Annotated in this window: 40 protein-coding genes (1 of these 40 cut by a window edge); 11 read left to right on the top strand and 29 right to left on the bottom strand. The window is 60.0% G+C overall.

Going from position 1 to position 40,859, the window contains the following annotated elements:
* Positions 1 to 134: 134 nt before the first annotated feature.
* The 13 genes from trxA to C7477_RS06400 form a co-directional block, all read right to left on the bottom strand.
* On the bottom strand, positions 135 to 464 hold the full coding sequence (gene trxA, locus C7477_RS06460) for a thioredoxin (protein WP_110750239.1): 330 nt from the start codon (positions 462 to 464) through the stop codon (positions 135 to 137).
* A 127-nt stretch (positions 465 to 591) separates the two neighbouring features.
* Complete coding sequence (addA, locus tag C7477_RS06455; RefSeq protein ID WP_110750237.1) at positions 592 to 4,185, bottom strand: double-strand break repair helicase AddA; 3,594 nt, start codon at positions 4,183 to 4,185, stop codon at positions 592 to 594.
* Positions 4,182 to 7,322: a double-strand break repair protein AddB gene (gene addB / locus C7477_RS06450; RefSeq protein ID WP_110750235.1), complete on the bottom strand. Its 3,141-nt coding sequence runs from the start codon at positions 7,320 to 7,322 to the stop codon at positions 4,182 to 4,184. The genes addA and addB overlap by 4 nt, the downstream gene beginning before the upstream one ends.
* Complete coding sequence (locus tag C7477_RS06445; RefSeq protein ID WP_110750233.1) at positions 7,319 to 8,041, bottom strand: nucleotidyltransferase family protein; 723 nt, start codon at positions 8,039 to 8,041, stop codon at positions 7,319 to 7,321. The genes addB and C7477_RS06445 overlap by 4 nt, the downstream gene beginning before the upstream one ends.
* Before the next feature lie 21 nt (positions 8,042 to 8,062).
* The gene (gene tsaE, locus C7477_RS06440; protein WP_110750231.1) at positions 8,063 to 9,580 is read right to left on the bottom strand and encodes a tRNA (adenosine(37)-N6)-threonylcarbamoyltransferase complex ATPase subunit type 1 TsaE; all 1,518 of its coding nucleotides are present in this window, start codon (positions 9,578 to 9,580) and stop codon (positions 8,063 to 8,065) included.
* Positions 9,581 to 9,594: 14 nt separating this feature from the next.
* Positions 9,595 to 12,075 (bottom strand): PAS domain-containing sensor histidine kinase, encoded by a 2,481-nt coding sequence (locus tag C7477_RS06435; RefSeq protein ID WP_110750228.1) that lies wholly within the window; start codon positions 12,073 to 12,075, stop codon positions 9,595 to 9,597.
* Positions 12,076 to 12,392: 317 nt separating this feature from the next.
* Positions 12,393 to 13,793: an adenosylhomocysteinase gene (ahcY, locus tag C7477_RS06430; RefSeq protein WP_110750226.1), complete on the bottom strand. Its 1,401-nt coding sequence runs from the start codon at positions 13,791 to 13,793 to the stop codon at positions 12,393 to 12,395.
* 139 nt (positions 13,794 to 13,932) lie between these two features.
* Entirely contained in the window at positions 13,933 to 14,754 is an 822-nt protein-coding gene (locus tag C7477_RS06425; RefSeq protein WP_110750224.1) for a glutamate racemase, read from the bottom strand.
* 5 nt (positions 14,755 to 14,759) lie between these two features.
* On the bottom strand, positions 14,760 to 15,074 hold the full coding sequence (locus C7477_RS06420) for an HPr family phosphocarrier protein (protein ID WP_110750222.1): 315 nt from the start codon (positions 15,072 to 15,074) through the stop codon (positions 14,760 to 14,762).
* Between the two features lie 7 nt (positions 15,075 to 15,081).
* The gene (locus C7477_RS06415; protein WP_110750220.1) at positions 15,082 to 15,498 is read right to left on the bottom strand and encodes a PTS sugar transporter subunit IIA; all 417 of its coding nucleotides are present in this window, start codon (positions 15,496 to 15,498) and stop codon (positions 15,082 to 15,084) included.
* A 256-nt stretch (positions 15,499 to 15,754) separates the two neighbouring features.
* Positions 15,755 to 16,240, bottom strand: coding sequence for an HPr kinase/phosphorylase (locus C7477_RS06410; RefSeq protein ID WP_110750294.1), 486 nt, complete (start codon positions 16,238 to 16,240; stop codon positions 15,755 to 15,757).
* Between the two features lie 8 nt (positions 16,241 to 16,248).
* A complete protein-coding gene (locus tag C7477_RS06405) occupies positions 16,249 to 18,081 on the bottom strand; it encodes a sensor histidine kinase (protein ID WP_110750218.1) in 1,833 nt (610 codons plus the stop codon).
* A 32-nt stretch (positions 18,082 to 18,113) separates the two neighbouring features.
* Positions 18,114 to 18,836, bottom strand: coding sequence for a response regulator transcription factor (locus tag C7477_RS06400; protein WP_181418360.1), 723 nt, complete (start codon positions 18,834 to 18,836; stop codon positions 18,114 to 18,116).
* 325 nt (positions 18,837 to 19,161) lie between these two features.
* On the opposite strand from C7477_RS06400, the gene C7477_RS06395 reads away from it, so the two are divergent.
* The 3 genes from C7477_RS06395 to C7477_RS06385 all read left to right on the top strand — a co-directional run bounded on the left by C7477_RS06395 (position 19,162) and on the right by C7477_RS06385 (position 22,015).
* Complete coding sequence (locus tag C7477_RS06395) at positions 19,162 to 20,772, top strand: phosphoenolpyruvate carboxykinase (protein ID WP_110750214.1); 1,611 nt, start codon at positions 19,162 to 19,164, stop codon at positions 20,770 to 20,772.
* A gap of 188 nt (positions 20,773 to 20,960) precedes the next feature.
* Positions 20,961 to 21,398 carry an alternative ribosome rescue aminoacyl-tRNA hydrolase ArfB gene (arfB, locus tag C7477_RS06390; protein ID WP_110750212.1) on the top strand — a complete coding sequence of 146 codons (438 nt, stop codon included), beginning with the start codon at positions 20,961 to 20,963 and terminating at the stop codon, positions 21,396 to 21,398.
* Between the two features lie 2 nt (positions 21,399 to 21,400).
* The gene (locus tag C7477_RS06385; protein ID WP_110750210.1) at positions 21,401 to 22,015 is read left to right on the top strand and encodes an alpha-ketoglutarate-dependent dioxygenase AlkB family protein; all 615 of its coding nucleotides are present in this window, start codon (positions 21,401 to 21,403) and stop codon (positions 22,013 to 22,015) included.
* A 163-nt stretch (positions 22,016 to 22,178) separates the two neighbouring features.
* Here the strand turns inward: C7477_RS06385 and coaA are convergent, their stop codons facing one another.
* The 7 genes from coaA to hisB are packed head-to-tail and all read right to left on the bottom strand — an operon-like array spanning position 22,179 to position 26,787.
* Positions 22,179 to 23,147 carry a type I pantothenate kinase gene (gene coaA / locus C7477_RS06380; protein ID WP_110750208.1) on the bottom strand — a complete coding sequence of 323 codons (969 nt, stop codon included), beginning with the start codon at positions 23,145 to 23,147 and terminating at the stop codon, positions 22,179 to 22,181.
* A gap of 14 nt (positions 23,148 to 23,161) precedes the next feature.
* On the bottom strand, positions 23,162 to 23,485 hold the full coding sequence (locus C7477_RS06375) for a phosphoribosyl-ATP diphosphatase (protein ID WP_110750206.1): 324 nt from the start codon (positions 23,483 to 23,485) through the stop codon (positions 23,162 to 23,164).
* Between the two features lie 37 nt (positions 23,486 to 23,522).
* Positions 23,523 to 24,308: an imidazole glycerol phosphate synthase subunit HisF gene (gene hisF / locus C7477_RS06370; RefSeq protein ID WP_110750205.1), complete on the bottom strand. Its 786-nt coding sequence runs from the start codon at positions 24,306 to 24,308 to the stop codon at positions 23,523 to 23,525.
* Positions 24,305 to 25,036, bottom strand: a complete 732-nt coding sequence (gene hisA / locus C7477_RS06365) for a 1-(5-phosphoribosyl)-5-[(5-phosphoribosylamino)methylideneamino]imidazole-4-carboxamide isomerase (RefSeq protein WP_110750203.1) — start codon at positions 25,034 to 25,036, stop codon at positions 24,305 to 24,307. Before hisA ends, hisF begins: the two co-directional genes overlap by 4 nt.
* Positions 25,033 to 25,683: an imidazole glycerol phosphate synthase subunit HisH gene (gene hisH, locus C7477_RS06360; protein WP_110750201.1), complete on the bottom strand. Its 651-nt coding sequence runs from the start codon at positions 25,681 to 25,683 to the stop codon at positions 25,033 to 25,035. Before hisH ends, hisA begins: the two co-directional genes overlap by 4 nt.
* Before the next feature lie 5 nt (positions 25,684 to 25,688).
* Complete coding sequence (locus C7477_RS06355; protein WP_110750199.1) at positions 25,689 to 26,174, bottom strand: DUF2628 domain-containing protein; 486 nt, start codon at positions 26,172 to 26,174, stop codon at positions 25,689 to 25,691.
* Between the two features lie 4 nt (positions 26,175 to 26,178).
* Positions 26,179 to 26,787, bottom strand: a complete 609-nt coding sequence (gene hisB / locus C7477_RS06350) for an imidazoleglycerol-phosphate dehydratase HisB (RefSeq protein WP_110750292.1) — start codon at positions 26,785 to 26,787, stop codon at positions 26,179 to 26,181.
* Between the two features lie 184 nt (positions 26,788 to 26,971).
* On the opposite strand from hisB, the gene hslV reads away from it, so the two are divergent.
* From hslV to C7477_RS06335, 3 genes are all read left to right on the top strand, one after another.
* On the top strand, positions 26,972 to 27,529 hold the full coding sequence (gene hslV / locus C7477_RS06345; protein ID WP_110750197.1) for an ATP-dependent protease subunit HslV: 558 nt from the start codon (positions 26,972 to 26,974) through the stop codon (positions 27,527 to 27,529).
* Positions 27,530 to 27,619: 90 nt separating this feature from the next.
* The gene (gene hslU, locus C7477_RS06340) at positions 27,620 to 28,927 is read left to right on the top strand and encodes an ATP-dependent protease ATPase subunit HslU (protein ID WP_110750195.1); all 1,308 of its coding nucleotides are present in this window, start codon (positions 27,620 to 27,622) and stop codon (positions 28,925 to 28,927) included.
* Positions 28,928 to 29,101: 174 nt separating this feature from the next.
* Entirely contained in the window at positions 29,102 to 30,046 is a 945-nt protein-coding gene (locus tag C7477_RS06335; RefSeq protein ID WP_245411746.1) for a DUF1402 family protein, read from the top strand.
* Here C7477_RS06335 and C7477_RS06330 read toward each other — a convergent pair.
* The 4 genes from C7477_RS06330 to C7477_RS06315 form a co-directional block, all read right to left on the bottom strand.
* On the bottom strand, positions 30,043 to 30,423 hold the full coding sequence (locus tag C7477_RS06330; protein WP_110750191.1) for a helix-turn-helix domain-containing protein: 381 nt from the start codon (positions 30,421 to 30,423) through the stop codon (positions 30,043 to 30,045). The two genes, C7477_RS06335 and C7477_RS06330, sit on opposite strands and share 4 nt — an antisense overlap.
* Positions 30,420 to 31,034 (bottom strand): Smr/MutS family protein, encoded by a 615-nt coding sequence (locus C7477_RS06325; RefSeq protein ID WP_110750189.1) that lies wholly within the window; start codon positions 31,032 to 31,034, stop codon positions 30,420 to 30,422. The genes C7477_RS06330 and C7477_RS06325 overlap by 4 nt, the downstream gene beginning before the upstream one ends.
* 62 nt (positions 31,035 to 31,096) lie before the next feature.
* Positions 31,097 to 32,122 carry a murein transglycosylase A gene (mltA, locus tag C7477_RS06320; RefSeq protein ID WP_110750186.1) on the bottom strand — a complete coding sequence of 342 codons (1,026 nt, stop codon included), beginning with the start codon at positions 32,120 to 32,122 and terminating at the stop codon, positions 31,097 to 31,099.
* A gap of 9 nt (positions 32,123 to 32,131) precedes the next feature.
* Entirely contained in the window at positions 32,132 to 32,869 is a 738-nt protein-coding gene (locus tag C7477_RS06315; RefSeq protein ID WP_110750184.1) for a Tim44/TimA family putative adaptor protein, read from the bottom strand.
* Positions 32,870 to 33,063: 194 nt separating this feature from the next.
* On the opposite strand from C7477_RS06315, the gene C7477_RS06310 reads away from it, so the two are divergent.
* Entirely contained in the window at positions 33,064 to 33,555 is a 492-nt protein-coding gene (locus C7477_RS06310; protein WP_425373527.1) for an FxsA family protein, read from the top strand.
* A 105-nt stretch (positions 33,556 to 33,660) separates the two neighbouring features.
* A complete protein-coding gene (gene secB, locus C7477_RS06305; RefSeq protein WP_110750181.1) occupies positions 33,661 to 34,176 on the top strand; it encodes a protein-export chaperone SecB in 516 nt (171 codons plus the stop codon).
* Positions 34,177 to 34,241: 65 nt separating this feature from the next.
* On the opposite strand, the gene dnaQ is transcribed toward secB, so the two are convergent.
* The 5 genes from dnaQ to C7477_RS06280 form a co-directional block, all read right to left on the bottom strand.
* Positions 34,242 to 34,973, bottom strand: a complete 732-nt coding sequence (gene dnaQ / locus C7477_RS06300) for a DNA polymerase III subunit epsilon (protein ID WP_110750290.1) — start codon at positions 34,971 to 34,973, stop codon at positions 34,242 to 34,244.
* A gap of 78 nt (positions 34,974 to 35,051) precedes the next feature.
* Positions 35,052 to 35,645 (bottom strand): dephospho-CoA kinase, encoded by a 594-nt coding sequence (gene coaE / locus C7477_RS06295; RefSeq protein ID WP_110750179.1) that lies wholly within the window; start codon positions 35,643 to 35,645, stop codon positions 35,052 to 35,054.
* The gene (locus C7477_RS06290) at positions 35,642 to 36,499 is read right to left on the bottom strand and encodes a shikimate dehydrogenase (protein ID WP_110750177.1); all 858 of its coding nucleotides are present in this window, start codon (positions 36,497 to 36,499) and stop codon (positions 35,642 to 35,644) included. The genes coaE and C7477_RS06290 overlap by 4 nt, the downstream gene beginning before the upstream one ends.
* On the bottom strand, positions 36,492 to 37,091 hold the full coding sequence (locus tag C7477_RS06285) for a Maf-like protein (protein WP_110750174.1): 600 nt from the start codon (positions 37,089 to 37,091) through the stop codon (positions 36,492 to 36,494). Before C7477_RS06285 ends, C7477_RS06290 begins: the two co-directional genes overlap by 8 nt.
* Positions 37,092 to 37,115: 24 nt before the next feature.
* A complete protein-coding gene (locus C7477_RS06280) occupies positions 37,116 to 37,940 on the bottom strand; it encodes a pyruvate, water dikinase regulatory protein (RefSeq protein WP_245411742.1) in 825 nt (274 codons plus the stop codon).
* Between the two features lie 426 nt (positions 37,941 to 38,366).
* On the opposite strand from C7477_RS06280, the gene hemE reads away from it, so the two are divergent.
* The 3 genes from hemE to rho form a co-directional block, all read left to right on the top strand.
* The gene (gene hemE, locus C7477_RS06275) at positions 38,367 to 39,392 is read left to right on the top strand and encodes a uroporphyrinogen decarboxylase (protein WP_110750170.1); all 1,026 of its coding nucleotides are present in this window, start codon (positions 38,367 to 38,369) and stop codon (positions 39,390 to 39,392) included.
* The gene (gene hemJ / locus C7477_RS06270; RefSeq protein ID WP_110750168.1) at positions 39,389 to 39,934 is read left to right on the top strand and encodes a protoporphyrinogen oxidase HemJ; all 546 of its coding nucleotides are present in this window, start codon (positions 39,389 to 39,391) and stop codon (positions 39,932 to 39,934) included. The genes hemE and hemJ overlap by 4 nt, the downstream gene beginning before the upstream one ends.
* Positions 39,935 to 40,107: 173 nt before the next feature.
* A protein-coding gene (gene rho, locus C7477_RS06265; protein ID WP_110750165.1) for a transcription termination factor Rho crosses the window boundary here: on the top strand, positions 40,108 to 40,859 show its 5' portion. Its footprint extends 514 nt past the window's final position; 752 of the gene's 1,266 nt are visible here — the first part of the coding sequence; it begins with the start codon at positions 40,108 to 40,110; its stop codon lies beyond the right edge, outside the window.

Here is a 40,859-nt window from a genome sequence, read left to right as displayed (position 1 = left end):
AAATGAAACTCAAAGGGCTGAGCCCTGTACAATACAGGACCCAGCCCTTAAATCGTCCCAGCCTTTAAACTGTCCAACTTTACGGGGTCAGTTCAAAAAAAACCGGGCTTTTCAGTACAAATGTGCAGCCGCCTTTACGCGGCGGCGGAGGATACCTTGATCCAATCGGAGAGACGGCTCTTCGGCGCAGCGCCTACCATGTTGGCGGCAAGCTCGCCATCCTTGAAGAGGAGAAGCGTCGGAATCGACCGTACGCCAAACTGGGCGGCGAGTTCCGGATTCTCGTCAATATTCACCTTGGCGATCTTGATCCGGCCGGCCATTTCGGACGCGATCTCTTCCAGCGCGGGGGCGATCATCTTGCAAGGGCCGCACCACTCCGCCCAAAAATCCACAACGACGGGCTCACTGGACTGGAGCACGTCGGCCTGAAAATTGCTGGCGTCGATCTTTACCGTTGCCATATGGCGTTCCTTTTAAGTTGGTTTAGCCGCATACCCTCTCCGAAAAATCACAGACTTTTCGGGAGCATGCTCTAATGGGTAACCCATCATGTGGGATGTTCCACGCGATGCGTCAAGCATCTGTTTCTCACGACTGCGCGATGGTTTCAAGAGCGGCCACGGCCTCGTCCATCGCCTGGGCCGGAATCGTGATGAGGTGCGGCCCCTCGGTGAAGAGCAGGGCGGCCTCTACCGCGAGGTCCGGATAGAGCGGACGCAACAGCGCGCGATAGAGCGCCAGTTGCGCGATATAGGCCTCCGGAACCTGGGCAAAATCGCGCGGAGCGGGGCGATTTGTCTTGTAATCGATGATGGTGACTCGGGTCTTTTCCACCGCGAGACGATCGATCTTGCCCGAAACCGCATGCTCCTTGCCGCGTAGCTTTAGCGTTCCCATGATCTCCACTTCGGCGCGTGAGCCCTTGCCGAAAACCGGTGCAAAGCGCTGATCATTCAGCACGGCAAAGACTGATTCGAGCGCCTTTTGCCGCTCCGCGTCCGGCCAGTCGCCTGCGGCATGGTCTAGATAACGCTCCGCAACCATCCGCCGTTCCTCTTCCGCCACATCGGGCAGGCGTTGCAGGAGCGCATGAATGACTGTGCCGCGCCGGATCGCGAAACCGGGGGCCTGCTCGTCGGGCGCCAGCACGGGCGAGCCGGGCATATCGACCGTTTCGTCATTCGCTTCGATCAGAACGGATGCGCCGGATGGCGACAATGGGCGCGGCAGGCCAGGCTCGCGCTTCATGGCGCGGCGATAATTTTCCGGCAGCGGATCGGGCCGCATCGCCGCGGCTTCATCCTTGGCGGCGATCACGACCTCACCCGGCACGGTCTTGCGGTAGCGCCGCGCCACCACGCCTTCCACCGGATGATTGATCGGTTCGCATCTTTCAGCCAAAGCGCCAGACACCAGTTGATGCCAGGTTTCACCGCCATCGCGCGCGCCGCGATAGCCGCAAATGATCAGCCGGTCCTCCGCCCGCGTCATGCCGACATAGAGCAGGCGACGATACTCCTCTTCGGCGCGGCGCTTCAATTCCTCTATACGGGCGGCGGTGAAGGCGGTCTCATAGCCGCCATTGGGCTGCCAGATGAACCCCCTGCCCTCCCAACCAAAGTCTTTATTTTCACGCAAGCCCGATGGAAAAGCTCTCGCTTTTTCCGGGAAAACCGCTTCACACTTTTCCTGGGCTTGCTCTGGTTCCTTCATGTCGAATGGAATGAGCTTCGGCGCGCGATTGGCCGTCCATGCGGCGCTTCCCGGATCGATGAGGAACACCACCGCCGCTTCCAGCCCCTTGGCGGCGTGGACGGTCATGATGCGAACCTCGTCGCGGTTCTGGTCGAGTTCGCGCTTGATTTCCGGGGTCGCCGCATCCAACGTTTCGAGAAAGGCCTGGAGACCGGGCAGCCCGGTCTTTTCGGCGGCCAGCGCATAGTTCTGAAATTCATCGATGACGTCACCCGCTTCCGGACCGAGCCGGGCGAGAAGCTTGCGCCGCGCACCCCATGCGCCAAGAATGCGGGCATAGAACTCGAAGACCGGCACCGTATCGGCGGCGGCGCGCCAGCCCTGCAATGTCTCATGGGTCGCCGCAAGAGCGGGATCGACCTCCGCCTCCTGCCCCATGCGTTCGAACAGCGTCTGCGATGCCTCGCGCGGGTGCGCCAGCGCGAAGAGCCTGTCATCATCCCAGCCAAAGAGCGGACTCTTCAAAAGCGCCGCCAGCGACAAATCATCGGCGGGTTGCAACACGAAACGGCCAAGCGCCATCAAATCCTTGATCGCGATATGGCCGGTGAGCTTCAGCCGGTCGGCGCCGGCAACCGGTACACCGAGGTTCTTCAATGCTCGCGACAGGGCCGGCATGAACTGGTCGCGCTTGCGCACCAGAACCATGATATCGCGCGCTTCAAGCTTTCGCTGTTGGCCGGGGATGGTCTCGCCATTGTCGAGCCAGTGCCGGATGGTCGCGGCAATCTGCTCGGCGAGCCGGACGGCGGGGGCGGCCAGATGATCGACCGGGACGCGCCAGTCCTCCGGCTCCTCCACCGCTTGCGGCGCCAGCAAATCCCATATTTCGACCTCGCCCGGCGCGTCACGCCGGATCGCATCATGTTGCGTCGGCCCCGGTTCGAGGCCAAGGCCGCGATAGGCTTCGGGCCGCTCAAAGACGAGATCGACGGCGGAAAGCACATCGGGGGTAGAGCGGAAGGAGAAATTGAGCCTGACATCCCCGAATGTAAGTTCCGCCGATTCCGCTTTTTGTCTGACTGCCTTGCCCGAAGCGGCGAAATCCTCCGGCACCGCGCCTTGAAAGGAATAAATTGACTGCTTTTCGTCGCCCACCGCGAAGAGCGTGCGCCGGATATCGCGCTGGCCGCTGCCTGTGAAAAACTCTGCCGAAAGCATATGAATGACCTGCCATTGCTCCGGGCTGGTATCCTGCGCCTCGTCGACCAGAATATGGTCGATGCCACGGTCGAGCTTGTATTGGACCCAATGGCCGGCGCCTTCACGCGCCAGAAGCGAGACCGTGCGGTTGATCAGATCGTCGAAATCCAGGAGACCCCGGCTGCGCTTCATCGCCTGATATCGCGACAGGAGATCATCGATCAGCACGAAGGCGGAAAGGTTGAGCCGGATGAGACGCAACTGCTTCAACCGGTCAAGCGCTGCGTAAACGCGCGCCGCCGCCTGATCGAAATTTTCCTCGAAATCCGGCAGCATAGCCGTCACGGGCTTCGAGGCGACATAGCTTCCGGCCTTCGGCTCGCCCGTCGATTTCAGGAAGGCAAGGCGCAATATCTCTTCCCGGTCCATCTGGGTGGACGCCTTCTTCATTTCGCGCAATTGCAGGGCGAAATCCTGCGCGCGCGTGGCGCCTTTCGCAATCGTGAGAATGCGGTCGAGCACGACATCGGAAAACGCCGGCATTGGCCAGACTTGCCCCAGAATATCCTCCTCCCGCTCTCCGCCGGAAAAGCCGAAGGCGGCGTAAAAGAGGGGCTGACGGGTTTCGTTGCCGCCGACCTCACGGATGAAATGCTGGAGAGCATGGCGGCGACTCACCGCTTCATCGAGCAGCGTTTGCAGGCCCATCTCACCGGCGGCGCTCAGCACATCGGCGAAAGCTTTGGCAAGTTCGGGATTCGCTTCCGTCCGAGCATTTTCAAGTAGTTGCCGGCGCGCGTCGCCTACCAGCGCCACCTGCATCAGATCGTCCATCAGCTCGAAATGGCCTGCGATATTCGCCTCCAGCGGAAACTGGTGCAGGATCGCCTCGCAGAAAGCGTGGATGGTCTGGATCTTAAGGCCTCCCGGCGTCTCCAGCGCGCGGGCGAAGAGCCTGCGCGCGATTTTAAGCCGCGCCGCGCCGGGGCGCTTCCCTTCCAGTTGCTCAAGCTTTTCGGCAAGCGCCTCGTCGGATAGCGTTGCCCATTCGGAGAGACGGGCGAAAACGCGGTTCTGCATCACCGCCGCCGCGGCCTTGGTATAGGTGAGGCAAAGAATTCGCGACGGGTCGGTGCCTTCGAGAAGCAGGCGGATGACGCGCTCAGTCAGCACGTGGGTCTTGCCCGAACCGGCATTGGCCGAAACCCAGACCGAATCCCGCGGGTTGGCGGCACGCGCCTGCGCGGCAAGCGTTTCCGGTGGAATAACAAGACGCTTCTTCATTCGCCGCCCTCACCGGTTCCATTGGCCGCACCCGCCGACCATTCAAGGACGCGAGCGAGATGGTCGTAATCACCGGTCAGGTCGGTCTCGCGGAAGGGTAGCGCGCGGGAGAGATATCCCTTTCCCGGTTTGGCATATTCATCGAGCAGTTCAGCCAGCCGCTGCCATGATTCCTCACCGATTTCCGGCGCGGACTTGAAACTTTTTGCTTTGCCGCTGAGCGTCAGGATCGATTCCGGCTCGACCGTGCCATTGCCGCGCAAACGCACATAAAGCAGGTCGGATGCCTGAACGCTGCCGACATCATGAAATGCGCCGCGCGCGAGAAGCGCCGCCTCCAGCGCCAGTTGCGGGGAAAGCAGCACATGCGCCTGGCGCCGCGAAGGCGTGGAGCCGGTCTTGTAATCGATGATCTCCGCCGTGCCGTCGCGCATAAGGTCGATCCGATCGGCGCGGCCAGAAAGCGTGATGCCGCGACCATCCACCTCCAACGCCCGCGCGGCAATTTCCGCATGGCGCGCGGCCACATTGCGGGCGCGTTCTTTTTCCCATCGCAGAAACTCCGGCACGAGCGCGGCAAAGCGCGGCCACCATACCGCCTCTATCTCGACAGGCAGGGCAGCGGCTTCAAAGAAACGGCGCCCCATGTCGAACAGCGCGGCCTCGGCCCCCTGCCCTTTCGGATCGATGCCGGCCTCGGTAAACGCGCCCAGGATATCGTGGAACAGCGTGCCGCGCTCTGCCGCCGCCGGATCGCGAATCAGCGGTTCGAGCGGACGCAGGCGCAATATTTTTTTTGCGAAAATGGCGTAGGGATCGCGCCTGAGCGTTTCAATTTCCGTGACCGAGAAGTGCTTTGGCCTCGCCTCAACGGGCGGCGCCGGTTCCGGCCGCTTGACGAAAGGCACGTCGGGGGCGGAATCCAGCTCGCGCGTCCAGCCAAGGTAGCGCGCGCCTCTTCCCCGCATCGCGTTGGTTTCGTCACCGCCCAGGACCGTCTCAAGCCGCTGCAGCCAGCGCGACGGGACGGTTGGGGCGTTTCCGGAACGCTGGGAGCGAGACAGAATCACGCGATCCATGCCAAGCGCCATTTGAAAATCATGCGCGGCAAGGCCGATGCGCCGCTCCGGCAGCTCCAGCGCTATGGCGGCCTTCATCGGGCGCGACATGAACGGATCGTTGCGGGTCTTGCCGGGCCATGTCCCTTCGTTGAGCCCGCCCAGCACGATTGTATCGACCGTCTGGAGACGGGCTTCCAGAGCGCCCCAGATGAACAGGCGCGAATGTCCGCCCGGGCGGGGCTTTACCGTTTCGCCCGAAAGAAGCGCATCGGCGATATCAGGCCATTCGCGGATATCGAAATCGAGGCCCGACTCCGCCGCCACCAGATTGCGCAGGAAGGAAGCGAACTTCTCGCCCGCCTCGCCCTCGTAAAGCTTCGCGACGCTTTTCTTTTCGTCCCGCGCCAGATTTTCCAGCGCCTCGACGCTTGCACGAATAATCGTCGCCATGCCGATGTAACCGTCCGTTCCGGCAAGGGCGGACAGCGGCGCGACGGCCTCGGAGAGGGCAACACAAAGCGCCCGCGCCTCAGCGATCATGGCCGGGCTGACGATATCGTGCCAGCCGGGGCGGTAAGAAAGGGAGGCGCTTTGCGCGACTTTCCCGTCAAAGAATTCCGGCAAACCGGCAATCGACGCCCTGCCCGTGCCGCCACGGAAAGCGACAAGTTCCAGCGTCTCGGCGGCGCGGCGAACGGCTGCGTGTTCCCAGCCGACATTAACCAGCGGATGCTTCGCCAGCGCCAGCAGCGCCACCGGATCGCCGGGGTTGAAAACGGTCTCCAGCCCCAGGCGGAACAGGGTTGCCGCTTCCGTATCGCGCAGCGGCCGGCCGCCGGAATCATTCGCTTCAATGCCGAAGCGGGCAAGTTCCACCGACACGCGCCGCGCGAGGTTGCGATCCGCCGTCACCAGCGCCGCGGTGCGGTCCGGTTTTTCAATCGCATGACGCAACGCCATTGCCACCGCCAGCGCTTCCTCGCGTTCATTGGCCGTCTCGATCAGCGCAACTCCACGCATCGCGTTCGTACATTGCGCCGGATCGATGTTCAGGCTGGCCCAGCTATCCGTCGTCTCGGCGGGGCGCAGCGCCTCGCTGACGATCTTCTCACGCATCTGCTTGTCCTCGGGCGACACGCCCAGATGCATCACATCTTCGCGCAAGCCGCCGATATGGGCGATGAGTTTACGCAAACCGAATTGCGGATGGCCGAAGGTTGAAGGATTGGCTTCCGCTTCAGCCAGTATTTTCCAGGAGAAATCATCCAGATCACGGTCGAGACCCGGCAACACCACTGCCCCGTTCGGAAGACCGGCAATCACGGAAATCAGCTCCGCCGTCGCCGGTATCGAGCCGGTGGAACCAGCGGCGATAACGGGACCGGCGGGCGGGTTGCGGCGCAATCGCTCCGCTTCGAGCGCGATCAGCCGATTGCGATGGGCGGCAGGGTTGGAACGCTGGCGCTCGGCGAGGACATCCGGCCAGAGCCGGGTGACGATATCGAGAAAGCCCAGCGTCACCTGCCACCAGTCGGCAAGTTCATCCGGCGCTATTTTAGCGAGCGCGGCCCAGCTTGCGCCTTCCGTTTCAACCTGATCCATCAAGTCGGCCAGGTCACGAGCAAGCCAGATGGCATCGGCTGTGGTAGCGGGGACCGACACATCCTCATTGCCGAAAAGCGCACGAACATGGGCCGGCAAACTCTCCCGCCAGGGCCGCACCAGCCGCGCCAGAAGCAGCAGTCGCTCCGCTCCGCCCATCGCGGGAGCAAGATCGAGGAAACCTCGCGGGTCGGCATCGAATATTGCCGCATCCTCATCGACATCGCCAAGCGGGCGGATTGTCGGCAGGATTGCGGATCTAGCCGGATTCATTTCGACCAGCAGCGCGCGCAAAGTGCGGGCGGCGCGGCGCGTCGGCACATAGATGGTCGCGGATGCCAATGCCAGCGGGTCACCAGCTTCTCCGGGAAACCCCGGTATCAAAGTCCCGTCGAGAAGCGCGCGAACGAGAGTGGGCAGGAACGGCGTTCCGGGCGCAATGGAGAAAAGGCGCGGCGGACGTTTGGCCATCATACCCTTGCCGCAAGCGCGGCCTCCGCCTCGCCAATGGCGTCGGGTGTGCCGACGGTGAGCCAGAGGCCGTCCATCTTCATGCCGTAGAGGCGGTCTTCCGCAATGGCACGGTCGAAATAGCGGTTGAGCGATTCCGGGGCACCTGAAGCGCCGGCGAAAATGCGGGGATGCACAATTGCCGCACCGGCATAGATCAAGGGCGAACCGGCATTATCGCTGAAACGAATAAGCCGCCCTTCCCCGTCCATAAGAAAATCGCCGCGGCCGGTATGTCCCGTGGCCTGTTGCGGCGCCGCGAGCATGAGGAGAATATCCATGCGGCCCGCATCCCATCGGCTAGCCATGTGGCGCAAATTGGGGGTGCCGCCTTCTATCCAGAATGTATCGGCATTCAGGATATAGAATGCCTCTGAACCCAGATGCGAAAGGGCCTTGACGACGCCACCCGCCGAATCGAGCAGTTCTTCGCGTTCATCGGAAATGACGATGCGCGGCGTTGTCCGCCCCGCAAGATGGATTTCCATTTTATCGGCAAGATAGTGGACATTGACCACCGCCGTATCGACGCCAGCCTCCGCCAAGGCATCCAGCCCCCAGTCGATCAGCGGCTTGCCTGAGACGGAAACGAGCGGTTTGGGAATGGTGTCGGTGATCGGCCGCATGCGCTTGCCCAGTCCCGCTGCCAGAACCATCGCCGTTTGCGGTATGCCAGCCGTCATTTCGACCTCATCAATTCAATTTCAGCCGCGCCCTGTTTCGGGATCGCGCAACAAGCCTTTTTCCTCATACCACATCCGCACGGGAGCAAGCACCGGGTGAACAAGCGAACGCTGGAGATAGGCGCGGATGCGCGGCAGATGCTTCAAATAATACGGCTTGCCATCGCGCCGGTCGAGCCGGACAAAGATGCCAAGGATCTTGGAATTGCGCTGCGCCGACATGATGGCATAGGCGGCGCGGAAATTTTCCTCGCCGAAGACGCCGCCAAGGTTTCGCCGCTCGTCACAATAGACCGCGAGAAGATGAGCCTCTAGCTCCGGTGATATCGTCACCCGCGCATCCTGTGCCAGCGATGCCAGGTCATAGGCCGCGGGGCCGATCATGGCATCCTGAAAATCGATCAGGCCGATACGGTCATGCCCCTCTGATGCATCGCGCCAGAGAATATTGGGCGAATGGAAATCGCGCAGGATCAGGCTTTTTTCCGCGTCGCCCAGAGACGCAAACACCGCATCCCATGCTGTCTCGAAGGACGCTTTGCTGCCGTCGTCAAGGGCCCTCCCCGTCAACCACGGCGCATACCATGCACTCAGAAGCTCCACCTCGATCATCATCGCGTCGCGGTCGAAATCGGGGATGGTATGGATGATCCCCTCCGCAACCGGCGTCTGTTGCGGCCATTCAGCCTGGTGAATATGGGCGAGCAGCCGCGCGCAGGCTTCGTAGCGCTCGGAGATCGGCCGGTCCTCGCCGTCAAGCACGCCGTCATTTCCCATATGTTCGAGCAGCAGAAGGCCGTTATCGAGATCTTGGGCTAGTATCTCCGGCGCATGGAAGCCCTTGGCGCGTAATAGCTGGTTCATACTGGCGAAGGCGAAGATATTCTCGGCCAGATGCGCGATCTGACGATAAGGCCTGCCGTTCTTGACCGGCGGGTCATAGGGCATCGGCGGCGCGTTCATCAACATTTCGAGACCGCCCGCGCTCGTCACAGTTTCATAGCCGCGCGGGCTGGCATCGCCCAGGAGATAGCGGCGTGTGGCGTCCTTGCGCCCGCTCTGCTCAAGGAAGCGCCTGATCGCCAGCGAGCGTTCCAGCCGCTTTTGCGGCTCGCCAGCGACTTCGATGACAAGTTTGCGCCCCTCGCCTGCATGAAGCAGCGTCACGGCGAACGCAGGCGCGGGCAGATAGCCTTCCGCCTGTCCCGGCCATTCGACCAGCACGACACCCTCTTGCAACGCCTCATCGAGACCAAGCTCATCCAGCTCCGCGCCCGAAGACAGGCGGTAGAGATCGGCATGGGCGACCGGCAGGCGCAAATCGGAATAGGACTGAACGAGCGTAAAGGTAGGACTGGGTACATCCAGCGTCTCGTCATTAGCCAACGAACGAATAATGGCGCGCGCTAGGGTGGACTTTCCAGCGCCCAGATCGCCGGCAAGCGTCACCAGGTCGCCCTTGGTCAAGGCCAGCGCGAAATCTTCACCGAAGCGAATTGTTTCATTTTCGTTAGCCAGCGAAATTTCAAGACTATGCATACTACAACAACATTCTATTCCGCCGCGACACGGAATATCCGGGCCTCGACCGGCAAGCGGCAAAGCACCGTCGTTCCCCGGCCAGCCGCCGTATCGATCTCGACCGAACCGCCATGCAGCTCGACGAAGCTCTTGACGATGGAAAGGCCCAAGCCAGCGCCACGGCGGCGCCCGCCATTCGAGCGCGGCTCGAACCGCTTGAACACCGTGTCGAGCACGTCCTTCGGCATTCCCGGCCCATCATCATGGACAGAGAAGACAATTTCGGCGTTTTTACGCGCGGCTTTGAGCAGGATCATGGAGCCTTCCGGCGCATAATTGGCCGCGTTGCTCAACAGGTTGAACAGCACCTGGCGGATGCGATTCGCATCGCCCCGGAAGGAGCCGATGCCGCGGGCGAGATCCACCTTGAGGCCTATATCGTGCTCACGCAAACGATCGGCAATGCGCTCGGCGGCGGCGGAAACCGTCTCGGCGACCGGCACATCGTCAATTTCCAGCTCCATAATGCCTGCATCGACGGTAGCCAGGTCGAGAATATCGTTGACGATGGTCAAGAGCACGGAGGACGAGGTGCCGATGTGATCGAGGTATTCGCGCTGGCGCTCGTTCAACTCACCGAAGGACAGGGTTTGCAACAGCTCGGTAAAGCCGATGATATTGGTGAGCGGCGAGCGAAGCTCATAGGAAACATGCTGCACGAAATCGTTCTTTATCTGGTCGGCAAGCTCGAGCGCCTCGTTCTTCTCCTTCAGCGCGCGCTCGACGCGAACGGTGTCGGTCACATCGACAAAGGTCAGCATGGTCTGCCCCTTGGGCAAGGGCACCAGCGCATAAGAGAGAATAGCCCCTCCCGCAAGTTCCAATTGGCCCGCATCGCCTTCGCGCTTATCGGCGAAGCCGGTTACCGTGGCGACAAAATTTTCCCAGAGTGCCGGATCGGAATTTTTTTCGCAAAAAGCACGAATGGCGGCGATATGCGTTCCCTCGACCGCCAGATTGGCGGGCAGCGACCAGAGCGCGGCGAAAGAGGGATTGGAAAGGCGGATGCGGCCATCCGAACCAAACACGGCCACGCCCTCCGCCAGATGATCGAGCGTTTCGCCCTGCACCCGGATCAACGTATTGTAGCGGCTTTCGAGATCGAATTTTTCGGTCAGATTTTCAAAGACCCAGGTGACGCCGCCCTTCGGATGCGGATTTCCGACGACGCGCAGCGTCCGCCCATCGGGCAGATGCCACCAATGCTCCTGCGGATCGACGGCGCGATAGGCTGACAGGACCTGCTCCTTCCAGCGCCGCCATTCCGGCTGTTCGGGCAGCTTGCCTTCGCCGCGCAGCCGGTCGAGCAGCATGGCGTTGCTCGGGCGCGCCTCCATGAAGGCTGAATCGAGCGTCCAGAGCTTGGCGAAGGCCTGGTTGAAGAATTGCAACTTCATGTCGGGATCGAAAATGGCGACTGCCGTATTGAGCTGGTCGAGCGTTTCGGCATGGCTGCGCACGGTGCGCTGCAACTCTTCCCGCACCTGCTCGATCTCGCTGATATCGGCGGCAACGCCGGCGGAACCCGCGCTACCGGCCACATCGGTCACCTCAAATATATGCCGGTCGCCACCGATGACGGTTGAGAGGCGATCACGGAAATGCGCCTTCGCGACTCGCTCGCGTTCAATACGCTCGCGCGCGCTGGTGCCGAGGAGCTCATGCCCGCCGGCGACCGCCTCGCCGGGATCAGCCACGCCGACAGCCTTGGCATAGGCCTTGTTGACCCAGTCGAGCCGTCCTTGCGCATCGCGCGTCCACCCCGCCATATCGAGCGCATCGAGCAGGCCGCGCAACAGGGAAACCGCCTCGGAAAGGCGACGGTTTTCCGCCTCCAGCAAAGCACGCTCCGCCTGAACGCCTTCCAGGCTGACAAAACGAGCAATTGCGTAACTGCCCGAGGTACGCCCTTGCACATCAAGAAGCGTTCCGTTGACCGTCTCGATGGTGAGATCGAAGGACTGCGCCTGATCGCGCAGACCGGTGACCGCGCGCTCGAACGCCGCAACGGACTCGGGGCGCAGCCAGCGCCCAAAGGCGAGGAACCCGGCGCGATCCCGCGGAGCGCCGCTTGTTCCGGGCAGGAGGCCAACCACTTCGGGCTTCCTGTCGCTGCCATCCCAGACGACAATGCGCTGATCCTTCAGATTGAGAAGCGCTTCGCTGCGCTGGGCGGCATGGCTCAAATCGGCAAATTTGGCGCGGAGCGTGACATTTTCCTCGGCGATCTTGCCGCGATCACGGATGAGCCAGCCGGCCGAAAGCAGCGCGGCGCCCATGGCGCCCAGGAACATGGCGAACTGAATGACCTCGAACGTGCCGAGCGAGGCGCCAAAGGGGATGGAAATCTTGGTCATCGGCTCAGAAATTTGAGCCCATGCGGACACAGGCAACAGCGCAAGAGCGGAAACGCCCGCCTGCAGCACCTTCTGCCGCAAAACCATCCCTCGCATACCAAATCCTCTCCGCCGCCTCGATTAGAGTCTATTCTGCCGCATACCGCATTCGAAAAGTCCGCGACTTTTCCTGATCATGCTTGCTGTCAACACATGATCTTGTCCGAAAAGTCTGCAACTTTTCGGGATCATGCTGCCTTCAAACGCATGATCTTATCCGAAAAGTCTGCAACTTTTCGGGATCATGCGCGTACTCGAATCACACCAAAATACCCCTCAAGGGAATCGCCGTGAAGGAGGCGAAGCGCAAAAATAAATGCCGGGCAGTTTGTCAACCACCCGGCACCCACATGTTGTAGATTTTTAAGCTATGGTTAATACCTGTAGTGCTCCGACTTGAATGGCCCCTGCGGCGTGACGCCGATATAGGCTGCCTGTTCATCCGAAAGCGTGGTCAGCTTGGCCCCGAGCTTGGCCAGATGCAGCCGCGCGACCTTCTCATCGAGGTGTTTCGGCAGAACGTAGACCTCGTTCCGATAGTTCTCGCGGCGGGTGAAAATCTCGATCTGCGCCAGCACCTGGTTGGTGAAGGACGCGGACATGACGAAGCTCGGATGGCCCGTGGCGTTGCCCAGATTGAGGAGGCGGCCTTCGGAAAGCAGGATCAGGCGCTTGCCATCCGGAAACTCGACCAGATCGACCTGCGGCTTGACATTGGTCCACTTCAGATTGCGCAATGCGGCGACCTGGATCTCGTTGTCGAAATGGCCGATATTGCCGACGATCGCCATGTCCTTCAGCTTGCGCATATGGTCAAGCGTGATGACATCCTTGTTGCCGGTCGTGGTGATGACGATATCGGCGGTCGGCGCCGCATCATCGAGCGTGACCACTTCGAAGCCGTCCATCGCTGCCTGCAATGCGCAGATGGGATCGACTTCCGTGACCTTGACGCGCGCGCCAGCGCCGAGAAGCGACTGGGCCGAACCCTTGCCGACATCGCCGTAACCGCAAACGACGGCCACCTTGCCGGCCATCATCACATCGGTGCCGCGGCGGATGCCATCAACCAGCGATTCCTTGCAGCCATATTTATTGTCGAATTTCGACTTGGTGACGCTGTCATTGACGTTGATCGCCGGGAAGGGCAGCAGGCCCTTCTTCTGCAGCTGATAGAGACGGTTAACGCCGGTAGTGGTCTCTTCCGTCACGCCCAGAATCGCGTCACGCTGCCTTGTGAAAAAGCCCGGTGTCTCGGCCATGCGCTTCTTGATCTGCGCGAAAAGGATTTCCTCTTCCTCGCTGCCCGGATTGGAGAGCACGTCCTCACCTGCCTCGGCGCGCGCGCCGATAAGAATATACATCGTGGCGTCGCCACCATCATCGAGGATCATGTTGGTGGGGGCGCCATCCGGCCATTGGAAAATCTGGTCGGTATAGGTCCAATATTCCTCCAGCGTCTCGCCTTTAATGGCAAAGACCGGCGTACCGGTGGCGGCAATCGCCGCGGCGGCGTGATCCTGTGTCGAAAAGATGTTGCAGGAAGCCCAGCGCACATCGGCGCCCAGCGCCTGCAATGTCTCGATGAGAACAGCGGTCTGGATCGTCATGTGCAAGGAGCCAGAGATGCGCGCGCCCTTGAGCGACTTCGACGCGCCGAATTCATCGCGCGCGGCCATCAGGCCCGGCATCTCGGTTTCAGCGATGACGATTTCCTTGCGGCCCCAATCCGCGAGGCCCAAATCCTTGACGACGAAATCTTGTTTAGTGGTCATTCCCGGTTCTCCAATTCGAACAATTCAGAATGCTAAGGCAGGGCGCGATGGCCGGTTTCCGTGTTACCATTGGGTAGCAGATTGGCAAGAAACGCACAATGGAACATAAAGAAATCTTTATGCGTGCATATCGTTGCATCTAAGCGATAGCAGGATTAACGATGGCCAAAGGTAAATCTATGGCCAATTTTTTCAGCATCTCGCGGAAGCCTGCAACAGGGTAGGCATCGCATTCGGTCACAAGCGCAACCGTACGGCCCGACCCACCTTGGGGCGAAGGCAGAGTTGCGACGACATCATCGGCGGGATCAAGGAAACGCCAGCCGGGGCGAGCCTCTTCGAAAAAGGAACGAAGCCAAGGCAGATGGGTGCTGGAAAGGGTCAGAACATCGATGCCCGGATAGGCTCTTGCGATATTATCGCAAAATGCACCGACCTTTTCCAGAGCGCCCCCCGGCTCCAGAAGAAAAGCTCCGCTTTCCACCAGCTCGACCATCGGCGAACCGTTAATCAGAGCTACCATTTCGGACCGGGATGTCTGGCTGCGAACGAATTGCTTCAGTTCCACGCTTTCAATCATGGAACGCACGCCCATGACGCCCACTTGTCCGCTACGGCTTGCAGCAAGGGCCTCACGCAGAGGAGGCTTGACTCCATAGACAGGCACGGCAAAACGGTCTTTCAGGGCATCGAGGACCATGATCGATGGCGCGTTCGAAGCCAGAACTATGCTTGCCGCACCCAAACCGATCAGATAATCGATCGTATCGCTCATGATCGGCAGCAATTGGTCACGCGATTTGGCGCCGTAAGGAAAGCGGGCGCGATCCGCGAAATAAATGATGTCGCGCTTGGGCTGTGCCCGGCGTATCCGCTCGACCAGCGCGTAACTGCCGATGCCGGCATCGAAGACCGCAACAGGCGACGAAAGACCACTTGCCGGCGCGGAGGCGGATGACATGCCCGTCAGGCTTCTTCGCCGAACTTGTTGGCGATCAGTTCACCCAAGGCATCCAGCACCTCTTCGGCCTGACGCCCCGACGCGCTGACGTTGATGCAACAGCCAGGCGAGGCGGCCAGCATCATCAGGCCCATGATCGAGGTGCCGCCGACAACGGCTCCATCCTTCTCGACGCGGACATGCGCATCGAAACCATCGACGAGCTGGACGAATTTCGCCGATGCGCGGGCATGGAGGCCGCGTATGTTGACAATCTCGAAAGAGCGCCGGAGCGCCGTCGCCTCGTCATAGGTTCCAGTCAGAGAAATGGCTGAATGCATGGACCGGTTACTTCCCCGCCGGAATCTGGCTCGTAAGAACCTGGCTTGCTACGTTGATATATTTGCGGCCGGCCTCCTGCGCTTCACGCAACGCCACCTGCATGTCGCCCGCAACGCGGACGCTCGAAAGCTTGATCAGCATAGGCAGATTGACGCCGGCGATCACCTCGATTTCTCCCGGTTTCATGACCGAAATGGCGAGATTGGAAGGCGTTCCGCCAAACATATCGGTCAGGATGATGACACCCTGCCCCTTTTCGGCGCGCACTATGGCATCGACAATATCACGGCGACGCTGTTCCATGTCGTCTTCCGCGCCGATGCAAACCGTTTCGAAGTTCTCCTGCGGACCGACGACATGCTCGACCGCATGATGAAACTCCTCGGCCAGCCTTCCGTGCGTCACAAGCACGAGTCCGATCATTCTCAAATTGCTCCCGTCATGCGCTGCATCGGCATGAAACACCCCGCCAGCGCTTCTGACCGCCGGGCCACACCCAATCCCCGGCAGGTTGCACATCTTGACAGCCGGAAATGTGATATCAAGCGAAAAATCCGGCCACTGCCTTGATTTAGCCGATATGCCGCATCGCAGCAAGGCGAGGGACGATTCACCACGTGTTATCCTTAATCCGCCAGTCGCTCGATCTTAATCAAAGAAGTCTGCCAAAATTTCGAGATCAAGCATGTGGCCATGGCTGCATGAAAAGTGCGGCCGCTATTGCCTGGCAGGCCATAAGGATGTTGGCTTCTGCGGACGCGAGTGAGGGAAGGGCGAGGCGAGGCAGCGTCACGCCGCAAAGCGTTCGTTTCGCCTCATCCGGATAGCGAACGGCCTCAATGGCCGAAACGAGATCTACGACCAAATGGATGACGGCTTGCTTTTCGTGCGCCATGCAGAACAGCCCCGCGCCGCGCACCTCGATGCCACCGGCAAGCGTCTCTGGTGCAGAAGCCAGAAGCCGGCCGTTGGCAGCCCGCAAGATGGTGCGGTCGTCGGACACCAGCGCGGCAAAGCCGCCGCTAAGAAGCCGCGCATTGATGAGCGCCAGCGCCAGTCCGGATTTGCCTGTTCCCGACGCGCCTGATATCAGGACGCCGCGATCGGCAACCAGAAGCGCTGTGGCATGGATATTCTCGCGGATATTCTCATCGGGGCCATGCATGGCCGTCATCATCCGGCGGGGAGATCGACGATGAAGCGGGCGCCAAGCAAATGACTGGGCACAGCGGCGCCTGGCGGCGCGGGATCAACGATATTCTCCGCCACCAACGTGCCGCCATGCGCCTCGACGATCTGGCGGCTGATGGAAAGGCCTAGACCCGAATTCTGGCCGAAGGCCTCGGCTGAGGGCCTGTCCGTGTAGAAACGTTCGAAGATGCGCTCGATATCCTCCGCGCCGATACCCGGACCGTTGTCTTCCACCAGAACCCGAATGCGATTGCCGACGTAATTGAGAATGATTTTGATGCTGCCGGTATCCTCCGGCACGAAGGAGCGCGCATTTTCGACCAGATTGGCGACGACCTGGCCCAACCGCAAATCGTGGCCGGACACGAAGAAGCCCTTGCGCCCCGTCGGCAACTTGCCGACCTGCAATTCGATTTTCGTGCCCGATTTGTTGCGCTGCACCTCTTGCGCCGTGGAAACAAGGTTGGTGAGCAGCGCCTTGAGGTCGATCCTTTCCGCCTGCTCGCGCGCCAACTCGGCGTCGAGGCGTGAGGCATCGGAGATGTCGGTGATGAGCCGGTCGAGGCGGCGGACGTCATGCTGGATGATATCGAGCAGGCGCTTGCGCGATTCCTCCGATTTGGCGAGCGGCAGCGTTTCGACGGCGCTTCTGAGCGAGGTGAGGGGGTTCTTCAGCTCATGGCTCACATCGGCGGCAAAACTCTCGATCGCCTCGATGCGGGCGTAAAGCGCATTGGTCATATCGCGGATCGACGTCGAAAGATGGCCCACCTCGTCCTGCCGGTCGGAGAAGTCCGGTATTTCCACGCGATTCTTGACACCGTGGCGTACGCGATCAGCGGCGGCGGCAAGCTTGCGCAACGGATTGGCGATGGTGGAAGCCAGAAACAGCGACAATATGACCATCACCACCGCCACCACCGCGAAGACGCGGAAGATGGCGTTGCGCTCGCCCTGAACGATTTTGTCGATATCACCGCCCTGGGTCGAGAGCATGAGCACGCCGAGCACGGCGCGCGAGCGCTGAATCGGGACCGCGACGGAAACCACCAGTTCGCCCTGTTCGTTGCGTCGCCGCGCCGCGACAGGGGAACCGGTCAGGGCCTTGACCACCTCCGGGAAAGCCGAACCGCTGCCACCCGGCTGCTCCTGATCGAGCGGCAGGCCGCCGCCGCCTTCAAAGAAATGCCTGACCCAGCCACTGAAGCGCTGCAATACTCCAGGCTCCTCGGTCGCGATTGGGGGGAGCTCATAGCGCAGCACCTGACCACCCGAAACCTTGCCGCCGGGATAGCTGGAATAAAGCTGGCTCGAATCGAACAGCAGGATGGTGTTGGTGTCATAGATGCGGGCGCGCGTGCTGATGGGCGAGATCAAACGCCGCAACAAGCGGGAGACCGCCACCGGATCGATGGGGAACTCCCAGTTCTCAGGCGAATCAGGGGAGGGGGTTATGCTCTGGCCCGCCTGCAATTCGAGCAGCTTTTCGGGATCGATGGTGATCGCGTTGGTATCGACGGTGGCAGAGGCGGCAATGGCGCCGGAAATGATCTCGCCCTGGGTCATCAGGCTTTCGATCCTGGCGTCGATCAGACCGTCCCGGAACTGGTTCAGATACATGATGCCGGCAACCAGCACCGCCAGCGCCGCCAGATTGAGAAACAGGATGCGCCGGGTGAGACTGGAAAAGAGATAATGGCCGAGCAGATCGCGCGCGGGTGACAACAGCCGGCGCATAAGCAGCGAGCGTTGCCGGCGCGCGCGCCGTTCCCTGCTTACATCCGTGCCGGCATTGTTCTCAGTTTGCGCCACCATTCTCGTTCAGCCCCCGCTTTGCGAAAAGACGATCACGCCTCGCGGAAGCGATAGCCTACTCCATAGAGCGTCTCGATCATCTCGAAGCTGTCATCAACCGACTTGAACTTCTTGCGCAGACGCTTGATATGGCTATCGATGGTCCGATCATCAACATATACTTGCTCATCATAAGCCGCATCCATCAGCGCGTCACGGCTTTTCACCACGCCCGGGCGCTGTGCCAGGGAATGGAGGATGAGGAACTCGGTGACGGTCAGCGTCACCGGCTCGCCCTTCCAGGTGCAGGTGTGACGCTCCTGATCCATGACAAGCTGGCCGCGCTCCAGCGATTTTGCCTGCTGGCCGACCGGTTTCACGCCCGTGCCATCGCGCGCGGCGACGCGGCGAAGCACCGCCTTGACGCGCTCGACCAGCAAGCGTTGCGAGAACGGCTTGGTGATGAAATCGTCCGCGCCCATCTTCAGCCCGAAAAGCTCGTCGATCTCGTCGTCCTTGGAGGTCAGAAAAATGACGGGAAGATCCGACTTCTGGCGCAGGCGGCGCAGAAGTTCCATGCCATCCATGCGCGGCATCTTGATATCGAAAATCGCCAGATTGGGCGGACGCGCCGCCAGACCGTCGAGAGCGGATGCCCCATCCGTATAGGTTTCGACCCGATAGCCTTCCGATTCCAGCGCAATGGAAACCGAGGTCAGAATGTTGCGATCGTCATCAACGAGCGCAATCGTCTGCATTGCTGGTATCTCCCTCATGGCGCCTCTCCTTAAGCATCAAACCAGTCGGCAAACTTCGATTTTACCCAACGCGCTTGTGCAGGACAAATTCGGTACAAAATGTGGCATAGCACTTTTTCCGCCCGGAAAACAAATCTTGCAGCTAATACTCGCCTTGGTTGTTTGTTTCAAAAACCACCCTCATCGCGTATTTTTAAACGATTTAATTGTCTTTGAATTTTTTTAAATCGATTATTCATTTGAAATCATTTGCCTTTTCTGATGTCAAAAAATTTAAGGCGGCCTTTTGGTTTTCTCAAGGCGGCTTTTATCAACCCTTTTTGGACAGAATGGCGGAGAGACAATGAAAGAGACCGGCATCCGCAATGCGGCCGCTTCGATAAACAGTTCAGGCCTGAAGGACATCTCCGCAGTCTTTTACAATCTTGGACCGGCTGAACTCTATGAAGAATCAATCCGGCGAGGCGAGGCGGAACTCACCGCCCATGGCGCACTTGTCGCCCGCACCGGGCAGCATACGGGCCGGTCGGCAAAGGACAAGTTCGTCGTACGCGACGCCAATACCGAGAGCCAGGTCTGGTGGGACAACAACAAGGCGATGAGCCCAGAGGCTTTCGACATGCTCCACGCCGATTTTATCGAGCACGCCAAAAGCAGGGAACTCTTCGTGCAGGATCTGATCGGCGGGGCCGATGCGGATCACAGCCTTAGAACCCGAATCATCACCGAATATGCCTGGCATTCGCTGTTCATCCGCAATCTGCTGATCCGCCCGGATACCGCCGCGCTTGCCTCCTTCGTGCCGCAAATGACCATCATCGACCTGCCGTCCTTCCGCGCCGATCCGGCACGGCACGGATGCCGCAGCGAAACGGTGATCGCGGTCGACTTGACGCGCATGATCGTTCTGATCGGCGGCACTTCCTATGCCGGCGAAATGAAGAAATCCGTCTTCACCGCGCTCAACTACATCCTGCCGCCCAAGGGCGTCATGCCGATGCATTGCTCCGCCAATCAGGGGCCCGATGGCGATACGGCGGTGTTCTTCGGCCTGTCCGGCACCGGCAAGACGACGCTTTCCGCCGATCCCAAGCGCACGCTGATCGGCGACGACGAGCATGGCTGGGGCGAGCATGGCGTGTTCAACTTCGAGGGCGGCTGCTACGCCAAGACGATCCGGCTTTCGGCTGAAGCGGAACCGGAAATCTTTGCCACGACGCAGCGTTTCGGCACGGTCCTGGAAAATGTCGTGCTCGACGCGGCCCGCGTGCCGGATTTCAATGATGGCTCCTTGACCGAAAACACGCGCTGCGCCTATCCGCTCGATTTCATCCCCAATGCCAGCGCCACGGGAAAGGCAGGGCAGCCCAAAAACATCATCATGCTGACGGCGGACGCCTTCGGCGTGCTGCCGCCGATCGCCCGGCTGACGCCGGCGCAGGCCATGTATCACTTTCTGTCGGGTTATACCGCCAAGGTGGCGGGAACGGAAAAGGGTGTCACCGAGCCGGAAGCGACCTTCTCGACCTGCTTCGGCGCGCCTTTCATGCCGCGCCATCCGTCGGAATACGGCAATCTGCTGCGCCAACTCATCGCCGAGCACAATGTCGATTGCTGGCTGGTCAATACCGGCTGGACGGGCGGCGCCTATGGCACGGGCAGCCGGATGCCGATCAAGGCGACGCGCGCGCTTTTGACCGCGGCGCTCGACGGCTCCTTGAAGAACGCCGCGTTCCGCACAGATCCGAATTTCGGCTTCGCGGTGCCGGTGGCTGTTCCCGGCGTCGATAGCGCCATTCTCGACCCACGCTCCACCTGGGCCGACAAGGCGGCCTATGATGTCCAAGCGGCAAAGCTCGTTGGAATGTTCATCGCCAATTTCGCGAAATTCGAAAGCCACGTCGATGGCGAGGTAAGGGGTGCCGCTCCCGGGCTGGCGCTCGCGGCCGAGTAAGCCTGGCTCTCTCCTTCCCCCTTGCGGGGAAGGTGCCCGCGTTAGCGGGCGGATGGGGGTGATGACGGATGCGCTTTGCTGGAGACGGTGGCGTAAACGTCACCACCCCCACCCGACCCTTCGGGCCACCCTTCCCGCAAGGGGTAGGGAGGGGCGCCAATCGCCCGCTTTCTTGCTATATTCTCTCCATGGAAGAGAATCGCCGCCTGATCCGCATCAATGCCCGCATTTTCATCCACGAGGACGATCTCGAGGAGGCGTTCATTCGCGCGGGCGGTCCAGGCGGGCAGAATGTCAACAAGGTTTCCACCGCCGTGCAATTGCGTTTCAGGGCAGGGCAGGCGGGATTGCCGGAGGAGGTGTTCCAGCGTCTCGTCACGCTTGCCGGACAGCGGGCTACCAAGGAGGGCGATATCCTCATCGAGGCCAGCCGTCACCGCACGCAGGAGCGCAATCGCGAGGATGCGCGGGAGCGTCTCATTGCGCTCATCGCCAAGGCCGCCGAACCGCCGCCACCGCCGCGCAAGAAGACAAGGCCATCGAAAGGCGCGGTGGAACGGCGGCTCAAGGCGAAATCCGGCCGGTCCGGCATCAAGAAGATGCGCGGCAGAGTGACGGGGGATTAGCCATGCCCGATTTGCCGAACGGATTTCGCTATTTTCCCGATTATTTCGACCGTGGTCACCAGGAAGCCTTGGTCGAGACGATCCGCGCCATCGTCGCCGATGCCCCGCTCTACATTCCCGCCATGCCGAAGACCGGCAAGGAAATGAGCGTCCGCATGACCAATTGCGGCTCGCTCGGCTGGGTGACGGACAAGGAGCGCGGCTATCGCTATCAGCCGACGCATCCGGTGACGGACGAGCCATGGCCTGCAATCCCCGATACACTCCTGACGCTTTGGCGCGAGGTATCCGGGTATCCGCACCCGCCGGAGGCCTGTCTCATCAATTTTTATTCGGACAAGGCGAAGATGGGCCTGCATCAAGATAGCGACGAAAGCGAATTCGCCGCGCCGGTTGTTTCGGTTTCGCTGGGCGATGCTTGCCTTTTCAGGGTGGGCGGTACGAAGCGCGGCGACCCGACGCAATCCTTCAAGCTCAAAAGCGGCGACGTGGTGGTTCTCGGCGGCGAGGCGCGCCTTGCCTTTCACGGCGTCGACCGGATTTATCCGGGGACTTCGACATTGTTGAAAAATGGCGGGCGGATCAATTTGACTTTGCGGCGGGTGACGAAGGTTTAGATGCGGGAGCCAAGCGCCCTCGTGGTTCGAGCTCATTCCGCTTCGCTCCAATCGCGCCTCACCATGAGGGCTACTTGAGCGTCGGCGTTTCAGTAGCCCTCATCCTGAGGTGCGAGCGAAGCGAGCCTCGAAGGGCGAGGGCGCTTGGCGTCTTCAAATAAGCTCAAATCTTCCGCAGCGCCACTTCCTCGACAAAATGATTGGCGCCCTTGCGCAGGATCAAATCGGCGCGCGGGCGGGTGGGGAGGATGTTTTCCTTCAAATTTTTCAGATTGATGTTGTTCCACAATCCTTCGGCGATGGAGCGCGCCGCGTCATCGGAAAGCTGGGAATAGCGGTGGAAGAAGGATTGCGGGTCACGGAAGGCCGTTTCGCGCAGTCGCATGAAGCGGTCGATGTACCATTTGCGGATTTCAGCAGTTTCCGCATCCATATAAATTGAAAAATCGAAGAAATCGGAAACGAACGGCACCGTCTTGCCATCCTCGGGCAGGTCACGCACCTGAAGCACGTTGATGCCTTCGAAAATGAGGATATCCGGGCGGTCGATGGTGATATATTCGCCCGGCACCACATCATAGGTCAGGTGCGAATAAACAGGCGCGCGGACATTGCTCATGCCTGCCTTGATAGATGAGAGAAAGCGCAGCACCGCGCCGACATCGTAACTATCCGGAAAACCCTTGCGCTCCATCAGGTTCTGGGAGCGCAGGACGGAATTGGGATAGAGGAAACCGTCGGTCGTCACCAGATCGACCTTGGGGCTGGATGGCCAGCGGGCGAGAAGCTCTTTCAGCACACGTGCCGTCGTCGATTTGCCGACCGCGACCGAACCGGCGACGCCGATGATGAACGGCGTTTTCACCGCATCGTCCATCTTCAGGAATTGCTGGCGCTGGCGGAATAGAAGCTGGCTCGCCTCGACATGGGCTGAAAGCAACCGCGATAGCGAGAGATAGATACGCCGCACCTCGTCGAGATCGATCGGGTCGCCCAGCGAACGCAGCCGCTTGACCTCCTCGGCGGTCAAAGTCAGCGGCGTGTCGGCGCGGAACTCCGCCCATTCATCCGCAGAAAACAGGCGATAGGGCGAATATTTGCTGGGGCTGAGCTGATCGATTGTTTCCCACATGGGAGCCGCGCTCTCTAAGACGCCGTGCGTCCGGCCTTTTCCGCGAGGCCGGATTGCGTGGTACGGCGTTCCAGTTCAGTCAGAACGGTGGAAAGTTCGATGCCGGAAATCTTCCAGACGACCATGAGATGATAGAGAAGGTCGGCGCTTTCATTGACAACGCCGTCTTTGTCACCGGACACGGCTGATATCACTGTCTCGACGGCTTCCTCGCCCAGCTTCTGGCTGGCTTTGCCGATGCCCTTGGCAATCAGGCTCGCCGTATAGGATGAGCCGTCCGTGACGCTGGCGCGCTCCGCCACGATACGCTCCAGATCCTTCAGGGTGAAATCAGTCATCTGTCCTCCCGTGCGGGCTGGAAACGCAAGCTATCGATCATGCGACCGGGTCGAGCCGCATGGGAATTCCCGCTTCCGTCATATAGCGCTTCGCTTCGCTGATGGTATAGGTTCCGAAGTGAAAAATCGATGCGGCTAGAACCGCCGTGGCATGGCCGTCGCGAATGCCCGCCACCAGATGGTCGAGGTCGCCGACGCCGCCGGAAGCGATAACGGGCGCGCGCACGGCGTCGGCAACCGCCCGTGTCAGCGCGATATCGTAGCCGGCCTTGGTGCCGTCGCGGTCCATCGAGGTGAGCAGGATTTCTCCCGCACCGAGATCGACCACCCTTTGGGCGAATTCAACGGCATTGATACCCGTCGCCTGGCGTCCGCCATGGGTGAAAATCTCCCAGCGGTCGGTCTCGCCGGATCCAGACACCTTCTTGGCGTCGATTGCCACCACGATGCACTGGTTGCCGAACTTGTCGGCGGCCTCGGCGACGAATTCCGGGTTCTTTACCGCCGCCGTATTGATGGACACCTTGTCGGCGCCGGCGAGCAACAGCTTGCGGATATCCGCGACGGCGCGCACACCGCCACCGACCGTCAGCGGCATGAAGCACTGTTCCGCAGTGCGGGCGACCACATCGAAAATCGTTTCGCGATTATCGACGGAGGCGGTGATGTCGAGAAAGCAGAGCTCATCCGCGCCGGCGGCATCATAGGCCTTCGCCGCTTCGACCGGATCGCCGGCATCGACCAGATCGACGAAATTGACACCCTTGACGACGCGGCCGTCTTTCACATCGAGGCAGGGGATGACGCGGGCTTTGAGAGTCATGCCGCTTCCCTCAAGATTTCCAGCGCTTCCTTGGGATCGATCCGCCCGTCATAAAGCGCACGGCCGGAGATTGCGCCTTCAAGCTTTCGCGCATCGGGCATGGTCATACGCCTTATATCCTCGATCGAGGCGAGGCCGCCCGAAGCGATGACCGGGATGGAAACGGCATCGGCGAGCGCCAGGGTCGCTTCCCAATTGATGCCTGACAGCACGCCATCGCGGTCGATATCGGTGTAGATGATCGCCGCCACGCCCGCGCCTTCGAATTTCCTGGCCAGCTCGATAACCCCGAGCTCGGAGGCTTCCGCCCAGCCCTCGACCGCGACCTTGCCGCCCTTGGCGTCGATGCCGACGGCGACCTTGCCGGGAAATTTCTTGCAGGCCTCGATGACCAGCGCCGGATCGCGCACCGCGACGGTGCCGAGGATGACGCGCGCCAATCCCTTTTCCAGCCAGCTTTCGATGTGCTCCAGCGTGCGGATGCCGCCGCCGAGCTGCACCGGGTTCTTCGTTGCCTTCAGAACCCCTTCCACCGCGGCGCCATTGACGCTTGTACCGGCGAAGGCGCCATTCAGATCAACCACATGCAGCCATTCGAAGCCCTGATCCTCGAAGGCTTTCGCCTGCGCGGCGGGGTCGGCGTTGTAGACGGTCGCGCTATCCATGTCGCCCAGTTTCAGGCGCACGCATTGGCCGTCCTTCAAATCGATGGCGGGAAAGAGGATCATGGCTTCCACTTCAGAAAATTGGCGATGAGGGCGAGGCCGAGCGCCTGGCTCTTTTCGGGGTGGAACTGCGTACCCGCCATATTATCACGCGCGACGGCGGCGGTGATCGGGCCACCGTAATCGGTTACCGCCAGCACATCGCCGGGATTTGCAGCGTCGAGCATATAGGAATGGACGAAATAGGCGTGCAGGCCGTCCGGTCCGGTCTCGATGCCTTCGAACAAGGGATGCGAATGTTTCACGTGAATCGTATTCCAGCCGATCTGTGGGATCTTCAGCGATGGGTCCGACGGCGTCATCTCGCGCACATCGCCCGCGATCCAGCCGAAGCCTTGCGTGATCGTCTTTTCCAGTCCGCGCGATGACATGAGCTGCATGCCGACGCAGATGCCGAGGAAGGGACGGGCTTTTTCAATGGCGACTTCGTGGACCGCTTCCGTCATGCCCGGCACGGCACCGAGCCCGCGGCGGCAATCAGCATAGGCTCCGACGCCCGGCAGGACGATGCGATCCGCCGTCCGCACCCGCTCGGCATCGGCGGTCAGTTCTATCTCAGCCGCAATGCCGCTTTCGCGCGCGGCGCGCTCGAACGCCTTGGTGGCGGAGCGAAGGTTGCCGGACCCGTAATCGATGATGGCGACGCGCATAGGGTTCAATTCTCTCCGGGGTAGCCGACAAGGCCGACCCTTCCGCCAGACGGTGCGGACCGGGCAGGGCGTCTCTTGCGTGTGGGAGCAACGGGCGTTGGGGGGGATGGCTCTTCGCTTAAATCGCCGCCCGCGAAATAGCGGATTTCCGCCTCGCTCCGGTCGTCCGCCTCGATCACGCCCTTTTCGGCGTAGCCCCGGCGGCGCAATGCGGCCAACCGCCAATTATTGCCTTCCAGCGCCACCAATATCGAAACGAGGACCATCAAAACAGTCACGGTGCCGGGCATGTTCCAATATTGGCCTGCCATCCCCAGCGCCAGCGATACGGCCAGAATAAGGGTTGCCTCGAACCAGAGGCGATGAAACAGAAGCCAAAGGACGGGCACAATCAGCGCGAGAAGCGAAAAGCCGTCGCGAACGAAAACCGTGCGTTCCGCCGCGTTCGCACCTGCTTCCGGTGGCGGCTGCATAACGACGAAGCTTGCCATGGGATCAACCTTTCAAGGTGCCCTTGGTGGAAGGGATCGCATCTTTCTGGCGCGGGTCGGCTTCAATGGCGGTGCGCAGCGCGCGCGCCACGGCTTTGAAGCAGGTCTCCGCTATATGGTGATTGTTGGCGCCGTAATGGTTGGTCACATGCAGCGTGATTCCGGCATTCTGCGCCAGCGCCTGGAAGAACTCGCGCACCAGCTCGGTATCGAACGCGCCTATCTTGGGCGCTCCAAACTCCACCTGCCAGACGAGAAAAGGCCGGCCCGAGACATCCAGCGCGGCGCGGGTCAGGGTTTCGTCCATGGCGAGGTCAATGGAAGCATAGCGCATGATGCCGCGTCGCTCGCCCAACGCTTTCGAGATGGCCTGGCCGATGGCGATGCCGGTGTCTTCCACAGTATGATGATCATCGATATGCAGATCGCCCTTGGCCTTGATCGTCATATCGATGAGCGAATGGCGCGAAAGCTGCTCCAGCATATGGTCGAAAAAGCCGACCCCGGTGGAGATGTCGAACGCGCCGGTTCCATCCAGATCGACCGAAACGGCGATGCTGGTTTCTTTGGTCGTCCGTTCCACCGAGGCAATGCGGTTGCTGCTTGAGGCCATGATCATTCCGCCTTCGTTGTTCGGCTCGCGTTCTAGAACAGCCAGCCAGCTTTGCCAAATCCTTTAACAATAAGATAGCCGACAGCGGTTTGCATTTCGTTCACGCGTTCATACATACACTCGCATCGAGGGGTCATTCCTGCTGCCATCTGGGGTGGGGGAGACCTGCCATCAGGAGTTTTTCATGATCGAACACAATCCCACAACCATCTATGGCACGACCATCGTCACCATCCGCAAGGGCGGCAAGGTGGTGATCGCGGGGGACGGGCAGGTCTCGCTCGGCCAGACGATCATGAAGGGCAACGCGCGCAAGGTGCGCCGTCTGGGCAAGGGCGGCAATGTGATCGCAGGTTTCGCGGGCGCGACCGCCGATGCCTTCACCCTGCTCGAACGGCTGGAAGCGAAGCTCGAGCAATACCCGGATCAGCTGATGCGCGCTTCGGTTGAGCTCGCCAAAGACTGGCGCACCGACCGTTATCTGCGCCGCCTCGAGGCGATGATGCTGGTTGCCGACGCGCAGGTGACGCTGGCGCTGACCGGCACGGGCGACGTGCTGGAGCCCGAACATGGCGTGATGGCCATCGGCTCCGGCGGCAATTACGCGCTCGCCGCGGCGCGGGCGCTGATCGACACCGATGCGGACGCCGAGGATATCGCGCGCAAGGCCATGCAGATCGCCGCCGATATCTGCGTCTATACCAATGGCAATATCATCGTCGAAAGCCTCGATGCCAAGTGAGCATCGGTCGGATCATTTAGCCGCATGATCTTGTCCAAAAAGTCTGCAACTTTTTGGGATCATGCTCTAGCGAATTGGAATTTTGAAATCATGACCACTTTTTCTCCTCGCGAGATCGTATCCGAACTCGACCGCTTCATCATCGGGCAAAAGGACGCCAAGCGCGCCGTGGCCATCGCGCTGCGCAATCGCTGGCGCCGGCAGCAGCTCGAAGGGCAGATGCGCGAAGAGGTGATGCCGAAGAACATCCTGATGATCGGACCGACCGGCGTCGGCAAGACGGAAATCTCGCGCCGTCTCGCCAAGCTGGCGGGCGCGCCTTTCATCAAGGTGGAAGCGACGAAATTCACCGAAGTGGGCTATGTCGGCCGCGATGTCGAGCAGATCATCCGCGATCTGGTCGAGGTGGCGATGGGGCTTGTGCGCGACAAGAAGCGCGAGGAGGTGAAGGCGCGGGCGCATCTCAACGCGGAAGAACGGGTGCTCGACGCACTTGTCGGCAAGACGGCGAGCCCGGCGACGCGGGACAGTTTCCGCAAGAAGCTGCGTGACGGGCTGCTCGACGACAAGGAGATCGAGGTGGAAGTGGCCGACACCGCTTCAGGGATGCCGAATTTCGAGATACCGGGAATGCCGGGCGCCAATATCGGCGTTCTGAACCTGAGCGACATGCTGGGCAAGGCGATGGGCGGGCGCACCAAAATGCGCAAGACGACGGTGAAGGAATCCTACGGCCTCCTCATCAACGACGAATCCGACAAGCTGCTCGATCAGGAACAAATCGTGCAGGAGGCGCTGCGCGCCACGGAGGATGACGGCATCGTCTTCCTCGACGAGATCGACAAAATCGCCGCACGTGATGGCGGCCTTGGCGCGGGCGTCTCGCGCGAAGGGGTGCAGCGCGATCTCTTGCCTTTGGTCGAGGGAACGACGGTGGCGACGAAATATGGGCCGATCAAGACGGACCATATCCTGTTCATCGCGTCGGGCGCGTTCCATGTCTCCAAGCCGTCGGACCTTTTGCCTGAGCTTCAGGGCCGCCTGCCGATCCGCGTCGAGCTCAACGCGCTGACGCGCGAGGATTTTCGCCGCATCCTCACAGAAACCGAAGCAAGCCTGATCAAGCAATATATCGCGCTGATGGCGACCGAAGAGGTGACGCTCGAAATCACCGACGACGCCATCGATGCGCTTGCGGATATCGCCGTTGACCTCAATTCCAGCGTGGAGAATATCGGCGCGCGGCGGCTGCAGACCGTGATGGAGCGCGTGCTGGACGAAATCTCGTTCGCCGCCCCCGACAAGGCGGGAACCTCCTTCTCCGTCGATGCGAAATATGTTCGCGACACGGTGGGCGATCTGGCGAAGAATTCGGACTTGTCGCGCTTCATTCTATAGGGAACATGTGTCTTTCCGGTATCGCCAGCAACTAATTGCAAAACCCCCTCGACTTGCGCGAGGGGGTTTTCTATTTTCCGCCCCGACTTCCTTCAATCGAACTTCCGGGCCTGGTGGCCCGTCGCTGGGGCTGACCACGCTGACATGAAAAGCCGACTGACCCTTATCGCCGGCATGGGCCTGCTTGCCGCGAGCATCTTCGTCATTGTTCCTTGCGAGAGCGCCGTTGCGGCCACGCTGGTGCCCTCGGGCAACCGGAATGCCGAACAACCCAATATTCCCGGCGCTTCCGCCAAGCGCACCCGCGAGCTGAAAACCACCTACGAGGCTAAGTATCGCAAGATCTACAATCTGCTTGCGGTGGATAACAGGCTGCGCGCGAAAATCAAAAGCACGGCGGCGGCCTATGGCATCGATCCGCTGCATATCGCGGGCGCCATTGTCGGCGAGCATACCTACAATGTCGATGCCTATGACCGGCTCCAGACCTATTACGTCAAGGCGATGTCCTATGTAAACCGGGGCGTGAGCTTCGATTATAAGGGCGAATCCATTGGAAGTTTCGTCAAAAGGCCGGAGTTTTCAGCCTGCGCCGGGTTCAAGGATAGCTATTCGCTGTGGGATTGCCGCGAAGACGTGTGGAATGCGAAGTTCCGCGGCAGGACGGTGGATGGCGTATCCTACCCCGACAACCGTTTCAGCGCGGTCTTCTTCCAGCCCTTTTATGCCGGACAGACCTTTGGCCTCGGCCAGATCAATCCGCTGACGGCGCTGCAGATGTCGGACATGGTGAACCGGATTTCCGGCCTGCCGAAGCTCGACGCGGATGATGGAAATGCGGTCTACAAGACGATCATGGACCCCGATCTGACATTGCCTTACGTGGCGGCGACGCTGAGGCACGCGATCGATGCTTACCGGCAATACGCGGATTTCGATATTTCGAAGAATCCCGGCATCACCGCCACGCTTTACAATGTCGGTGATCCTGACGAACGCGCCCGCGCGCTCGCCCGCGAAAACGCCAGACGGAGCGGCGGAGAGATGCTCCTGCCGCAGGAAAATTATTATGGCTGGCTGGTCAATTCCAAGCTCGATGAACTGAAAGAGCTTTTTTAGGAACGGATGCTCTTCCGGCGTTTTTTCGCCGCCTTGACCTGCCCGGTGAGTGAAATAACCGTCTCGCGGTCGAGCATTCGAATGCTGGAGGCGATGAGATTAGCGAGCTCGGTGGCTTCCGGAGAAAGGCCCGCCGTGTCGATGACAACACGAGGATGGGAAATCTTCGCCAGTTGCTGCAGTTCTTCGGCATCATCCCAAATGATATTGAAATAGGTGATGATGCGCTGGATAAGGTCCCAGGTCGGTTGGCCGCGACGGCCATGCTCCAACGCCGAGAGATAGGCGGCCGAAACCCCGATCGCCGCCGCCATCTCCTTTTGCGAGACGTTGCGCTCTTCGCGCAGTTCACGCAGGCGCTTGCCGAAGGGCGTCATGTCCGGTCCCCTCCCGAAGCGACGCGGCGGAGGCGCACATAAAGCGCGCCATGGCCGCCATGTTTTCGCGCGGCGTCCTCATAGGCGCTGACCAGAATGCGGAAGGCGGGCGTGGAAAACCAATGCGGCACCGCTTGGCGCAAGATGCCTTCACTGCCTGATGACGAGCCCTTGCCGGTGATTACCAGCACATGGCGCAGGCCACGCCCCCTCGCATTCAGAAGAAATCCATAGAGCAGATCATGCGCGTCATGTTGATTGAGGCCATGCAGATCGACCCGCGCCTCGATGTCAATCCGGCCCTTGGCGATCTTGCGATGCGTGGTCCTGTCGAGTGGATGAATCGGGTGGGGCTCGCGGGGCTTTGCCGCCTGTTTCGGTTTCGAGTTCGGCCCGGCTGGCGCGACGATTTTTCCGGCTTTTGGTGATGAAGCCGGTTCTTGGCCGCCAATTTCCGCCTCCCATAGATGGAAATCATCGGGCAGCTTCGGCACGCGGGACACGCGTTGCTTCAATGGCTTCGCAGTGCGCGCGACGGTTTCCCAGAGGATGCGATCTTCCATCCGCAGCGGTCCGTCGGCGTCTTGCGTTGTTTTGTCCCCTGGCGTCATGAATCACTGCTTTATTCTGTCGCATTATGCGACGCCAAGCGGATTCCGCCTGGTGGTAAAAATTATAACAGCGCGCGCGGCACCAGCACATAAAAATCGGCCTGGTTACGAATTACGCCGGCGATTTCGCCTGCCGCATCGCCCGAACCGGTAAAAAGATCACCGCGCGCGGGGCCAATGATGGCAGAGCCGGTATCCTGCGCGATCATCAGGCGGCGAAACCCTGTGGGATTGCCGGGTTCGAAAGCTCCCAAATCCGACGCGTCGATGAAGAAGGGCGTACCAAACGTATGGAGCAGGCGGTCAACGGCAATGGAGCGGCCCGGCGTGAGCGGCACCTTGGCGGCGGCGATGGGACCAAGCTCCGGTTCCTCACCAGGGGCCTCGCGAAAGAAAATGTAGGAGCGGTTGCGCCAGAGTATTTCATCGATACGGTGCGGATTTCTGGCGAGCCATGCGCGGATCGATTGCATGGTCACTTGCCGCTCCGGCAATTCGCCAAGCTCGACCAATGTCCGCCCCGGGCCGGTGAATGGATGGCCGGATTTCGCGGCATAAGTGATGCGTTTCACGGCGCCATCAGGCATATTCAATCGCGCCGCGCCCTGCACATGGGCGAAGAAGGCATCAACCCGATGCTCAACATAGGCGATTTCGAGGTTGTGTCCGTCGAGCGCGCCTGTCTCGATTGCGCGGCGGTCGTGATATTCAGTGGCCCCGCTTTTTGCAAGATCGTCGGGTTCCCGATAAAATGGAACGCGAAATCGCCCGGTTTTTACCGGGGAGGCGGTGATTTCCGGTTCATAAAAGCCGGTGACGAAGCCCTTTCCGCCATTTTCAGGCTGGATGAGACAGGGAAGGAAATACGTTTCGAAGAAATCGCGGGGCGCCTTGCCGTTATCCGCGCGCGCGGCGGTGAAAATAGGCGCGAGCGCTTCAAACGTGATGCCGAGAGCACCGCTGCGATAAGGCTTTTCCAGCACACGAAAGCTTGAGCGGCGGAAAGCCGCAAAGGCGGCTGCATGGTCATCCTCAGGCCAGCCCGGACAATCCGCATAGGTCACGGGCGTGAAAAGCCGCGAAAGCATCGTCCCCTGTCAATCTTCGGCTTCCGTCGCAACCAGCTTCCAGTTTGGATCACGGGAGCGGGTATCCCGCGCGAAGGTCCAGACATCCTTGATCTCGACTACCGCATCCGGATCGCCATCGATAACCTTGCCATCCTTGTCCAGCGTGGCGGAAATCATCTGGCTGACGATGCGAACCGTGACGTGGGCATCGCTGCCCTTCATTTCCGCGCCGACGATATCCGCCTTGCCGATGCCGACGAAAGATGAGTTCAGCTTTTCTCCCTTGGCCTCCCGCTCGGTGATGGCGGAGACAAAGCCCTCATAGACGTCCTTGGCGAGAAGGGTCTTCAGCGCCTTGCGGTCGCCATCGGCAAAAGACGTGACGATCATCTCATAAGCCATTTTCGCGCCTTCGAGGAAACGCTTGGGCTCGAAAGAGGAATCAGCGGCGCTGATGGCGCGCAAGCCCTCATTGAGCGGCGTGCCCGCGGGCGAGACCGCGTCGATATCGGCAAAGTTTTTTGCCGCCGCGTTTTTATCCGCCGGATCGGTCCGACGCGGCAGAGCGACAACGGTGTCGTTATTGGCAACATTGCCATTGTCGTTATTAGGAGCGCCCTTCGCCGGATCTCCCGTGCGGGGGGAATAGGGATCGAAGGGCGGACGCTCGCTGCCTGTGCGGCGGCCAAGAACATTCCGCAGCTGCAGGAAGATGATCACCGCCGCCACGAAGAAAAAAATCGTCCCGAAATCGAAAAATTCCATAGGCCCGCCAATTCATCTGCCAACAATGGGATCGGAACCGGCATGTTTCGCGATTCACCACCGAAATTGCAATCTAGTTTGAAAAACATATAGTCTGATGAGTTGCATCATTCAAATGCCGATCCCAATTCTAGGGGGATATGGAAGGATTCTCTTTCCAGATCACGTTTTCCAACGGAAAGGTCAGCATCACCGTGCCATTTTCTCCCACTGCGCTTATCCTCTTGGCGTTGCCATTCGTGGAAATCGCAGGCTTCGTGATCGTCGGCAGCCATATCGGCGTTCTTCCGACCCTCGGCCTCGTGCTGCTTGGCGCCATGCTGGGCCTATATCTGTTGCGCGTGCAAGGCTTCAGTCTTCTGCAAAGGATCCGCGCGGAAGCGAGCGCCGGACGCGTTCCCGACCGGGAACTGGTGCATGGAGCGATGCTGGTCGTGGCGGCCATCCTGCTCCTCATTCCCGGCTTTTTCACGGATATTCTCGGGCTTCTGCTGTTCATACCGCCGGTTCGCGATTTCGTGTGGCGGTATCTCGTTCGTAGCCGTATCATCGTTACCGTGAAGACTACGCGCCACGGGCAGGGTCCGCAAACAAGCAAACCGCGCGATCAGGTCATCGATCTCACGCCCGACGATTATTCACATAAGCCCGATCGCAATTCGCCCTGGCGAGGCGGCAAGGAATAGCCACAGCTTGAATTTCCTGTGCCATTGCCTCATGGAAGCCCACATGTTAGGGCGAATCTTGAGTTAAGGGCCATAATGGCCATTCCAGAGAAAAGGTCTCAGACGATGGCAAAAACGCCGAGCGCAACGAATTCCAATGCTGGCGAAGCAAAAAATGGCAACGGTTCCGGCGCGGCCTCCGAGCCTTCGCTGAGCATCCTGGCGCAATATGTGAAGGATCTTTCCTTCGAAAGCCCCGGCGCGCCGCTTTCACTGCGTCCGCGTGAAAAGGCGCCCGCGATCAACATCAATGTCAATGTCGCCGCCAATCCGATCGGCGAGAACGAATTCGATGTCGTGCTGACGTTGAGCGCGCGCGCCGGCGAGGGCAAAGATGTGCTTTTCAACGTCGAGCTCGTCTATGGGGGCGCCTTCCACATCCAGGGCTTCCCGCAGGAGCACGTGCTGCCGCTTCTGTTCATCGAGTGCCCGCGACTGCTCTTCCCGTTCGCCCGCCAGATCATCGCCGAGGCAACGCGCAACGGCGGCTTCCCGCCGCTGATGATCGACCCAATCGATTTCGCGCAGATGTTCCAGCAGCGCATGGCCGAGGAACAGGCCAAATCAGCTGTCAAAAGCTGAGTTTTTTCAACTCATAGGAAAAAGCCCGGCCGAAAGTGAACCGGGCTTTTTTTTGAAGTTAGCTTTTATTCCGCAGCATCAGCATCAGCATCAGCATCCGCGGCAAATTTAGCCCAGATCGCTTTCGTGCCGATTTTTTCGACCAGCGCGGCATGGGCCGCCTCTTCCACCGCCGACAAACGGGGAGGCAGCGGCTGATCGCGTCCGCCGATGATGACGATGGTTTCCTGCTGGACCGTGCCCGCTCCGCGGTTTGTGCTCTCGACCGTCAGGCCCAAGGCGGCCTGCTTGCCACCGATCAGCTCAATATAAACTTCCGCCAGGATTTCCGAATCAAGGAGCGCGCCGTGCAGGGTGCGGCGGCTGTTGTCGATGCCGTAGCGCCGGCAGAGCGCATCAAGCGAATTGGGACCCATCGGATGGCGGCGGCGGGCAAGCGCAAGCGTATCCACCACCCGCTCCGTTGGGATAGGAGCTTGGCCGGCACGCTCCAGTTCGGCGTTGATGAAGCCGAGGTCGAACATCGCATTATGCGCGACCAGCCGGGCGCCATCGAAAAAATTCAGGAAATCATTGACTATTTCGGGAAAGGCCGGCTTGTCGGCAAGCTTCTCTATGCCGATGCCGTGGACTGCGAGTGCGTCCGGGTGAATGGCCCGGCCTTGCGGATTGATATAGACATGAAAGGTGCGGCCCGTCGGGAAGCGATTGACCAGTTCGACGCCGCCGATTTCGATGACTCGATCCGCAAGCCGGTCGAGGCCGGTCGTTTCGGTGTCGAATACGATCTCTCGCATGGGCATCACACTTTCAAAAACAATCTTAGCTCATCAGATACGAAAAGCGGGTGACCGCTTGCAAGCGCGGCAATGCCCTTATCCAAGGCTCTGTTCCCTCAAATGGCGGATGATCTCCGCCACGTCGGCCCGCGCAGCATCGAAACCTTTGCCGGTGTCGATAATAAAATCTGCCCGCTTGCGCTTTTCAGCGTCCGGCGTCTGGCGGGCAAGGATGGAATCAAGCTTGGCCTCAGTCATGCCCGGCCGGGCCAACACGCGCCGGCGCTGAATTTCCGGCGCGGCTGAAACGACAATCACTTTGTCGACGCGGGTTTCACCGCCGGTCTCGAAAAGAAGCGGGATATCGAGGACAACCATGTCCGCGCCGGCGGCCCGGGCTTTTTCAAGGAAAGCCTGCTGTTCTTCCCAGACGAGGGGATGGATGATGGCCTCCAGCCTTGCCATCGCTTCCGGATTTCCCAGCACGGCGGCAGAGAGCTTTTCCCTATCCACGCCGTTTTCCGCTGTCGCGCCGGGAAAGGCCGCCTCGATCAACGGCGCGGCGCGACCGGCATAGAGCCGGTGCACGGTTTCATCGGAGCTTTGGACGGGAATGCCGGCATCGGCGAACATTTGCGCGGTGGTCGATTTTCCCATGCCGATGGACCCGGTCAGCCCAAGGATAATCATTTGGACGCCTTTTCCATATGGCTAAGAATATGGGCGCGCAGCTCCGGCGTCACGCGCGGGCGCACGCCGAACCAATGCTCGAAACCCGGAACTGCTTGATGCAAGAGCATTCCCAAACCATCGACGGTTTTCAGACCTGCCATGCGGGCGGCAATGAGGAATGGCGTCTCCAGCGGCACATAGACGATATCGGTAACGATCGTTTTCGGGTCGGCCTTCGTGAAATCGAGCGCCATTTCCTCCCCGGCATGGCCTTCCATGCCGAGCGGCGTGGTGTTGACGATGACGCCGGAGGCCGGCACAAGCTCCTGCGCTTTCTCCAAAGAATGAGCGAATACGCCCGCGCCGAAATGATCCGCCAGTTCCGTCGCGCGGGAAAGAGTGCGGTTAACGATATGGATCTGCTGGAAGCCCCGGCTTTTCAGCGCGTGAACGATGGCGCGGCTGGCGCCCCCCGCGCCCAGCACGAGCGCTGTATCCGCATTGTCCCAACCGCTCGCAAATTCATCCAGATTGGCGGCAAAGCCATAAGCATCGGTGTTGCCGCCAATGAGCCGGCCATTCTCGAACCAGAGCGTGTTGACCGCGCCGATGGCGCTTGCCGCCGTATCGTGGCTTTCGCAAAGCGCGAATGCCGTTTCCTTGTGCGGGATCGTGACATTGCCGCCCGCATAGCCCATTTCCCGCAAACTTGCGGCGAATACCGAAAAATTTTCCGGCGCGATTTCTATTGCTTCATAGGAGCCGCGCAGCCCATGCGCATTCAGCCAGAATCCATGAATCAACGGCGAGCGGGAGTGCTTTATGGGAAAACCGGTGACGAATGCCCGGATGGGTTCAAAGGGCTCAGCCATCGATAGCCCCGGTTTTGCGCAGTTCAGCCAGAAGCGGCAGCATCGGCAAGCCGACGATTGTAAAATAATCGCCGTCGATTTTCTCGAAGAGCTGGAGACCCAGGCCTTCGATCTGATAGGCGCCGACGCTCGAAAGCGCGGCTTCACCAGCATGGGCGAGATAGCGGCCAATGAAACCCGGATCGAGGGCGCGCATGGTCATCCGCGCCACGGCGACATGCCGCCAGATGGGCGCGCCGCCACGCGCGATCACCACCGCGCTGTTGAGTTCATGAGTCTTGCCGGACAATTTCAGAAGCTGGCGGCGCGCGGCATCCATATCCGCCGGCTTATGGAAAACTTCGTCCTCCAGCGACAAGGTCTGGTCGCAACCAATAACCAGCGCATCCGGATAGCGAGAGCTGACATCGAGCGCCTTCGCTTCTCCCAGGACCAGGGCGATATCCTCCGGCGTGGCGCCGCTGCCGTTGAATGTCGCTTCCACGGCGCGTTCGTCGATCTTCGCTTCGATTGCTTTGAAAGCCAGCCCGGCATTTTTCATGAGGGCGGCGCGAAACGGACTTTTGGATGCCAGAAGGATTTCTATCGTCATGACTGTTCCTCAGCTTAAATCTGGTTACCGGCTTCGCGGGCGAAGGGCAAGGATAGCGGCAGCCGTTTCCTCGATCGAGCGGCGCGTCACATCGATCATCGGCCAGCCATGGCGCGCGCAGATGTTGCGGGCATAGGTCAGCTCCTCGGATATATTGGCGCGATCGGTATAATGTTCCACATCGTAGCCGGGCGAGGTTCCCATGATTCTGTTCTGACGGATCTGCGAGATGCGTTCGGCACTCGCTATCAAGCCGACGATCAGCGGCTTTGTCGCGGCGACAAGCGCCTCGGGAATAGGAATGCCGGGAACGATGGGAATATTGGCGGTCTTCACGCCTCGATTGGCAAGATAGATGCTCGTCGGGGTCTTCGACGTCCGGGAAATACCGATCAGGATAACGTCCGCCTCGTTCATGTCGAGCGGCAATTGCCCATCATCGTGCTCCATCGTGAAATTAAGCGCATCGATGCGGCGGAAATAATCGGCGTTGAGCACATGTTGCGCGCTGGCGCGGCGGTGCGCGGGCGCGCCCAGATAGGACTGGAACGTAGTGAGCACCGGCTCAAGCACCGAGACGGATGGCACACCCATGGCCGCGCATGTTGAATCGATGATCGACGCGAGTTTCTGATCGACAATCGTATAGAGGACGATACCCGGTTCCGCATCGATATCGGCGAGTACTTTTCGCAACTGCTTCTCTGTGCGGATCAGCGGATAGATATGCTCGATCGCTCGCGCATTGGCATATTGCGCCGCCGCCGCGCGTCCCGCGGCAAGGAGAGTCTCTCCGGTCGCATCTGAAATCAGATGAAGATGGAAGTAGGAAAGCGGTTTTACACCCAAGTTTTTGCCGCTCCTGTTGAAGACTGTGGGTAAACACCGGGGATCGAGGTCAATGGATGCCAGCCCCGGGGAAACTTGGCAAGTCATCCACAGCGAGCCCGGCTGTGGAAATGCACCCAAGCGGCATGTGGACGAAGCATCCAGCCTGGATATTCCGGCGCAATTTACCCCAGCTTCTCCACAGCCTGAAGGCTTGTTCCATTACGCGCAAGCCTCTCGATTCATTCACTGAATCTGCTTGTCATTGCTTTTTACGCTTTTGTGGGTGATTTAGTCCCCGCGCTTTTGGGAAATCGCTCTTTCTGTGGGGAAAACCAGCATCGTTGTTAATCCCCGGAACAAACAGACTCTAAGAATCAGAAGAATCCAAAATTCAAGATTTCATTTTTGGAAGAGGCTGGGGAAACTCGAGCCAAGGACGGGATAATGGTACGTAAGGCACTGAGAGTGATGCGTGGGGAAACGATCTTTCCGCCACCGATCTGGATGATGCGGCAAGCGGGACGCTATCTGCCGGAATATCGGGAGACGCGTCGCACCGCCGGAAGTTTTCTCGATCTATGCTACACACCAGAGCTGGCGGTGGAGGTTACCTTACAGCCTATCCGCAGGTTCGGTTTTGACGCCGCAATCCTGTTCTCCGATATCCTTGTGGTTCCACATGCCCTTGGGCGTGATTTGCGCTTTGAGGAAGGACGCGGGCCGGTAATGACGCCGATAGAAGCCAAGGACATCCTGCGCCTTGAGACGGATGGCACTACAAAACAGCTGGAGCCGGTCTATGAGACGGTGCGACGCCTGCGGGCGGAACTGCCCGATGAAACGACGCTGCTCGGCTTCTGCGGCGCGCCCTGGACGGTGGCGACCTATATGATCGCAGGCCACGGCACGCCGGATCAGGCGCCCGCGCGGCTCTTTGCTTATCGCCATCCCGATATTTTCGACAAATTGCTGGGCGATTTGGCTGAAGCTTCGGCGGATCATCTGATCGCTCAGCTCGATGCAGGCGCGGATGCGGTACAAATATTCGATTCCTGGTCCGGCGTGCTTGACGAGCATTCATTCGAACGGTTCTGTGTGAAGCCCGTAGCGCGGATCGTGGAAAAGGTGCGCGCGATACATCCCGAAGCCGTGATTGTCGGCTTTCCGAAAGGGGCGGGGGCGCTTTATGCGGGCTACCGTGAAAGAACCGGCGTGAACGTGCTGGGGCTTGACTGGACGGTGCCGCTGTCGTTCGCTGCCGGATTGCAAGGGCAAGGAGCCGTGCAGGGAAATCTCGATCCATTGCGGCTTGTTGCTGGTGGCGCCGCTCTCGATGAGGGAGTGGAGGCTATTCTGGAGAATTTGGGCGGAGGCCCACTGATCTTCAATCTGGGCCATGGTATCACGCCGGAAGCACCGATCAGCCACGTGGAACGCATGATTGAACGGGTGAGGGGAGCAAGAATATGACCAATCTACCGACGGGAAATCCAGCCGCATCAGGCGGCAGAGCGGCTATTCGCGCGGTCGTTGCAATCGCAATTGTAGCCGCTGCGCTTCTGCTGATGTTTCACGTGAATCCGGGAACTGCTTACCCTTGGATCAAAGCTATCCATGTAATTGCCGTGATCGCCTGGATGGCGGGGATGCTCTATCTGCCGCGCCTTTTCGTCTATCATTGCGCCGCGGAGCCAGGCTCGGTGCAATCCGAAACCTTCAAGGTGATGGAACAGCGGCTCCTGCGCTTCATCATCGATCCGGCAATGGCCGTGACATGGATCATGGGCCTATGGATGGCGTGGAAGATCTTCGGGTTTTCGGGCGGTTGGCTGCACGCCAAGCTTCTTGCGGTCGTGTTGCTTTCGGCTGTTCATGGCCATTTTGCCAAGGCTGTCCGGCTCTTTGCCGCCGACAAGAACACCAAATCGGCGCGCTATTGGCGCATAATGAATGAAGTACCGGCGGTCCTGATGGTAGTCATCGTTATTCTAGTCATCGTAAAGCCGTTTTGAGAACAAATTCCATCTCAACCCAAACTTGGCACTTGTCCCATGTTCCACAAAAGGATATGGGTAGGGTCCTCCCTTATGGAATCGCAGACTGTCGATGCCGGCCGTGACCCTCATGGCCATTCCTTCCGAACAACTGCCCTTCTTCTTTCCCACTGAAATCGAGCCTCGCACCTATGCAGGAAATGAAACTACAAGAACTAAAGAACAAAACCCCGGTTGATCTCCTGGCTTTGGCGGAAACGCTGGAAGTGGAGAATGCGAGCGTCATGCGCAAGCAGGAGTTGATGTTCGCGATTTTGAAGCAGCTTGCCTCGCAGGAGGTGGAAATCATTGGCGAAGGCGTCGTCGAAGTGCTGCAGGACGGGTTCGGCTTTCTGCGGTCTGCCAATGCCAATTATCTGCCAGGGCCGGACGATATCTATATTTCGCCGTCGCAGATACGTCGATTTTCCTTGAAAACGGGCGATACGGTAGAAGGACCGATTCGTGGCCCGAAGGAAGGTGAGCGCTATTTCGCTCTGCTTAAGGTCAACACGATCAACTTCGACGATCCGGAAAAAATCCGTCACAAGATCCATTTCGACAATTTGACGCCGCTTTATCCGGATGAGCGGTTCAAGATGGAGTTGGATAATCCAACGACCAAGGATAACTCCGCCCGCGTGATTGATCTTGTGGCGCCGTTAGGCAAGGGGCAGCGCGGATTGATCGTCGCGCCGCCGCGTACCGGCAAGACTGTCCTTCTCCAGAACATCGCGCATTCGATCACGGCCAATCACCCGGAATGCTACCTGATCGTGCTTCTGATCGACGAGCGCCCGGAAGAAGTGACCGACATGCAGCGCTCGGTGAAGGGCGAAGTCGTTTCCTCGACATTCGACGAACCGGCATCACGCCATGTCGCGGTGGCGGAAATGGTTATCGA

The organism is Paramesorhizobium leguminum, from assembly GCF_003217235.1.
Taxonomy (GTDB): Bacteria; Pseudomonadota; Alphaproteobacteria; order Rhizobiales; family Rhizobiaceae; genus Paramesorhizobium; species Paramesorhizobium leguminum.
This window is presented reverse-complemented; position numbering and strand designations above follow the sequence as displayed.

Coding starts and splice junctions, on each gene's coding strand:
- C7477_RS06325 (WP_110750189.1), bottom strand. CDS start 31,034: ATGACGCCAGGGGACAAAACAACGCAAGACGCCGACGGACCGCTGCGG.
- C7477_RS06410 (WP_110750294.1), bottom strand. CDS start 16,240: ATGCATGGCCCCGATGAGAATATCCGCGAGAATATCCATGCCACAGCG.
- hisH (WP_110750201.1), bottom strand. CDS start 25,683: ATGCGCGTCGCCATCATCGATTACGGGTCCGGCAACCTTCGCTCCGCC.
- mltA (WP_110750186.1), bottom strand. CDS start 32,122: ATGCTTTCGCGGCTTTTCACGCCCGTGACCTATGCGGATTGTCCGGGC.
- C7477_RS06285 (WP_110750174.1), bottom strand. CDS start 37,091: ATGACGATAGAAATCCTTCTGGCATCCAAAAGTCCGTTTCGCGCCGCC.
- ahcY (WP_110750226.1), bottom strand. CDS start 13,793: ATGACCACTAAACAAGATTTCGTCGTCAAGGATTTGGGCCTCGCGGAT.
- arfB (WP_110750212.1), top strand. CDS start 20,961: ATGGAAGAGAATCGCCGCCTGATCCGCATCAATGCCCGCATTTTCATC.
- C7477_RS06355 (WP_110750199.1), bottom strand. CDS start 26,174: ATGGCAAGCTTCGTCGTTATGCAGCCGCCACCGGAAGCAGGTGCGAAC.
- C7477_RS06385 (WP_110750210.1), top strand. CDS start 21,401: ATGCCCGATTTGCCGAACGGATTTCGCTATTTTCCCGATTATTTCGAC.
- C7477_RS06335 (WP_245411746.1), top strand. CDS start 29,102: ATGGGCCTGCTTGCCGCGAGCATCTTCGTCATTGTTCCTTGCGAGAGC.
- hslV (WP_110750197.1), top strand. CDS start 26,972: ATGATCGAACACAATCCCACAACCATCTATGGCACGACCATCGTCACC.
- C7477_RS06375 (WP_110750206.1), bottom strand. CDS start 23,485: ATGACTGATTTCACCCTGAAGGATCTGGAGCGTATCGTGGCGGAGCGC.
- C7477_RS06395 (WP_110750214.1), top strand. CDS start 19,162: ATGAAAGAGACCGGCATCCGCAATGCGGCCGCTTCGATAAACAGTTCA.
- C7477_RS06290 (WP_110750177.1), bottom strand. CDS start 36,499: ATGGCTGAGCCCTTTGAACCCATCCGGGCATTCGTCACCGGTTTTCCC.
- C7477_RS06445 (WP_110750233.1), bottom strand. CDS start 8,041: ATGACGGCTGGCATACCGCAAACGGCGATGGTTCTGGCAGCGGGACTG.
- coaE (WP_110750179.1), bottom strand. CDS start 35,645: ATGATTATCCTTGGGCTGACCGGGTCCATCGGCATGGGAAAATCGACC.
- secB (WP_110750181.1), top strand. CDS start 33,661: ATGGCAAAAACGCCGAGCGCAACGAATTCCAATGCTGGCGAAGCAAAA.
- C7477_RS06435 (WP_110750228.1), bottom strand. CDS start 12,075: ATGCGAGGGATGGTTTTGCGGCAGAAGGTGCTGCAGGCGGGCGTTTCC.
- C7477_RS06425 (WP_110750224.1), bottom strand. CDS start 14,754: ATGTCATCCGCCTCCGCGCCGGCAAGTGGTCTTTCGTCGCCTGTTGCG.
- C7477_RS06420 (WP_110750222.1), bottom strand. CDS start 15,074: ATGCATTCAGCCATTTCTCTGACTGGAACCTATGACGAGGCGACGGCG.
- C7477_RS06415 (WP_110750220.1), bottom strand. CDS start 15,498: ATGATCGGACTCGTGCTTGTGACGCACGGAAGGCTGGCCGAGGAGTTT.
- hisB (WP_110750292.1), bottom strand. CDS start 26,787: ATGGCCTCAAGCAGCAACCGCATTGCCTCGGTGGAACGGACGACCAAA.
- coaA (WP_110750208.1), bottom strand. CDS start 23,147: ATGTGGGAAACAATCGATCAGCTCAGCCCCAGCAAATATTCGCCCTAT.
- addB (WP_110750235.1), bottom strand. CDS start 7,322: ATGATGGCCAAACGTCCGCCGCGCCTTTTCTCCATTGCGCCCGGAACG.
- dnaQ (WP_110750290.1), bottom strand. CDS start 34,973: ATGCGAGAGATCGTATTCGACACCGAAACGACCGGCCTCGACCGGCTT.
- C7477_RS06315 (WP_110750184.1), bottom strand. CDS start 32,869: ATGGAATTTTTCGATTTCGGGACGATTTTTTTCTTCGTGGCGGCGGTG.
- addA (WP_110750237.1), bottom strand. CDS start 4,185: ATGAAGAAGCGTCTTGTTATTCCACCGGAAACGCTTGCCGCGCAGGCG.
- trxA (WP_110750239.1), bottom strand. CDS start 464: ATGGCAACGGTAAAGATCGACGCCAGCAATTTTCAGGCCGACGTGCTC.
- hemE (WP_110750170.1), top strand. CDS start 38,367: ATGGTACGTAAGGCACTGAGAGTGATGCGTGGGGAAACGATCTTTCCG.
- hslU (WP_110750195.1), top strand. CDS start 27,620: ATGACCACTTTTTCTCCTCGCGAGATCGTATCCGAACTCGACCGCTTC.
- tsaE (WP_110750231.1), bottom strand. CDS start 9,580: ATGCATAGTCTTGAAATTTCGCTGGCTAACGAAAATGAAACAATTCGC.
- hemJ (WP_110750168.1), top strand. CDS start 39,389: ATGACCAATCTACCGACGGGAAATCCAGCCGCATCAGGCGGCAGAGCG.
- C7477_RS06405 (WP_110750218.1), bottom strand. CDS start 18,081: ATGGTGGCGCAAACTGAGAACAATGCCGGCACGGATGTAAGCAGGGAA.
- hisA (WP_110750203.1), bottom strand. CDS start 25,036: ATGATCCTCTTTCCCGCCATCGATTTGAAGGACGGCCAATGCGTGCGC.
- C7477_RS06400 (WP_181418360.1), bottom strand. CDS start 18,836: ATGAGGGAGATACCAGCAATGCAGACGATTGCGCTCGTTGATGACGAT.
- C7477_RS06330 (WP_110750191.1), bottom strand. CDS start 30,423: ATGACGCCCTTCGGCAAGCGCCTGCGTGAACTGCGCGAAGAGCGCAAC.
- hisF (WP_110750205.1), bottom strand. CDS start 24,308: ATGACTCTCAAAGCCCGCGTCATCCCCTGCCTCGATGTGAAAGACGGC.